Source organism: Stakelama sediminis (assembly GCF_014199335.1).
In the GTDB taxonomy this organism is placed as follows: domain Bacteria; phylum Pseudomonadota; class Alphaproteobacteria; order Sphingomonadales; family Sphingomonadaceae; genus Sphingomonas; species Sphingomonas sediminis.
In genome coordinates this window covers 167,587-225,257 of sequence record NZ_JACIJI010000004.1, presented here as the reverse complement: position 1 = coordinate 225,257, position 57,671 = coordinate 167,587, and the positions used below count along the sequence as shown (strand labels likewise).

Sequence of the window (57,671 nt, the reverse complement as noted above, 5' to 3'; positions counted from 1 at the left end):
GGCGTGGCGGGACATTCCGCCGCGCCCGTTTGTTGTTTCAGGACATCGTCCAGCACACAGGAGAGTTCTGACATGACCGACACGTCCGAAATCCGCACCCATATGTGGAAAGCGCTCGCCGACAGTCCGTTTCTGATGATCGGGCTGACCGATAAGTCAGCGCCATCGGAACCGATGACCGCACAACTCGACAAGGACGCTGACAGTGCTTTCTGGTTCTACACCAGCAAGCGCAACCGTCTGGCCGGTGGCGGCCCCGCCATGGCCCATTTCTCCGCCAAGGGCCATGGGCTGTTCGCCTGCATCTCCGGCACGCTGACGCAGGAAACCGATTCCACCGTAATCGACAAACACTGGTCGAATGCCGTGGAAGCATGGTTCGATGGCGGCCGCGACGATCCGGATATGATGATGCTTCGTTTCGATCTGGATGATGCGGAAATCTGGCAAGCGGATGCCTCGATCAAGGGCGTTTTTAACATGCTCACCGGCCGGACCATGCGCGGTGATGAAATGGGACGGCACACCGAAACGGCGCTTTGAACGTTAAGCTGATCCATTGGACATAGCGACGTCTGGCTGCGATCAGTGCTTGACCGCGCCCGGGCGGCGGGCGAATGCTCGCGCCATGGCGAAGGGACCAAGTCTTGCACATCGCGTCCGGGTGGAGGCACATGCCGTATGGCTGGCGGTACGCGACCCGCGTACACCGCTGGCGGCCCGGCTGCTTGGCGTGCTGATCGCCGCCTATGCGCTGTCGCCGATCGACCTGATCCCCGATTTTATTCCCGTATTAGGGTTGCTTGACGATGCGGTGCTGATCCCGGCAGGCGTGTGGCTGTTCGAGCGGATGATCCCCGCTGCCCAGTTCGCCGAGCATCGCGCAGAGGCCGAACGCGCCAGCCGCCGCCCCTATTCCTGGCTGGGGCTGGTCATCGTGCTCGCCATCTGGGCGCTGATCATCTGGATGATCTGGGGCTTCATCCGGATGCGTTGGGATTGATGTACCGGAACCCGGTCTAGCCTGCCGTTACCGCGCCCCGGCTTTGCCCCGGGAAAGCAATCCAGTTGCCAAAACGCGACTTCGGATCGCCGGGCCGCTGTTTCAGGCGTGATCGGTGATCCATTGTTCGAGGATCGGAGCGACGCGGTTGCGCCATTTGGAACCGTTGAAGATGCCGTAATGGCCCGCGCCTTCGACCATATAATATTTCTTGTCCTTTTCCGGCAGGCCGGTCGCCAGCGTCAGCGCCGCTTTGGTCTGGCCCAGCCCGGAAATATCGTCGCGCTCCCCCTCGATCGCCAGGATCGCGGTGTCGGCGATCGCGCCGGGATCGACGATCTTGTCGCGATGGCGCATCTCGCCGCGGGGCAGCGCATGTTCCTGAAACACCACTTCGATGGTCTGGAGATAGAATTCGGCTGTCATGTCGCAGACCGAGCGATATTCGTCGTAGAAGGAGCGCGTCGCATCCGCGCTTTCCTCATCCCCCTGCACCAGATGCTTGAACATCTCCCAATGGCTCATCAGATGGCTGCCGAGGTTCATCGACATGAAGCCCGCAAGCTGCAGGAAGCCGGGATAAACCTGCCGTCCCGCACCGGCATAGGTCATCGGGACGGTGGCGATGACATTCTGCTTGAACCAGGTAAGCGGCCGCTCGGTCGCCAGCAGATTGACCGCGGTCGGCGCCTCCCGCGTATCGACGGGACCGCCCATCAGCGTCATCGTACGCGGGCGGTTCGGATGCTTGTCCCCACCCATGACCGCAGCGGCGGCATAGACCGGCACCGAAGGCTGGCACACCGCCAGCACATTGGGGCGGGCATCGCCCGGCCGCTTGCCGATCACTTCCAGAAAATCAATGACATAATCGACATAATCGTCCAGGTCGAAGCGCCCTTCGGCGATCGGCACCATCTTCGCATCGCGCCAGTCGGTGATATAGACATCGGCAAAGGGCAGCATCCGCGCGACCGTACCGCGCAACAGAGTCGCATAATGGCCCGACATGGGGGCGACAATCAGCAGCTTGGGCCCGCCCTTCACCCCTTCACGCACGAAATGCTTCAACTGCCCGAAGGGTTTACGCGCCAGAATCTCCTCATGCACCGCAATCGTCTTGCCGTCGATTTCGGTCTCATTCAGGCCGAATTCCGGCTTTCCGCGCGGCTCAGCGGCATGGGCGAACACTTCCAAGGCAGAGGCGACGACCGGCCCGCCGCCGAAATAGGCAAAGGGATTGGCGGGATTGTTGAGCAGCCCGGCACCGAAATTGGCCATGGCGCTGGCACCCGCCAGCATCGACCGCTGCATTTCATACGCGTTATAAAGCATCGAACCCTTTTCGTACCGCCCTTTCGAAAAGGGCAAACGGAGATTCGCTGTACCGCATTCCCATGATGCAGTGCAACACCGGCTGCGGCGAACGCCTCAACGCTTTCTTCCTGCCACGGTTCGGGTTAACGGGTGGATATGGCCGACCCTGCCCCGAACCCGCCCGCATCCGAAACCAAAACCCCGCCCGACCGCAAGCTCAGCAATCTGCGAATCGTCTGGCGCTACACAGCCCGGTATAAGGGACGACTGGCCGCGGCGCTGTTTTCGCTTTTTGTGGCGGCGATAGCGACGCTTTCCGTACCTTATACCTTTCGTCTGGTGGTGGATAACGGCTTTGCAGCGGGCAGCGATCCGGCCAGCATCGCGCCCTATTTCCGGGGGCTGCTGGTTGTGGTGCTGGTGCTCGCACTGGCGACTGCGGGACGCTTTTACTTCGTGAGCTGGCTTGCCGAGCGTACCACCGCCGATATGCGCATGGATGTGCACCGCAACCTGCTGCGCCTGCCGCCGCGCTGGTTCGAGGAGAACCGCCCTTCCGAAATCGCCTCTCGCCTGACGTCCGACACCGCCGTCGTCGAACAGGTGGTGGGCAGCACCATCTCGATCGCGCTGCGCAACTTCCTGATCGGCGTGGGTGGCGTGGTCTATCTGTTCGTGCTGGCCCCGCGCATTGCGACCTTCCTGATCGTCGGCATTCCGGTGGTCGTCCTGCCGATCATGTGGCTGGGCGGCCGGGTACGGAAATTGTCGCGTTCGACGCAGGATCGCATTGCCGATATCGGCGCGATCGTGTCGGAAACACTGGGTGCGATGAAGATCGTGCAGGCGTTCGGACAGGAAAGGCGCGAGGGCGAGCGCTTCTCCATCGCCGTCGAAAGCGCCTTCCAGACCTCGAAGCGCCGCTTCGGCCTGCGCGCGGTGATGACGGCGCTGGTCATCGGCCTGTTGTTCGGCGCGATTACGCTGATCATGTGGGATGCGGTGCATGGCGTCGCTGCGGGCCAGATTACCGGCGGGGCGATTACCGCCTTCGTCATTACCGCCGGGCTGGTCACCGGATCGTTCGGCGCACTGATCGAGGTGTATGGCGACCTGCTGCGGGCATCGGGTGCGGCCAGCCGCATGGCCGAATTGCTGGCGCAGGAGCCGGACATCGCGCCGCCCGCAAATCCGGTTGCCCTGCCGCAACCGCCGCAGGGCAGTATCGCGTTCGACCATGTGACCTTTCATTACCCCACCCGCCCCGAAGTCGCGGCGCTGCATGATTTCTCACTGGAGATAACGCCGGGCGAGACCGTCGCCGTGGTCGGGCCGTCGGGTGCCGGAAAATCGACGCTGTTCCAGCTCATTCAGCGCTTCTACGACCCGCAATATGGCAGTGTCAGTGTCGATGGCGTGCGCGTCGAGCAGGCCGATCCGGCGGACATCCGTTCGCGCATCGCCATCGTGCCGCAGGAAACGGTGATTTTTGCCGCCTCTGCCCGCGACAATCTGCGCTACGGCAAATGGGATGCCTCCGACGAAGCGCTGTGGCAGGCAGCCGAGGCCGCCAATGCTGCAACCTTCCTGCGTGAGTTACCCGAAGGACTCGACACCTATCTGGGCGAAGGCGGCGCGCGGCTGTCGGGCGGGCAGCGGCAACGCGTCGCAATTGCGCGTGCGCTGCTGCGCGACTCCCCCATTCTGCTGCTCGACGAGGCAACCAGCGCGCTCGATGCCGAAAGCGAGAAGCTGGTGCAGGACGCGCTCGACCATCTGATGCTCAACCGCACCACACTGGTCATCGCCCATCGCCTTGCCACCGTGCGCGCGGCGAAGCGGATCGTGGTGATGGATGAAGGCAAGATTGTGGAAACCGGCACCCATGCCGAACTGGCATCGCATGGGGGGCTTTACGCGCGGCTCGCCAGCCTGCAATTTCAGGAAGCGGGATAACCGCGAAACACGCGAACGGTCGGGAGAGGACCAATGGCAGATACGCGAGAATTCGACATCATCGTCTATGGCGCCACCGGCTATACCGGGCGGCTGGTCGCCGAATATCTGAACCATCGTCCGGCGGGTACCGCACGCTGGGCGATGGCGGGCCGTTCGCTCAGCAAGTTGCAGACGGTACGCGATGCAATCGGCGCGCCTGCCGATACGCCGCTGATGACGGCCAATGCGGACGACCCCGCCTCCTTACGTGCGATGGCGGCGAAAACGCAGGTCGTGCTGAGTACCGTCGGCCCGTATCAGCTATACGGCTCCGATCTCGTCGCCGCCTGTGTCATGGAAGGCACCGGCTATGTCGATCTGTGCGGCGAACCCAACTGGATGCGCGATATGATCGACCGGCATCAGGCGGCGGCAGAGCAAAGCGGCGCGCGGATCGTCTTTTCCTGCGGGTTCGACTCGATCCCCTTCGACCTTGGCGTCTGGACCGTCGAACAGGCGGCAATTGCGAAATTCGGTCGCCCTGCCCCGCGCGTCAAAGGCCGCATCAAGGCGATGAAGGGCACATTTTCCGGCGGCACGGCGGCCAGCGCAAAGGCAACCATGGCGGCGGCGGCGCGCAACCCGTCGCTGGTCAAGCTGCTGCTCGATCCCTTTGCCCTGACCCCCGGATTTACCGGCCCGGAGCAGCCCAAGGGGTTGCTGCCGGAATATGATCCGGCGGTCGAAGCCTGGGTCGCACCCTTCGTCATGGCGACGATCAACACCAAGAACGTGCACCGCTCGAACTTCCTCGCCGGTCAGCCCTATGGCACCGATTTCGTGTATGACGAGATGATGATCGCACCGGGACTGGGCGAAATGGGCAAGGCCGCGGCCGAGGCCATTGCGAAGATGAACCCGATCGGCGGTGAGGACGGCCCGAAACCGGGCGAAGGCCCGAGCAAAGAAGAACGCGAAACCGGCTTTTACGAACTGCTGTTCATCGCCGAAATGCCCGATGGCGAACGCCTGACGGCAACGGTGACGGGAGACCGCGATCCCGGCTATGGCTCGACCAGCAAGATGATTGCGGAAAGCGCGCTTTGCCTGATCCACGAAGCGCCGAAAACCGGCGGCATCTGGACGGCGGGCGGACTGATGGCCGAACCGCTGAGAAAACGGCTGGAGGCCAATGCGGGGCTGACCTTCCGCGTCGAATAGCCATGCTGGACGCCGGTTCCCGTTCGGGAACGGCGTCCATAACCGGACTGGTTTTACTGCGCGCCGGCGACCAGCTTGTCGAACTGCGCCTTGGTCATCGCCAGCATCAGCCCGTTGCGATTTTTCCCGAAGGCGTCGGCGGGCACGGCGACCACGCTGTCGCCGCTGGCGACGACCGCACTGTTACCGTCCACTGACTGAATCGTGCCGATTTCGACTCCTTTCTTGTCGAAAATCTTCGCTCCCTCGACCAGATCTTTCAACCTGGCAGGGCGTGCGCGGAGGCTTCTCGCCTCGTCCTTGCCTTTCTGCTGCTTCTGCAAAGCGTCGCGTTCGGCGGCATCGCGCGCGCGTTCGTCCATCGTCTTTTCATTGAAGTCGACGGAACGGCTTTCTCCCACCAGTACCGGCATTCCCGGGCCGGTCCCGCCACCCCCCGATTGCGCAAGAGCAAGCGATGGAATCGCGATAGCCCACACACCGGCGAAGCCCGTTATAATCGCGCTTTTCATTGGTTTCCTCTTCCTATTGCATCGTTTTAATACACGATCAGGCCCAATTGGGGAAAGGGGGGAACGGTCTGTCCGAACCAGTCAGGCCGGCGTGCTTTCCGAAGCAATTGCTCCGGCAATCACATCGGCCGCGGCAGGATCTTCTATCGTCGCCGGAATAGTATAGTCCTTGCCGTTGGCGATGGTCCGCAACAGGGCGCGCAGGATCTTGCCCGATCGCGTCTTGGGAAGCTGCGCCACGACATAGGCTTTACGCAGCGCGGCCACGGCACCCAGTTCGGCACGCACGGCGGCGATGGCAGCCGCGGCCAATGCTGAAGCATCGGATATATCGGCTCGCGGAACGATGAAGGCGAGCGGCACCATGCCCTTTACCGGATCGTCCGCGCCGATCACCGCGCACTCGGCAACACCCGGCACCTGTGCGACGATCTGCTCCATCTGACCCGTCGACAAACGGTGCCCGGCAACGTTTATGATGTCGTCGGTGCGCCCCATGATGTGCAGGAAACCGTCGCTGTCGAAATGTCCGGCGTCGCCTGTTTCATAATAGCCGGGAAAGCCCGAAAAGCTTTTGGCATAGCGTTCCGGATTATTCCACAGCGCGCGAAAAGCACCGGGCGGCAGGGGTTCGCGGATCGCGATATTGCCGCTCTGCTCTGCGCCCAGAACTCTGCCGTCATCGCCCAGCACGGCGAAGTTCCAGCCGGGAACGGGAAAGCCGGCACTTCCCGGCCTGCGTCGGGTATCGCCCATCGCGAAGCAGGTCGCGATGGCGGGCCAGCCAAGCTCCGTCTGCCACCAGTGATCGATCACCGGCAGGCCGCTCTTTTCCTCCAGCCAGGCGATGGTATCCGGGTCGGCACGTTCGCCCGCAAGGAAGATCGCCTGAAGCGGACCCGTCCCCGTTTCCTTCATAAAAGCCGCCTCGCTATCCTCCTTGCGCACCGCGCGGATCGCGGTCGGGGCGGTGAAGAATATCTTCACCGCATGCCGGGCGATGGTACGCCAGAAAGTACCTGCATCGGGGGTGCCGATCGGCTTTCCTTCGAACAGGATGGTGGTCGCACCGACCAGTAGCGGCGCATAGACGATATAGCTGTGGCCGACGACCCAGCCGACATCGGACGCCGCCCAGAATACATCGCCCGCGCCGATGCCGTAGATATTCGCCATCGACCAGGCGAGCGCGACGGCATGGCCGCCATTTTCGCGCACCACGCCCTTGGGCGTACCGGTCGTGCCGGACGTGTAGAGAATATAGAGTGGATCGTCGGACGCCACGGGTGCGCAATCCGGCAGGGAATCGCCTGCCGTGTCCTCACGCAATGCCGCCCAGTCGATATCGCGCGGTGCGTTGATATCGGCCATCAGGCGGTCGCGCTGTAGCAACACGACATGAGCGACCGCATGGCTGGCAAGCTTCAGCGCCTGATCGACCATCGGCTTATAGGCGATGGTACGGCTGCCCTCGATCCCGCAGGACGCGGTCAGCACCAGTTTCGGCGCAGCGTCATCGATCCGCTTGGCAAGCTCATGCGGCGCGAAACCGCCGAAGACCACCGAATGAACGGCACCCAGCCGCGCGCAGGCCAGCATGGCAAACAGCGTTTCGGGGACCATCGGCATATAGAGGACGATGCGGTCCCCCTTCTCCACGCCGAGCCGCGCCAGCATAGCCGCCACCCGACCGACCTCTTCGAGCAATTGCGCATAGCTCCAGGACCGGGTCGTGTCCGTCACCGGGCTATCGTAAATCAACGCAACCCCATCGCCGCGCCCCGCGGCAACGTGGCGATCAACGCAATTGTAACAGGTGTTGAGCGAGGCACCCGGAAACCATCCCGCCTTTTCGGAATAGGCGCTTTCAGGAGCATCGAACCAGTCCACCGCTTTTGCGGCGTCCAGCCAGAATCCCTGCGGATCGTCGATGCTCGCCTGCCAGCTTCGCTGATATGCCTCGCGCACGCCTTACTCCCGAAAGTTTTTGGAAAGAACGACCAGCGTCGGATCGCCGTCGACCGGTTCAGGCGTGAAACCCTTTTCCCGCTCCAGTTCGATCGCGGCATGGTTTTCGCGACTTTCGATTGAGATCACCCGGCGCACACCACGCCGTTCCGCTTCGCTGCCGAGCATGTCGAGCAAGGCCCAGCCGACGCCCTTGCCACGATAATCCTTGCGGATCGACACCGCGATTTCGCCGGTATCCATATCCTTGTCGCAGGCGAGCAGCGCGGATGCCACCAGTTCATCGGTGGCAGCGTCGAACGCCAGAAAACTCTCGCTGGTAAAATGGTCGGCATGGATCAGCGGATCGAGTTGCGTGTGGCTGATATGCTCAGCAGCGGACAGGAAACGGAAACGCCGGTCATCATCGCTGACCTGATCGAACAGGGTGGAGAGCATCGTCTCATCCTGTTCGGTGGCGGGACGAACGTTCAGCGCGACGCCCGAGCGGGTTTCAAGTTGGTTCGTGGTGGTGGTCATGACTGCCTCCGATTGTCGTCACTGGCCGCTATCGTGGGTTGGACGGCATCGTGCTTTGATCCAGTGCAAAACACGATGCCGTCGGGATCAAAATAATCAGTCGTCGATATTCCTCCGAAACGTTTCGGGCAGGAACAACAGGCCGATCACCACTGTCGCGGCCGCTACCAGCACGGGATACCACAGGCCGTAATAGATGTTGCCGGTGGCAGCGACCATCGCGAAAGCCGTGGTCGGCAGGAAGCCGCCGAACCAGCCGTTGCCGATATGATAGGGCAGCGACATGGAGGTATAGCGGATACGGCTGGGGAACAGTTCGACCAGCATTGCCGCAATCGGACCGTACACCATCGTGACCAGCAGCACGAGGTAGAACAGGACCGCGATCACCATCGGCTTGTTGACCGCATCCGGGTCCGCTCTGGCCGGATATCCGGCATCGGCCAGCGCCGCCTTCAGCTTGCTCTGGAAACCCGCGATCGCATCGCCCCGTGCTTCCGGCGACAAGGCGGAAGGAACCGGCGCGACCAGTACCCGGCTACCGATCGCAACGGTGGCGGGAAGCCCTTCCGCCGCTGCGGCATTGGTATAGTTGATGCCGCTCTTCGCCAGATATGCCTTGGCGATATCGCAGCTCGTCCTGTCGAACTTGTTCTTGCCGATCGGGTCGAACTGGAAAGAACACTCACTGTCATTGGCGGTCACGGTGACGGGTGCCGCCGCCTGCGCCGCCGAAAGCGCCGGATTGGCTGCGTTCGAGAGCATATGATAGGCGGGAAAGTAGGTCAGCGCCGCCAGGGCGCAGCCGCCCAGAATGAAGGGCTTGCGCCCCACCCTGTCCGACAGCCAGCCGAAGATGACGAAGAACGGCGTGGCCAGCGCCAGTGCGATGGCAATCAGGATGTTGGCGGTCGCGCCGTCGACCTTCAGGATCTTCTCCAGATAGAACAGCGCGTAGAACTGCCCCGTGTACCAGACCACCGCCTGACCGGCGACCGCACCGAACAGCGCCACCAGCACCCAGCGCAGATTTCCCCACCGGCCGAACGCTTCGGACAAGGGCGCTTTCGAGGTGGTGCCTTCATCCTTCATCTTCTGGAAAACCGGGCTTTCGTTGAGCTGAAGCCGGATCCACATCGACACACCCAGCAGCAGCGACGACAGCAGAAAGGGGATACGCCAGCCCCAGCCGCCGAAACTGTCCTCGCCCATGATGGTACGAATGCCGATCACCACCAGCAGCGCGGTGAACAGGCCGAAGGTCGCGGTGATCTGAATGAAACTCGTGTAGAAACCGCGCTTATTGTTGGGCGCATGTTCGGCAACATAGGTGGCGGCACCGCCATATTCGCCGCCCAGCGCCAACCCCTGCACCACGCGCAGCAGTACGAGGATGATCGGCGATGCGACGCCGATCGTGGCATAGCCCGGCAACAGGCCGACCGCGAAGGTCGACAGGCCCATCAACCCCATGGTGACGAGGAAAGTGTTCTTCCGTCCGACGATATCGCCGACGCGGCCGAACACCAGCGCCCCGAACGGCCGCACGGCAAACCCGGCCGCGAACGCGCCGAGCGCCAGAATGAAGCCGGTGGTTTCGTTCACTCCGGCGAAGAACACCTTTGAAATGAAAACGGCTAGCAGGCCGTACAGATAGAAATCATACCATTCGATCACCGTGCCGAGCGAAGACGCGGTAATGACCAGCTTCTCGCTCTGGGTCGGCTTGTGATGTTTGGGAACATCCTCATAGGCAGTAGCCATTTTCCCTCTCCTTCCCCGTTATCATTCTAGAATGTGTATTTTCCGGCGACACTGATCCGGTCGAGCGTGCCGGTTGCGCCGGTCACGATCGTGCGGACCCGGTGGCGATATTCGACGCCCAGATCGACGCTTTTGAACGGCGAGTAGAACAGGTTGACTGCGCCCGAATAGGTGCGGTGATTATAGCCGCCAATGCTCGCGATGGTCAGGTCGTCGGCGTAATCGACATTCTGGTAATCGCCCATCAGATTGACCCGGACGTTCGCCGCAACCGGTACGCGAAGGGCCGCAAAGCCGCCGAACACCTTTACACGGGAAAGCGTATCGGTAGCGGGATCGTAAATCGCGTCCGGCGCGAAGTTGAACCCGACATAGCGGCCGATATCCGAACCATAGGTCGCCATGAAGCGCAGGTCGGCACTATGCGCGGCGTTCAGGAAAAGCTTGCCCGACCCGCTGATGCCCCAGCCGAACTGGTTCACCCCGTCGCCGCCCGCATTCACGCTGATCTGGCGGGCGATACCGGCCAGTGCGAACTCTCCGCTCTTGCCTGCGACATTCAGGCGCGCGGTAAAATCGGGGATATGGTCGTCGCCATTCTCGGTGAGCGCCGGACTGCCCAGCGTCGCGGTGCCGCTTTCGGGGTTTTCCGCCGCTACCGCCAGCGTCATCCCCTGCCCCAGCGCAGCCGTATAGCGCACCATCGGCTGGCGGACGAAAATCGTTCCCCCGGCAACTCCAACGAAATCGGTGCTTTCAGGCAGGACCGCGACATTCTGGAACGTCGTCCATTCCTGACCGATCAGCCAGTTGTCGAATTGCAGAAACGCACGGCGTAGCGAGAAATCATAGCGATTGGTCGTCCGCTGACTGCCGGTCAGCGTCTGGAAATCCGCCTCGATCAGCCCTTTGACGACATGGCTACCGACGCTGGTCGACATCGAAATCCAGGCGCGAGACTGTTTGGCGGTGAAGTCCTGCACATTGGAGGGAGCACCGCCACCGACCGGCACCGCCTGCGCCAGATCGAAATCGCGGCCCACCGTGTTGTTGGGCACCTCGCCATCGCCGAAATGACTGTTGGAGGCCACGACGCGGATGAATCCACCGACCTTGAACGTCGTATCGCCGACCCGGAAGCCATCGCCCTGCGGTTGCGTCGGTTGCGCCTCGATCGCAGCAACCTTCGTCGCGGTATCATCGCTTTTCGTAACCGCTGCCTGTGCGGTTGCATCCGTCTGCGCCTGTTGCTGACGCGCAGCGGCCAGGTCGGCACGAAGCTGCTGCATCTGCGCTTCCAGTCGTTCCAGACGCTGTTCCAGTTCCGCCTCCCGCGCGCTCTGCGCATGGGCCAGCTCCGGTACGGCGAGCGCGCTTGCGCTCAGCAACAATCCCAAAGCGGCTCGTTTCAGCTTGGCCATCCTCTCTCTCCCTGCCCGTTGCGATGCCGGATCTATGTCCGGCTATTCGACAGCATCGGCTGGGAAACGGAGCCATACCATCCGGACCAAGGTCGAAGCTCTACGACCTTGGTCTAGGCTCCGTTCGGGTGCCGCAGGGCCTATCCTTTCGGAAAACGGTATCCGCGCCCGATAAGAGGTGGCGCGTCCGGCACATGGAGAGGAGCATCGCAGGTGAGCGACACCATCTATCCCGTTCCCGCCAACTGGGCGAAAACCGCACTGATCGACGAAGCCCGCTATCACGCCATGTACCACCGCTCGGTCGACGATCCCGAAGGGTTCTGGCGCGAGGAAGCACAGCGGATCGACTGGATCAGACCCTTTAGCCGGGTGAAGGAAACCAGCTTCGACGAGAAGGATTTCGGTATCGCCTGGTTTTCGGACGGGACGCTAAACCTTGCCGCCAACTGCCTTGACCGGCACCTTGCCGAACGCGGCGGCGACATCGCGATCCTGTGGGAACCGGACGATCCCGCCACCCCCGACCGGCGCATCACCTATCGCGAACTTCACGCCGATGTCTGCCGTCTGGCCAATGTGCTGAAGGATGCAGGCGTCCGGCGTGGTGAGCGGGTGACGCTCTATCTGCCGATGATCCCCGAAGCGGCGGTCGCGATGCTCGCCTGCGCGCGGATCGGAGCCATTCATTCGATCGTGTTTGCAGGCTTTTCACCCGATGCGCTGGCGGGGCGGATCACCGATTGCGACAGCCGTGTCGTACTCACCGCCGACGAAGGGCTGCGGGGCGGTCGCAAGGTGCCTCTGAAAGCCAATGTCGATGCCGCGCTGAAGGAATGTCCCGGCGTCGATACCGTTCTGATGCTACGCCACACCGGCGCGGATGTGCCGATGGTGGAGGGGCGCGATATCGACTGGCGGACAGCGGTTGCCGAACAGTCCGCCGAATGCGCGCCGGAGGAAATGAACGCGGAAGACCCGCTGTTCATCCTCTACACCTCCGGCTCGACCGGCAAGCCGAAGGGCGTGCTGCACACCACCGGCGGCTATGCCGTCTGGGCGTCGATGACGCATCAATATGTCTTCGATTACCGGCCGGGGCAGATTTACTGGTGCGCGGCCGATATCGGCTGGGTCACAGGACACAGCTATGTCGTCTATGGTCCGTTGATGAACGGGGCGACGACGGTGATGTTCGAAGGCGTGCCCAACTGGCCCGACCCGTCGCGTTTTTGGCAAATCGTCGACAAATACGCGGTGGAAGCCTTTTACGGCGCGCCGACCGCGCTGCGCGCGCTGATGCGCGAAGGCGATGACTGGGTGAAAAAGACCAGCCGCAAATCGCTGCGCGTACTGGGCAGCGTCGGTGAACCCATCAACCCGGAAGCCTGGCAATGGTATTACAAGGTCATCGGAGAGGAGCGCTGTCCCATCGTCGATACCTGGTGGCAGACCGAAACCGGCGGCACCATGATCACGCCCCTGCCCGGTGCGACGCCGCTGAAACCCGGCAGTGCGACCCGGCCGATGTTCGGTGTTCAGCCCCGACTGGTGGACAATGACGGCACCCCGATCGAGGGAGCGGGTGAAGGCTGTCTGGTCATCACCGATAGCTGGCCGGGGCAGATGCGCACCGTCTGGGGCGATCATGAGCGCTTTTTTCAAACCTATTTCACCACCTTTCCCGGTGTCTATTTCACCGGCGACGGCTGCCGCCGGGATACCGACGGCTATTACTGGATCACCGGCCGGATCGACGATGTCATCAACGTGTCCGGGCACCGCATGGGCACCGCCGAGATCGAAAGCGCGCTGGTCGCCCATCAAAAGGTCGCCGAAGCCGCCGTGGTCGGCATGCCGCACGCGATCAAGGGACAGGGTATCTATGCCTATGTGACGCTGAACAGCGAAGTGGAGCCGAGCGAGGATCTGCGCCGCGAACTGGTCAAATGGGTGCGTCAGGAAATCGGTCCGATCGCGACGCCCGACGTCATCCAGTTCGCCCCCGGCCTGCCCAAGACGCGTTCGGGCAAGATCATGCGCCGTATTCTGCGCAAGATCGCGGAAAACGATGTCGGCAATCTGGGCGACACATCGACGCTTGCCGATCCGTCCGTGGTCGATCATCTATTGGAAAACCGACCGCAACCGGAAGAGGCGTGACGGAAAGCGTACTGATCGCGGATGACCATCCCCTGTTCCGTCAGGCACTGACCCTGGCGGTGCGGGAGGTGTTGCCCGACGCACGGGTGATCGAGGCGGGCACGCTGGCAGCGGCGGCCCGCGCGGTCGGAGAGGCGGACGCGCTGCGGCTGATCCTGCTTGACCTGAAAATGCCGGGCGCCACCGGCTATTCGGGAATTGCCCTGCTCCATGCCGAGCGGCCGCAAATCCCGATCCTTGTCGTATCGAGTTCTGACGCCCCGGAAGTCGCCGAAGAGGTGCGCGCATTCGGTGCGGTCGGCTTCCTGCGCAAGGACAGCGACCTTGCAACCATCGAACAGACGCTGGAAGCGGCGCTGCGCAACGAACCGCTGCCCGACTCTTCCGACGAACCGGTCGAAGAAGTGCGGCGCGAGGTCGCCAGCCTGACTCCGACCCAGCTCAAGGTGCTGCTCGCGGTGCTGGAGGGCAAGCTCAACAAACAGATTGCTTATGAACTTTCGGTCACTGAAGCGACGGTAAAGGCACATATGACGGCGGTGATGCGCAAGCTGGACGTCCGCAACCGGACACAGGCAGCCCTCGCCGCACAGGCACTGGGGCTGGGTCCGGCGGCATAAGATCAATCGACGGCGTGGCCCGCCACAAACGCTTCCAGCACTTTTCCGGCAACCGGCTTCAGCAGCACCGGCACCGCCAGCGCCTCCGCACGACGATGCAGGGCCGAACTGCTTTCCGACGTCACCAACGCAGCCCGCAGGGACGGATTGACTGCACGCAGACGCTCGATCAGCGACAATCCGTCTTCTGCTTCACCCAGACGGAAATCGACCAGCGCCACGTCGCATCGCTTTGCCAGGGGCAGTGCCTGACCAGCCCCGCCACACCCGAATACCCGATGCCCCCTCTGTTCCAGCAAGGTCCGGGTCGCCGCGACGATGGCCGCATCATCGTCCACCACCAGCACGGTATGCGGCATAGCCTCTTCGGAAGAACCGGGGGGCTGCTCGCGCAGGGAAATGGCCACCTGTTCGCCGTCGGCCACTAACGGCAGCCATATCGTAAAGGCGCTCCCCCTCCCGGTGCGGGAGTGCAGCGTCACTGCTCCGCCGATCAGCCTCGTAATGCGATCGACAATCGCCAGCCCCAGTCCGATTCCGGCAACTTCCTCCTCACCGCCGATACGTGCGAACTCACGAAAGATGCGGCGCTGGTCGGCTTCGGCAATCCCACGGCCGGTATCGACGACGCTGATCCCGACCTGCCACGCGCCGTCGCGCCTGCGCCGCCGCGTGCCGATCAGGATACTGCCCCGTGCGGTATAACGCACCGCATTCGACAGAAAATTCTGCACCACCGAACGCAACAGCGCCGGATCGCTATGCACGTTCCCCGACACCGGGCCGATCCGCAGCGCCAGCCCCTTTTCCTGCGCCAGCGGCTGGAACCGTCCGGCGATTTCCGTCAGCAATGGCGGCAACGAGACCGGTCGTGCTTCAGGCTGAATACCTCCGCTGTCGAGCTTCGAAATATCGAGCAGCGTGCGTAGCAATTCCTCGGCCGCGCCGATCGACTGGTCGAGCCGGTCGGCAATATCCCCCGAACGCGCATCCAGCCCCCGCCGCAACGCCGTCCCGAACAATCGCGCAGCGTGCAGCGGTTGCAGCAGGTCGTGGCTGGCGGCAGCAAGGAAACGGGTTTTTTCACGGTCGGCATCAGCCAGCTTCGCATTTGCATCGGTCAGTTCGGCAGTCCGCGCAGTGACCCGGTCTTCCAGTTCCGCGCGCGAGCGCAGCAAGGCTTCGCGAGCCCGCGCTTCTGACGTGACATCGGTGAAACAGGTGACATAGCCGCCACCGGGCATCGGGCCGCCGACGATCTTCAGCACGCGTCCGTCATAGCGACGGCGTTCGAAACTGTGCGCTGCCCCGCGTCGCAAATGCTCCACCCGGCGCTCGACATGGACATCGACTTCACCGGGCCCGCAATCGCCGCGCTCCGCATTGAACCGGATCAGGTCGGCGACCGGCGTACCGACCCGCACCATGTCGGGCGGATAGGCGAACAGTTCCAGATAGCGGCTGTTCCAGGCGATCAGGCGCAGATCGCCGTCAACCACACTGACGCCGGGGTCGATATGTTCCAGCGTGGCCGCCAGCAGATCCTTTGAAAACTGCAGGCTCTGACCGGAGGCATTCAGCATTCGCGCAGCATCTTCATAGCTGAAGCGCGCACCGGAGATTGCCGATGCGATCAGGGCATGGGCAGACGGGGCCCCGACGACCCCAGCGATCAAACGCTCCGCACGCCGCGCATCCTGTGGCGTCAGCGGGGCCAGCGCATCCACATCGGCAAAGGCGCGCACTGCGGTATCATGGCCGACAAAGCGTCCCGTGAATTCGGTCAGCCCGCGAATATCGCGGATATTGCCGGGCTGCGCTGCGCTGATCGGCAGCACCGCAATGCCGGGCTGCACCCGCCGCGCCGTGACCAGCGCATAGACGAGCAACGTGATACCGAGGCTCCACAGAACGCCATGGGACAGCGCATCGGCATGACCGATTTCGAACAGATGATGCGGGTCGATCAGCGTATTCGACAGGCCGGCCAGCCAGCGCTGCGGCAATACCGGCGGCAAGGCGAGCGTATAGAGCCACACCAGCAAGCCACCGGTCAGCGCCAGCTTTGCCGCCAGCGCATCGTTATTGGGCTTACGCAGCGCGATCAGCAGGAATGGCGCGATCAGGGCCATCGCGGCAAAGGCGATCTGCCCGATGGACGCCAGCCGCTCGTCCGCCCGAACATTGGCCGCCCACAGCAACGCCACTGCGATCACCGCAATCATCGCGCCGCGCCGAACCGTCAGCAGCCGGTTTGAAAAGTCGCGTCCGGACGTAGCCGTCCCGCGTAACAGCAACGGTGCAACCAGATCGTTCGACACCATCGTACCCAGCGCAATGGTTTCCACCACCACCATGCCGGTCGCCGCCGCCACACCGCCCATAAAGGCCAGCAATGTCAGAGAAGTCGAACCATGGGACAGCGGCAGCGCCAGCACATAGAGATCGGGCGACACATGCGCAGGCAGAATGGCCAGCCCTGCCACGGTGACGGGAAGAACGATCAGCACCATGAGCAGCAGATAGAGTGCGAATATCCAGCGGGCGTTTACCAGATCGCTTCCGCCGCGCGCTTCGATCACGCTGATATAGAACTGGCGCGGCAGACACAGAATCGCCGCCATGGAAATCCCGGTGACGACCACCAGACCGATCCCGATACCCTGCGGCGCGAAAGCGTGCACGAACTGCCCCCATGCCGCCGACCGCAAGCCCGGCCCCGCATCAGCAAGCAGCCAGAGCGCGAAAATGCCGATCGAACCGAACGCCAACAGCTTTACCAGCGATTCCAATGCCGTTGCGTAGAGCAATCCCTCATTACGCGCCGCCGCATCATATCGCCGCGTGCCGAACAATAGTGCGAAACAGGCGAACAGGATCGCCGCGATCGCCATCGGCGCCACGATTCCACGCGCACCGCCGACGGTTGCGAACGCCGCGCCGACGGAGCGCAATTGCAGCGCGATATAGGGTATGATGCCCAGGATCGCCGTCACCGTAACCAGCGCCGCCAGTCCGCGGCTCTTGCCGAAACGCGATCCGATAAAGTCCGAAATGCTGGTCGCGCCTTCGCTTTGGACGACGCTGACCAGCCGACGCAGCAGGCCGGGCGCGAACACCAGCAGGATCAGCGGACCGATATAGATGGGCAGATAGTCCCAGCCCGCCGTCGCGGCAGTCCCTACTGCACCGAAATACGTCCAGCTCGTGCAATATACGCCCAGCGCCAATGCATAGGCGTGGCGGCGCCATGTACTGTTTTCAAACCGTCGGCGATGCCGTTCGACAATCGCGGCGAACACGAACAGGCTGGCCGCGAAGGCAAGCGGGACCGCGATGATCGCATAGCTGTGGATCGACGGCGACATAATGCGGCAACGGTTCCCCCCTCCTCATCTTCGTAAGCGAAGCACCGCCCGTCGTACAGCGACAAGCCGTTGCGAAATGCCTGAAATATACGGGACATGCTTGACCGTCAGCCTGACACGGACAGGAGGCTGCTATGTCGATCAGCAAACCGGGGTGCGCCGACGGACGCCACAGGGCAGGAAATTCCCGCCTTTCACCAGAAGAGCTTCGCGGACAACCCGATCTGCCGCATGCCCGATGCAGCCGGTGCGGGCAGTTGCTGATCCGCTCTCCGGTCACCCGTCGGTGGCGCGCAACCGGATTGCTCGGCTGACGGAAATTCCGCCGACACAATTGAGGCGAAATAGTGGCGCTCCGTTAAAGGAGGGAATCTTGTTCAAACCAGTCATGATTGCAGCGGGCATGTTGATGCTCGGCACACCCGCTATCGCCCAGCAACCACCCGGTGATGGCGCGCCGAAAGCGGCAGCACGCGCCGCCATGCAGAAACAGCATGCCGATGATATGGCACTGTTGCTGCAACTTCGCCCCGATCAGCGTTCGGCGCTCGACGCGCTGCTGAAGACCACCATGCCGCCTCCACCCCCCGGCGGTCCCGGTCGCAAGGAAGGCGGCAAGGGCATGGACCGGCAGCCTGCGTCACCGCCATCGTTCGAACAGCGGCTGGCGGACATGCAAAAGCATGCGGCCGAACGCTCTGACCGGGAGCAGAAGCATATTGCCGCGCTCAAGGCCTTTTATGAAAGTCTCGACAGTGGTCAGCAGCAGCGTTTCGATGCCCTGATGCGGCTTTCTCATGGCCCCATGGGCGGCTTTGGTCCGCATCGGCCTGGTGGTCCCGGTCGCCCTGGCGGGCATGGTGGCCCGGGCGGACATGGGGGACATGGCGGTCCAATGGGGCCGGACGGTCCGCCACAGGGCTGATCCATATCGGGCAGGCGTATAGATCCGCCTGCCCGGTTTCCGTTCGGCACCTTTTCTAATGGCGACGACGACGATGCCGTCCTTCCCCACCGCCGATCCGAGGTAGTTCGGCGCGGGTGATCTTGCCGTCGTGATTCTTGTCGAGCAGCGCGAAACGTCGGTCGGCCGCGCGCAGAAACTCGTCGAGTGAGACACTGGCATCGAAATTGGTGTCGGCTGCGGTGATCGGTTCGGGCAAAGGCAGATAGCTGTATCGCGCCGCGCCCATATCGGCATAGTCAGGCATAGCCTCAGCCGAACCGCCGCCACTGCGTCCCTCGCCTCCGCCACCTCCGTCGCGCCCCATGCCTCCGCCGCCGTGGCCGTGCCTTCCACCGCCGCCTTCACCCGGTCCGCGCATCCCGCCTCCACCGCCTGGGCCATGTCGTCCACCGCCGGGATGACCGCCTGCCTCTCCCGGTCCGCCCACAGGACGTTCGCCGCCACCGCTTTCCGGCACCAGCACCTTTTCATAATAAGCGACCTCATCGGGATCGATTTCGCCATCGCCGTTGCGGTCAAGCACCTTGAAGAACCGCGCCGCATCCTTTTCGAACTCGTCCTGCGTCAGCACACCATCGCTGTTTGCGTCGGTTTCCCTGAACCACAGGGCAGCGCCGGATATGCCGCCTTCCGCCCGGAAGGGCTCTCCCATCGGGCTGAGAAAAAGGCGACCGTCACGATGCCCCCCCGGTCCTTCCGGCCCGCCGCGATGTCCGGGCGGAGGCGGTCCACGGAAATGCGGATGACCTCCGGCCGCGCATCCGGCCAGCGTCAGCAATGTCCCGATGATCGCCAGTTTGCGCATGTTCGCCCCTTCCCGCCTTGAAAAGAAGGGTGGCGTGCGCTGCCCATATTGCTGTCATGTGTCCGGGTTCAGACCGGCAGCGTCACCCGGGCAAGCAGACCGCCGCCGGAACGGTTGGACAGGGTGATGTCGCCACCATGCGCCCGCGCCACTGTCCGCGCACTGGCAAGACCAAGTCCAATCCCGCCGGTATCGCGATTGCGCGAGCGTTCGGCCCGGAAAAAGGGCTCGAAAGCGCGCTCGATATCTTCCGGTGCCATACCCGGCCCGGTATCGCGCACCTCGATCACTGCGCTGCCGTTTTCGCGACCCAGCGATACGGTAGCACTGCCCGCATAGTTCAGCGCATTGCCGATCAGATTCGACAACATCGCCTTCAGCGCCGGTGCATCGCCGTCAAGCACGACCGGCCCGCCCGATTGCAGCATCACCGCGCCACCCGCATCGCTGAACCCGTCAGTCACGCTTTCGGCCAGCGCCCTCAGGTCCAACCGATGCCGTTGCGAAGTACGCGCCATATCGCGAACAAAGGCCATCACCGCCGCGATCATATGCTCCATGTCGCGGATATCGTCTTCACAGGCTTCCCGCACTTCCGGCGGAGCATGCTCCAGCCGCAGACCCATCCGCATCAGCGGGGTGCGCAAATCATGTGCGATCGCCGCCATCAGGGTGGTGCGATCCTCGACATAGCGATTGAGCCGCGCCTGCATCTCGTTGAACGCGGCCGCCGCATCGCTGATTTCGGGCGGTCCCTTCATCGCCAGCGGCGGCGCTTTCGGATCGCGGCCCAGCCGTTCCGCCGCAGAAGCGAAAAGCCGGATCGGTCGGGCCAGCCCGTGCGCGAGCAACCAGGCAAACGGCGCAACCACCAATATGGCAACGACCAGCCATAGCAACGCCCGCCGCCGCCAGGGCGCGATAAAACCGTATCTGGGACGCACCGTCCGCCATGTGCCGTCGACCCGCGCGGACACCGTGAAATCGCCGAACAGAAACGGCTGGGTACGAATACCGGCAAGCTCCGGCGGGCGCCGGTGCTTTTCGATAAAGGCGTCGGGCGGATGCCCTTCATGGGGATGCATCGAACGAATGCGCACATCCTCAGCAGGCACGCCGAGCATCAGTGCAAGCCGGCCTTCCAGCCGCTTGTCGCGAAAGGTTTCCTCCCTCCGAACGGCGGCCTCACCGTCGCTCACGATCAGCGCCTTGTCGTCGCCCTTACCGCGCAGCGCGGCCGCAACCTCCGGCAAGGTGCTGATATTGAGCTGCGGCGGCGGCATCAGCATGACGAGCGCGAAATTGATCGCCTGCACCAGCAGCAGGGTCAGCAGCATCAGTCCGAAAATGCGCCAGAAAAGCGGCCAGCGGCGGGCTTTCATAGGATGCGCGTCACCGGCGGCGCGAACATATAGCCTTCGTTGCGGACGGTGCGGATGATCGTGCCGTCGGTCGCCTTCAGCTTGCGGCGCAACCGGCTGACCTGCACATCGATGGCACGGTCAAAGGATTCGGTATCCGGTCCGCGCGCCGCTTCCAGCAGGGTTTCGCGCGGCAACACCCGGCGCGGACGTTCGATAAAGGCGCGCAGCACCGCAAATTCGCCATCGGTCAGGTCGACGAGAATGTCATCGGGATCGAACAGCTCGTGCGAAGTAAGATCGATCCGCCAGCCCTCGCTGAAGCCATAGACCCGGCGCTCCAGCGGTTGCGCGCTATCGCGATGACGCAGCGCGGCGCGCACTGTCGCCAGCACCTCGCGCGCGCTGCACGGCTTCGGCAGATAATGGCTTGCCCCTGTCTCCAGCCCGGCAATGCGATCCGGCTCCTCGCCCAGCGCGCTCAGAAAAACCACCGGCGGGCCATCTCCGTCCGTCAGCCTGCGACAGGCGGACAGGCCATCCTCGCCGGGCATCATGATATCGAGCAGGATCAGATCGACCGACTCACATGCCAGCATATCCTCCATTTCCCGAACATTCGCGGCGGTCAGGACACGATAGCCATGGGCGGACAGGCTGCGTCCCAGCAGGTCACGGATCGCGCGGTCGTCATCGACGATCAGCAGCGTCGTGCTTTCCACATGCCCGTGGGTCGAAGGCGAAGTCGTCATCATACCGCACGGCTTGTACCACCATTTGTGTTTGGCATGTTTCCATAAATCGACGCCGCGGAAATTCCCCGGACATAAATCGCACGACACTGGGCATCAGCTTCAGGGTGGTAGCGCCGACATCAATGCCGGAGACTTTTGCCATGCCACCATATGACGATCATGAGCGGCAATAGCACGGACGGTTATACGGCAACCAACCTGATCGGACTTGCGCTCTGAGAAGGGCGCCTGCGGCGTATCTTGCAGGCGAGAGCGCGGGATGCGGCATCGGTTTTTCCGGACGCTTCGATCGATGCCGCCGGCGGCGGGTATTGCGGATACGCCATCGCGCAATACCCGTCGTCGTCATTCCGCAGCCACATGGCCCGTGTCGCCCTTCGGCCGACGTGCGAACCAGACCAGCACGATCATGACGATCGAAATCCAGCCCGAAACCCAGAACAGGTCGTCCACCGACAGCAGATAGGCCTGCTGGACCATCTGGTGCGTGATGGCACCGGAAGCCTGCAACGCATTCGCGCCAAGGGATTCCAGCTTGTCCACCGCCTGCCGATATCCGGGCGCGAACGCCGTGAAATGTTCGGACATCCGGCTCTGATGCAGCGCTTCCCTGCGGTCCCACATGGTGGTGACGATCGACGCGGCAAAACTGCCGCTGGTCATTCTCGCAAAGTTGGAAATGCCGGTGGCGGAGGGAAGCTGTTCGGGTGGAATACCGTCAAGCTGGATATTCAGCATGGCAAGGAAGAAACAGCTCATCGCCACCCCCTGCACCAGCATCGGCATGGTATAGGTCCAGAAATCACCCTGCGTCGTGAACTCCGCGCGCATGAAGAACGACACGGCAAACGCCACAAAGGCAATCGTCGCCAGCATCCGTGCATCCATTTTACCACTGAGCCGGGCCATGATGGGAGTGCAGATAATGGCAACGACACCGCTTGGCGCCGCCACCAGTCCCGCCCAGGTCGCCGTATATCCCAACTGGGTCTGCATCCACAGCGGCATCAGGAGGACGTTGGCGAAAAAGACCGCATAGCCCATGCAAAAAGCAATCGTGCCGAGCGTGAAATTCCGTCCGCGAAACAGCCAGAGATCAACCGCCGGATGGGCATCCGTCAGTTCCCAGATGATCCAGGCGACAAAGATGACCGCCGCAACGACCGCCGCAACGACAATAACCGTCGAATGGAACCAGTCCGCATCCTTGCCCTTGTCGAGCACGATTTGCAGCGCACCGACCCAGATGACCAGCATCCAGACGCCGACCTTGTCGATGGGGATATTGCGGGTGGGCGTTTCCCGGTCTCTCAGACCGCGCCAGCACAGGAATGCGCAAATGATCCCCACCGGCACGTTGATCAGGAAGATCCAGCTCCAGTGATAATTGTCGGAAATATATCCGCCCAGGATCGGCCCGGCGACCGGCCCGATCAGGGTCGTGATCGACCAGACTCCCAGTGCCGTCGAACGTTTATTTTCCGGGAAGATGGAAATCAGCAGCGCCTGACTGCCCGGAATCATCGGACCGGATACCGCACCTTGAAAAATCCGGAACAGGATCAGGACATTGAGGTTCCAGGCCAGTCCGCACAGAAAAGATGCGAAGGTGAATAGCGCCACCGATGCGACAAAGGTGCGAACCACCCCGAAACGTCCCATCAGCCAGCCGGTCAGCGGTACCGTAACCCCGTTTGCAACGACGAAGGAGGTCACCACCCAGGTGCCGTTATCCGCGCTGACGCCCAGATTACCGGCGATGGTAGGCAACGACACATTGGCAATCGTCGAATCGAGCACCTGCATGAAGGTGCCGAGCGCAAGGGCAAAGGCAGTCAGCCCCAGCGCCAGCCCCGTCATGGGGGGCAACGCACCACCCTTTTCCATGATCAGCGTCCCGTATTGGCAGCGATGATCTGATCGATCTTCGTCTGAACGGCATCCCCGCCGGTATCGCTGGCCTGTGGCGCAAAGGGCGCCTTCGCCTGCGCACCGAGCAGCGTGCCCGAAACGTTACTGGTATCGACATCGACCTTGACGGAAAGACCGATACGAAGCGGGTGCTTTGCCAGTTCATTCGGATCGAGCACGATCCGCACGGGAACCCGCTGCACGATCTTGATCCAGTTGCCGCTTGCATTCTGCGGCGGCAGCAGCGCGAAAGCATTGCCGCTGCCCGCGCCCAGTCCCTCGACATGGCCGTGATACACCACCTTGCCGCCATAGACGTCGGTCGTGATCGTCGCCGGCTGACCGACCCGCAGATCCGACAACTGGGTTTCCCGGAAATTGGCGTCGATCCAGACCCGGCGAAGCGGCACCACCGCCATCAGCGGCGTTCCGGCATTGACCTGCTGTCCGATCTGCACGGTGCGTTTAGCGATCGTACCACTGATCGGTGCGACAATGTGCATATGACTGCGCCGGATCGCGGCGCGGCGATAGGCGGCGATCGCCGCGAGCACCGCGGGATTGTCGCGCACATTGGTGCCCTGCACCTGTGTCTGCGCCTGAGCGAGCTTGCTCTCGGCAAGGTTGAGCGACGCGCCGGCGGTCTTCACCGTATCCGCCGCGTGCGAAACCTCCTCGCCCGAAACCGCACCCTGCTGTGCCGCTTCCTGACGACGGGAAAGATCGTTGCGAGCACGGGCGAGATCGGCACGCGCCTGCACCACTGATGCGCGGGCGGCATTCACCTGAGAAAAGTCGCCGCGCACACCGCGCACCGCCTGCCCAAGCTGTGCGGCAGCGGCCTGAAGCTCGACATCCGCCGTAGCGGGATCGAGGTCGATCAGCGGCTCTCCGGCCTTCACCCGCTGCGTATCGTCCGCATAGATGGCGGTAACGGTGCCGGGATCGCGCGCGGTGATCGCCACCATGTCTCCACCGACATAGGCGTCGTCAGTCGATTCACTGGGAGGAGAGAAAAACAGCCGGTAGCCGCCATAGACCAGCGCCGCCAGAACCACCACAATCGCCAAGATGGTCAGCAATTTGCGGCGCGCTTTCGGACGACCAGGCTCTTCCGGCGCAGCCGTTTCCACCTGCGGGACGCTTTCTTCGGCAAGCCGCTCTTCCAGCGGTTCACGGGAATCGTTCATATCATGGACCATATCGTTCATTGGGCAGCCCTTGTGACGGAGGCGGTGGACGCACCGGCGGAGTCGGGATCGAACCCGCCGCCGACAGCGACCAGCAACTGAATTTCGGCAACGGCCTTATCGGCCTGAAGATTGGCGGCGGCCTGACGCGCTTCGAGCAGGCGTACATCGGAACCGATCAGATCGAGCCGCGAATTAAGACCGGTGGAGACGCGCACATTGTTCAGTCTGCGTACTTCGGCCAGTCCGGCGACGGCCTTGCGCTGTTCGGCAAGATCGCCGGTCAGGGTATGATAGCGGCTGAGCGCATCGGCGGTCTGACGCACCGCCCCCAATACCGCCTGATTATAGCTTGCGATCGCGGCATCGACCTTCGCGGTGGCGCCTTCATAATCGGCACGCAGCTTTCCGCCCTCAAAAATCGGCAGGTGAATTGCCGCACCGCCGCCATAGGTCGAGGCATCGCTGGAAAAGAGGTTGCCGATCCCCAGCGCCTGCAATCCGACCAGACCAAGCAGATTGACGTTCGGATAAAATGCCTTGCGCGCGACCTGACGCCCGGCGGCGGCAGCAGCAATGCGGGCACGAGCGCTCAGAATATCGGGACGCCGCGCCAGCAGGTCAGCCGGAAGCGCCTTGGGAAGCGGCAACAGCGTGTCGAGCTTCAATTGCGTGGGCCGGATCGTGGAATAATAGTTCGCACCCTGTCCGGCGAGCAGCGCCAGCGCGTGGACAACCTGTTCGCGCTGCCCCTTTGCACGGATCACCGCCTGTTGCGCCTGAGCGAGCAGGGTCTGCGATGCCTGAACGTCGATATTGCTGGCAAGCTGGCTCTTCACCCGCACTTTGGCGAGGTGCAGAGACTGCGATCGCTGATCGACGGTGGATTGCGCGATGGCGATCTGGCGTTCGGCACGCACCAGTTCGATATAGGTCTGCACCACCGAGCCCGCGAGGGCCAGCCGTGCCGCGTCGTAATCGAGTGCCGCTGCGTTCGCGCTGTCGCGTGCCTGCCGCACGGCATCGGCCTGCTGCCCCCAGAAGTCGAGATTCCAGTTCAGATTGGCCTGTGCCTGCCCGACCCAGCGAAACGTGCCGCCATAGGGAGGCGGAATGATATAGACGCTGCTGAGCCGCTCAAACTGCTCATTGGCGTCGGCTGCGATCTGTGGTTTCGTCGCCGCATCCGCTCCCTGCAGCGCACTTTGCGCCAGACGCACGCGCGCCATCGCCGATTGCAGCGTGGGGCTGCCCGACAGCGCATCGTCGACAATATGGTCGAGTTGCGGGTCGCCCAGCGCCTTCCACCAGTCCGTATCGATCCGGGGCGCATCGCTGTCGCTCAGACCCAAAGCCGGCGCCTTGACGGCATCCACTGCAACTTCGGTATGCGGCGCGGCACATCCGGCCAGCGCCAGCGCAGCAAGCGCCGGGGCGGATAACAGAAAGCGCTTCATTTCGACGCCTCCGCTTTGTCTTCAAGCGCCTCGAAGCGCGCCAGAAGCTTGTTCAGAAGGGCGATAAGCTGACGCACTTCTTCATGGTCAGCGCCATCCAGAATATCGTTCCAGACATCCATGACGATAGCGGCAAGCTGTTCGAGCTGAACGGTGCCGGCCGGAGTGACGGTCAGCCTGGTGACGCGCCGATCGCAATCATCCCTGACCCGTTTCAACAATCCGCGCTCCTCAAGCTGGTCGAGCACGCGGGTCATGGCACCGCTATTATGGCCCAGATCCTTTGACAGCGACGAACAGGTGCAGGCGATCTTGTTCGCCACCAGCGCAAGCACCGCCCATTGCGTAAAGGTTATGTCGTTTCCGTCGAACGCATCCTCCACGCGGTTGCTGCCCAGCTTGTTCAGCCGACGCAGCAGATACCCCAGCGAGGCGCGCGGAAAAAAGGTTTCGGGCGTGTAGAATGGGTCCATTATTTACCTGCCTAAGCAACTATTGCATCGGCAGGTAAATTTACCCGTCTGCTTTTGCAACCTTATTAAGGCTGCTCAGGATGCAACTGCCGATGCATTTGGCGCACGCCGTTTGCCCGCCGCAACCCAATGGCTAGCGACTGAAAGTTGAACATCCTGATTTCGCAAGGAAAGTGTTTCGCTATCCCTGCACCGGTCGCGTCAGGCCCTCTCTGGCAAAACCGGATTATTCCGCCTGGCCGGGCGCATAGGGCGTCTTGATCGCCTCATAATAGCGCAGGTCATGGGGCGGTTCAGCATGTCCGGCCGGTAGCGGCAGCTTCGACAGGCTCTGGAAATAGGCAATGGACGCGTTGCGCCACCACAAGGCGTCATGATGCTGGATTTCCATGAACGCGGTTTCCTCATCGAAGCGCTGCTTGTCGATATAAGGCTTCAGCAAGGCCCAGGTCCGCTGCATCTGCGCCACCGTGGCGACGCCCTTGTCATAATGATCGATCAGCGAATCCCACAGCGTCTGGCCCGACCGCATCCGATAGGTCCAGGGGACGTGATGGAACCACAACAAATCCTTGTCCGGCACCGTATTCAGCGACCCGAACAGTGCCGCGACATGGGGCGCATATTGAGCAATCGCATCGCTGCCGGTCGCGCTACGGTCGAATCCGATGCCGTTCGCGTCGGCACGATTGTAATAGACCGGATTCCATTCCGGGCGCGACAGATTGTGGACCCATGGTCCCGGCCCGTGATGATGCCCGGTCGCCATCTGATGCGCGAGGCCCAGCGGAGTCATGTAATTCACCACCGCTTCACGCGATTCCATCATCATGCCGACGATCGCATCGACCATTTGCGGATTTTCGCCCCAGGTCATCTTCGTCCAGTCGCGCGCGATCGCCTCCGCCGACCCTTGCGGATTCCAGGCAAGGCGCCCGAACGCATACCAGTTGGCCTGATCGAACTCCGACCCCGTCCAGTCGCGGTCGTTGCCGATATTGGATACGCCCGCCATGCCGGTCAGGCCCGTTCCCTTGCCGTCCTCCAGCACCCGGGCAACCGTCGTACCCTGCCCGTGCTGCCAGGTATCGGTATCGAGCACCTCCGCCCACATCGTGCCCAGATAGGCAAGGTGCGTGTTGAAGCCGAGATACTCTTTCGTAATCTCCACTTCCATCATCAGCGGCGTATGCGGCATCGCCCCGAACAGCGGATGGAACGGCTCACGCGGCTGGAAGTCGATGGGGCCGTTCTTCACCTGCACCATGACATTGTCGGCGAACTTGCCGTCGAGCGGCTTGAATTCGGAATAGGCCTGTTTGGCACGGTCCTCGCTGTTCTGCGCGGAATAGACAAAGGCGCGCCAGATCACGATCCCGCCATGCGGTTTCAGCGCGGCAGCCAGCATATTGGCTCCCTGCGCATGGGTGCGGTGATAATCCTGCGGCCCCGGCTGGCCTTCCGAATTGGCCTTGACCAGAAACCCGCCGAAATCGGGGATCAGGCGATAGATTTCGTCCGCCTTCGCCTTCCACCATGCCTGCACCTTCGGATCTAGCGGGTCGGCGGTTTTCAGCCCCCCGATCGCGACCGGTGCACCGAAATTGGCGGATAGGTACACATGGATACCATAAGGGCGGAACACATCCGCCAGCGCGGCCACCTTCTTCAGGAAGCGCGGACGCAGGATATCGGGATTGGCGTTGACGTTGTTGAGTACCGTGCCGTTGATGCCGATCGAAGCATTGGCACGGGCATAGTCGGTATAGCGCGGCGCCTTCCATTCCGGCAGCGTGAACCAGTCCCACAGCGACAATCCGGCATAGCCGCGTTCGACATGACGATCGAGATTGTCCCAGTGGTTAAGCATCCGAAGCTTCAGCTTCGGCGCATCGCGGACATCGACGCCGGCCAGCGGCTCGCGGGTTTCCATCCGTTCCAGAAAGCGGAACACGCCATAGAGCACGCCAACATCGCTGTTCGCCGCGATCACCGTGGCGCGATGGCCGTTGACGCGCACCGAGCGGATGACGAATCCGTCGTTCCCCAATCCTTTCAGCGGCAGATCGAGGGCGGCGATGACGCGCGAATTTGCGGGTGTACCGTACAGGATGGCCCCGTCGCGCGATACCGACGCCGCCTGCCCCGGCACCGCGCCCAGCATCCCGCGCAGACCGCGATTGAGTTCGCTGGTCGCCGCCGTGATGGTGGCGCTGCCGCCTGCCGGCACCAGTTGCGTCGCCGCCGCCGTATAGCGCGCATCCCATGTCTGTCCGACCGGGCGATAACGGAGCCAGAGCGCATAACCGTCCTCGGCATGGGCAACGCCCGCTCCCACCAGCGCCAGCAATATCAGCGCCAGCCCGCTCATGAACCTCTCTACCCGCATCTCGACTCTCCCAGCCACTCCAGACGCTTCCGGCCCGGTTGTTTTACGCTAGCAAGTCCCACGCGGTACCGCTACCATCATTGCTATCGCGCGTGATTAAAACGAAATGTCGCGACAGCGCGATCGATTTTAACCTTATTCCGGCGCTCTCAATCATCAGCCGCAAAATTTCACTTGTTTCCGACCAAAAACCTTGTCATTTGTATGAGTATATAATCTTTACCGTTGGAGGGGAATGATGCGTCCGATGAAACTGGTATCCGCCGGACTTGTTTTCGGAGTAGCAATGACGGCAATGGCTTCGTCCGCACTGGCCGCGGACGCTCAACGCACATCCTTCGGAAAATTGAACGACGGCACCCCTATCGAAAAGGTCACCCTGACCAACGATCACGGCATGTCCGTGTCGATCATGACGCTGGGCGCCGCGGTTCACACCCTGAAGGTTCCGGATCGTAAGGGCCATATCGACGATGTCGTACTGGGCTATGATACCCCGGCCGAATATCTTGCCGATCCGCAATATTTCGGCGCTTCCGTTGGCCGCTTCGCCAACCGAATTGCCAAAGGCAAATTCACCCTCGACGGCAAGACCTATCAGCTCGACGTCAATGACGGCCCCAACTCGCTGCATGGCGGCGCGGACGGCTTCGACAAGCGCGTGTGGAAAATCGATTCGGTGAAAAGCGGGCCCATCGCCAGCGTCACCATGTCCTATGACAGCCCAGACGGGCAGGAAGGCTATCCCGGCGATCTGCACGTCACCGCGACCTATTCGCTGGGCAAGGAAAACACGCTGAAAATCGTCTATAAGGCGACCACCGACAAGCCCACGATCGTCAACATCTCCAACCACAGCTATTGGAACCTGTCGGGCGCCCAGGCCACGGTCGGGGCGATGCACGATATTCTGACGCTCAACGCTTCCCACTTCACACCGATCGATTCGACCCTGATCCCGACGGGCAAAATCGAGTCGGTGGAGGGCACACCGTTCGATTTTCGCAAGCCCACCCGGATCGGCCTGCGCGTACGCGACGGTTCCAGCGAACAGATCCGCTATGCCCATGGCTATGATCACAATTTCGTGATTGACGGTCAGGTTGGGAAGGTCCGTCAAATGGCACGGCTGGAAGACCCCAAAAGCGGCCGCGTGCTGGAAATATGGTCGGACGCGCCGGGGCTGCAATTCTATTCGGGCAATTTCCTCGACGGCACCATGCTCGGCAAGGGGCAGCATCTGTATCGTGAGGGCGACGCCGTGGTATTCGAACCCCAGCTATTCCCCGACGCGCCGAACCACCCGAACTTCCCCAGTGCGACGCTGAATCCGGGGCAGACCTATTCGAATACGATCGAATTCAAATTCTCGACAGAAAAGTAACAATGCAAAACCCTCCTCCCTCACCGTCTCGCGAAGTGCCGCGCCGTTTGCGGTCGCGCGAATGGTTCGACAATCCGGATAATGCCGACATGACCGCTCTCTATCTGGAGCGGTACATGAATTTCGGCCTGAGCCTGGAAGAACTGCAATCCGGCAAGCCGATCATCGGCATTGCCCAGACCGGCAGCGATCTCAGCCCGTGCAACCGCCATCATATCGTGCTGGCGGAACGCGTGCGCGAGGGCATTCGCGAAGCGGGCGGTATCTGTATCGAGTTTCCGGTGCACCCGATTCAGGAGACCGGCAAGCGCCCGACCGCCGGGCTCGACCGCAACCTGGCCTATATGGGGCTGGTCGAAATCCTGTTCGGCTATCCGCTCGACGGCGTCGTGCTGACAGTTGGATGCGACAAGACGACACCGGCCTGTCTGATGGCGGCCGCGACGGTCAATATTCCGGCAATCGCACTGTCGGTCGGGCCGATGCTCAACGGTTATTACAAGGGCGAACGCACCGGATCGGGCACCATCGTCTGGAAGGCGCGCGAAAAGCTGGCGGCAGGCGAGATCGACTATAAGGGCTTTATCAAGCTCGTTGCCTCGTCGGCACAATCGACCGGCTATTGCAACACCATGGGCACGGCGACGACGATGAACTCGCTGACCGAATCGCTGGGCATGTCGCTGCCGGGTTCGGCGGCGATCCCCGCGCCCTATCGCGACCGTCAGGAAGTGGCGTATCACACCGGCCGCCAGATCGTCGAAATGGTCCATGCCGACCGCAAGCCTTCGGACATTCTGACGCGCGAGGCATTCATCAACACGATCCGCGTCAATTCGGCCATTGGCGGTTCCACCAATGCGCCGATCCATATCAACGCGATCGCGCGTCATATCGGCGTCGAACTGAATATCGACGACTGGCAGACCTATGGCCGCGATGTTCCACTGCTGGTCAATCTGCAACCGGCGGGCGAATATCTGGGCGAGGACTATTATCATGCGGGCGGTGTACCTGCAGTCGTCTCCCAGTTGATCAAACAGGGCCTGATCCATGAGGACGCGCTGACCTGCAACGGCAAGACGATGGGTGACAATTGCCGGGACACGGAAATCGAGGATGAAAAGGTCATTCGTCCGTTCGACCGACCGATGGCGAAAGCAGCCGGTTACTCCGTCCTGCGCGGCAATCTGTTCGACAGCGCGATCATGAAATTATCGGTCATTTCGGACGAATTCCGGGACCGTTATCTTTCCAACCCGGACGACCCGGATGCGTTCGAGGGGCCGGTCGTGGTGTTCGACGGGCCAGAGGATTATCACGCACGCATCGACGATCCCGATCTGGAAATCGACGAAAAGTCGCTGCTGATCATGCGCGGTGCAGGGCCGATCGGCTATCCCGGTGCCGCCGAAGTGGTCAATATGCGCGCACCTGCCAAGCTGCTGAAGCGCGGCATTCGCGCGTTGCCCTGTATCGGCGACGGCCGGCAGTCGGGAACCTCCGGCAGTCCGTCGATCCTGAACGCTTCCCCCGAAGCGGCGGCGGGCGGCGGGCTGGCACTGGTCAAAACCGGCGACCGGGTCCGCATCGACCTGCGCAAGGGCACTGCCGACATACTGATTTCGGGTGAGGAACTGGCGCAACGCCGGGCCGAGCTGAACGATCGGGGCGGCTATCCCTATCCGGCCAGCCAGACTCCCTGGCAGGAGATACAGCGCGGCGTCACCGGACAGATGGATACCGGTGCCGTGCTGGAAAACGCCGTGAAATATCAGCGGATTGCTCAGGTTATTGGCGTACCGAGACATAATCACTAGCAATGCCCGTTCCCGCCAGAACATAACAGGCGGGATTCGGTTCAAAGTCCAAGCAGGAGTACAGGATGCCCGGTGCAGCACCAGTCAATCCGCGGGTCGGCGTTCAGGGGCCACGCGAAACCTACACCGCCGCACTTGCGGTACTTGCCTCCCTGTTCTTCATGTGGGGCTTCATCACGGTTCTGAACGACATTCTGGTCCCGCACCTGAAAGTCGTATTCGATCTGGACTATACGCAGGCGCTGCTCGTTCAGTTCGTCTGGTTCATCGCCTATTTCGTGATGTCGATCCCATCGGCAAAGCTGCTCGAACGCGCAGGCTATAAATGGTCGATCGTGATCGGGCTCGCGATCATGGCGGTTGGTGCGCTGGGCTTTATTCCGGCATCGCAGTTCGTGTCCTATGGCGTGTTTCTGGCGGCGCTGTTCGTCCTCGCTTCGGGCATCACCCTGCTCCAGGTCGCGGCCAATCCCTATGTATCGGTGCTGGGACCGCCCGAAACCTCTTCTTCGCGCCTCAACCTCGTGCAGGCGATGAACTCAGCAGGCACGATGGTTGCGCCGCTGTTCGGCAGCCTGCTGATCCTTGGACGCAGCAGCACCGGCACCGCCGCGCACGGCGCCGCCAATGTGACGCTGACCGAAGCACAGAAGCTGGCGGACGCGCAATCGGTGCAGCTTCCCTATGTCGGGATCGTCGTCGTCCTGCTGCTGCTTGCGGGCGTTTTCGCGGTGATCCGGCTTCCTGACCTCGGCAGCGACACGCGACGTGTTGCGCGCGAGGAGCGTGGCAATCACAGCCTTTGGAAGCACCGCAATCTGGTGTTCGGCATCCCGGCGATCTTTATCTATCTGATCGCTGAAATCGGTGTCGGCAGCCTGCTCATCAGTTTCATCACCCAGCCGCAGATCGGCGCGATGACCGCCGAAAAAGCCGGTACCTATCTGACGCTGCTGTGGGGCGGAATGATGGTCGGGCGCTTCGCCGGCAGCTTCCTGATGCGGTTCATCAAGGCGGAAACCATGCTGGCGGGCGCCGCGATCGGGGCCTTCACCCTGCTGATGATTACGATCTTCGGAACCGGCCATATTTCGATGTGGTCGCTGATCCTGGTCGGCCTGTTTCACTCGATCATGTTCCCGACGATCTTCACGCTGGGCATTCGCGGTCTCGGTCCCCTGACCGAAGAAGGCTCGGGCCTGCTTATCATGGCGATTGCGGGCGGCGCGCTCGCCACCGGTCAGGGCTGGCTTGCCGATCATTTCGGGCTGCAATGGTCGTTCCTGCTTCCCGCGGCATGCGAACTCTATGTGCTGTTCTATGCGCTCTGGGGCTGCCGCCCGACCGCAGCACTGCCGGATGAGGTGATTAGCGAACCGCCGGTGGACGCGGTTACGCCCTAAACCGGTCGCGCCGCATGGCGCGGACCTGGCCCACCATGCGCGACACGAGCAGGTCGACCTGACCATGCCCGGTCGCCGCATCGGTCGGTGCCGCGCTACGGGCCTGATGCATGGGCACCGCGCCGGAACGAATGGCGGCCCGGCACAGCTGATGCCATATCCGCGCTATGTCCTGCCTGACTGCTTCGCGAGCGGCTTCACCGGGCTGGTAGCGGTCGGCAAACGCGCGGTGCAATGTGTCGATCGACAGGAACAGCGCCGACAGCGTTGCCGCATCGGGCACCGGCTGACGCGCCATGACATGCCGCACGATACGCTCGGTCATCTGCGGGTCGGACTCGCCCAGCAAATCGGCATGAACCTGTTCCAGCACCACCGCCGCCTGCGCCAGCATCTTGTTTTCATGCAGCTTGGACAATCCGCCGGGATGGTTGCGATAGAGGGTCAGCACCGCATCCAGTTCGGCAATTTTTCCGAAGGGCCGCAGGCGATGGTACAGGTCGAAATCTTCGGCATAGAGCAGGTCGGGCCGTTCGAAGATTTCCAGCCTGCGGGCGGCATCGGCGCGAAACATTACCGACGACCAGACCAGCGGATTACGCGTCAACATCAGCCAGTCGATCAGGTCCGGCGTCAGTCCGGTTGGTCGGGGGTGTGGCCGGATCGTGCCATTTTCCAGCAATTTCGTCGCGGTGCCGACCAGAACGACTTCCGGATTGGAATCCAGAAACGCCACCTGCTTTGCGAACCGTTCGGGCAGGCAGATATCGTCATGGTCCAGGCCGACGATGTAGCGGCCCCGTGCCTCGGCAAAAGCGCGGTTGCGGGCATGCACGCAGCCGGCGTTGCGTTCCGCCCTAATCAGGCGAATGCGCGGATCACCATAGGCACGGATCACCGCCGCCGTTTCATCGGGTGAACAATCATCGACGACGACCAGTTCGAAATCACCGAACGTCTGCTGCTGCAAACTGTCAAGTGTTTCGGTGATCAGGTCGGCGCCTTTATAGGCCGCCATCACCACGCTGACGGTAGGACAAGCGGTCATGCCGCCTCGCGTACCAGCCCCTTCAGCAGATGGTCCACGACCATCATGCCGACGTCATTCTGCCACAGCCACAGGCCGTTGGCCTTGCCCCGAAAACTGGGTTCGCCGCCCAGTCTGCCTTCGGGCACGAAGCCTGCGGCCAGACCGATGCCGAACGCATCCGGTACGGGCGTGCCGTCCGCGTCGATCACCCGGCACTGCTGATCGACCAGCCTGGGACGTCCGGGCAAATCCGCGCACAATGCGATCCGATTCCCGTCGGTATCGAAGAGCGGCAGCGCGTGCGGACGATAGCCCAGCGCACCGATGACCAGATCGGCCTGCTCCACAATCCGGCGCGCCTGCGGATCGTCCGGCTGCACCTGATGCATGGTAAGACGCGGGTCCGGCACGCGACCGCCGACACGCAGCATCCGCAATACCAGTTCACGCGATTCGAGCCGGAAACCCGCCAGCCGATAGACGAAGCCACTGACCGGACAGATATCGTCCGGGCCGAAATCGGTGAAGCCGTCTGCATGCGCCGCTTCGACCGATGGATAGAAGGGGCGTAACGGCTGTCGGTGCAACAGCGTCACCGCATTCGCGCCCAGCGGTAAGGCGGGCGATGCTTTCAACAGCATGGCGATGCTCGCCAGCGCGCTGGTCGAACCGCCGATCACGGCGATCCGGGGAGCGGCAGCATCCGCCAGCCGGGCGCGGATCTCCGACATCGCACCGCTGCGCAACGCCATATCTCCCGTCATCAGGCGATCTCCGGCCAGTTCGATCAAAGGGGCACCATCGACGCATTCGCGCCCGATCGATTCCCGATCCTGATACCCGCCGGTTGCAATGACGATCCGCTCGGCGAGCCACTCGCGCTCCCGCGTTCCGTTCGCCATCCGCGCCTGCACCCGCCAGCCCCCGCTCGCCACCTGCCTGGCACCGGTCACCGTATAGCCGGTCACGACCTGCGCTCCTGCATTCTGTGCGATAGTGGTAAAACTTGCCGCCAAAGCATTCAGGAACGGCGGCGTCTCGGCCAGCGGAACGCCCAGCGCGTCGTTATAATGTGCGATCGTCCTTCCGCCCGGTGAATCCACCAGCGCCTCGATTGCCGGATAAGGCGTATCCTTCGCCGCCGACAAAAAAGTCTGGGCGGTGCTGTCCGACGTGATCGAATAGGTGCCGAGCTGACCGCTGCCCAGCACCGTATCGCGATCGATCATGGTCAGGCCGCTTCGTGCCAGCGTTTCCAGCCGCCCGCCTTTCGCCGCAGCGTTCAGGACCGCCATCCCGCCGGGGCCGCCGCCGATGATCAGGGTACCGGTACGTTCGGGCTGGCTCACCGTAGCGGCCATCGTCTTGTCGGATGTGGTTTTGGCACAGCTATCGAACAACATCTCGCAAATATAGCGGACGTCCTCGACATCCATATGATCATGCAACGGCAAGCTGAGGATGCGCGCGGCGATGGAATCGGCCACCGGCGTCGGCTCGATACGCGCCGTAGCCTTGAAATAGGGCTGCTGGCCCAGATGCGGGGCGAAATAGTGCGCCGCGCCGACGCCGCGTGCTGCCAGCCCGGCGATGATGTCCTCTCTGAATGCCGCAAGATGCGAGGGCAACAACAGCGACTGAAACTGCGTCATGGGACGGGCACCGCGCAATCGCTGCAGGCGGAAGTCACCCAGCAGTTCGCCATAAGCCCTGCCCAACCGGGTACGATGATCCGCACAGCTGTCGATTTCGGCCAGTTTCCGGCTGGCGAGCAGACCCGAGACTTCGGACAGTTTCGCGTTCAGGCCGGCCACGGTTGCGGTGCGTGGCATGCCAAAACCGAAATTCGTCATTGCACGTAAATCGTCGATACATGCCGGATCTGCCGAATATACCAGGCCGCCCTCTGCCGTGGCAAAGGGCTTGGTCGCATGCATCGAAAACACGGTGGCAAAACGATGCCCCTGTCCGAAACCGTGCCCGTTCTCATCCAGTGCGCCCAGCGATGCCGCCGCATCGATCACCACCCCGACGTCGTGCCGTTCCGCCAGTCGACGATAGCGCTCCAGATCGATGCAGGTGCCAAAGGTGGCATAGGGCACCACGACCGCGATCTGACTGCCATAGCGGGCAAATGCGGCATCCTCTGCTTCGGCGCACGCCGCCCAGTCATCCGGATCGGAGTCGATCAGCAACGGTGTCAGCCCAGCCCATTCGGCCGCGTGCGCGGTTGCCGCAAAGGTAAAGGCGGGTATCAGTGCGAACCGCTCTCCCCGCCAGTTGCGCCCCGCCGCCTGCCGGATCGCAATCATCAGGCCAAGCGTCGCATTGGCAACGGCCAGACAAGCGCCTTCTCCGCCAAACAATTGTTCGACTATGGCACGTTCGAACGCCGAAACCGTCGGGCCGGCGTTGCTATATTGCCCCGACGCCTCGATCGCCGCGAGTTCTTCCCCCATCTCGCTCAGCTTCGGCGGGTTTGGTGCAATCAGTGGTATCTGCCTGTCGGACAACAATTCCATCCCCCATATGCGCGCATCTGCACAAATTCGGGGGAAAGACTTGCCATAATAGGGATACCAAATAGTGAACGCCGCCGCGCAGAAGGCAATCGGCGACACATCCCCTGCTGTCAGCCCGGAGTCTTGTTTCGTTGCAACTGCTGATACACGCCCAGCCGGTCGGTAACCTGCCAGTGCCCGGTCAGGCGATCCGATGCGTCGAACATATAAGCGGTGGCACCCGACATCGCGACCCGCTTTCCCGTAGCCGGAAAGCCGGGAATATCGCCCAGATGCGTCGCTTCCCACAGCCATGTCATGACCACGGCATCCCCGTCCGCATAGAGTCCCTGAATCAGGAACTTCTGATCGGGAAAAGCCGCGCGCGATTTGACCACCCGGTCCCGAAAGCCATCCAGGTCGAGCGTCATCCCGTCCCATGGATCACCGGGATCATGATGGATGCGATAGACAGGCGCGCAATATTCCCCGGCCAGTTCCACCCTGCCTTCATCCCAGATATCCCGGATGAATTGACGCAGACGATCCTTGCGTGTCTGTTCCGCCATCTCCCCCTCCTATTCTGTCACAAGGTCCGCAGCGCGTTGAGCAGCGCCGTCACATCGGCTTCATCCTGATACAGGCCAAAACCGATGCGCAGCACGTCGCCGCGCACATCGGTCATGACCCCGCGCACTGAAAGCGCGGCATGAAGCACCATCGCATCGGGCGTGCGAAACGCCAGAAACCGCGCCTGTGGTCCCGCTGCCGGAGGATTGAGCAACCTGGCCTGTGCCAGCGGAGTGGCGGAACGTCCGGCGAGCAGCTGCTGCTTCAGGCCGTTGCAATGCTCGCTGATCCGGGCAGTGGTCAGCGCTTCCTTCGCCAGCATGTCGCGCACCGCAACGAAGCGGTACAGTCCCGACGGATCGAAGGTCGCCCCCATGAAGCGGCGCGCATCCGGGGCATAGCCGACCGTACCTGGCGGTGCGGCCAGATCCTCGAAAGCCGCATACCAGCCTGTCAGTTCGGGCCGCATGCCATAGCCGGGCGGGGCGTGCATGACGGCGACGCCCTCCCCCGCCATGGCATATTTATACCCGCCGGCGAGGTAGAAGACGCGATCCGCAAAGGCCGACAGATCGGTATCGGTCGCCATGAAGCCATGATAGCCGTCGATGACTACCCATGGCCCCGCCGGACCGGCCAGTGCCGCAAGACGCTCCAACCCGTGCGTGACGGCGCCGCTGCCGAACATCACCTGACTGACGAAAATCAGGTCGTACGCATTCAACTTCGCCTGTTCGATAAGGCGGTCGGCCAGTTCCTCGCCGACCGCGATACGATCGACGGTTACGCTGCCTGCCTCTTCCCAGCGTGCGACCTGACGGCTAAAGCTGTGAAACTCACCATCCGTCGTCAGAATACGGATCGGGCGATTCTCCATGGCCGAAGCAACCCGGATAAGGAAGTCATGCGTGTTGCCTGCGAACACGATGGTCGACGGATCGGGTACGCCGATTTCATGCGCGACATGCCTTTGTGCCGCGGGCCAGACCTCCTCCATCACCCGGCCCCATTTGCGATCCGCCAGCCGCGCGGCATCATTCCATGCGGCTATTTGCCCTTCATAGCTGGCATCCGGCCAGAGATGATGGCTGTGCGCGGCGAAATGCAGACGGTCGGGCGCCGCCTCCAGCGACCGGCGAAAGAGATGTTTATAGGAACCGGTCACAGCATCGTCCGCAGCGACCAGAGTTCGGGAAAGGCGCGCTTGGTCAGCGTCGATTCCAGATAGGGAACGCCCGCCGTACCCCCGGTGCCGCGCTTGCCGCCGATCACGCGAGAGACGGTCAGGACGTGCTTGTGCCGCCATGTCGCCAGTGCATCATCGATATCGACCAGTTTTTCGGCAAGCTGATACAGATCCCACCAGCGTTCGGTATCGCGATACACCTCGGCCCAAAGTTCCGCCACGGCCGGATCGGGCGTATAGGCCTTGCTCCAGTCGCGTTCGAGCGCGCTTTGGGGAACATCGAACCCCGCCCGCGCCAGAGCGGCATTGGCATCGTCCCACAGGCTGGGACCGTTCGCCGCCGCCTGGGTCAGCGGCCCGCCCGACTGTCCGCCGCGAATACCCAGCATCACCTCCACGGCACGAAACTGATCGGACTGAAACCCCGAACTGCTGCCAAGAACATCGCGAAAACTGCTGTAATCGCTGGGCGTCATCGTTGTCAGCACATCCCAGGACAGGGTCATCACCGCCTGAATGCGCGACACACGGGCAAGCGCCTTATAGGCCTCCACCAGATGACCGTCGCGGATCAGCGACTGGGCAAGCGCGATTTCCGAAATCGTCTGCTTCAGCCACAATTCTTTCGTCTGGTGGATGATGATGAACAGCAATTCGTCATGCCGGTCCGAAATCGGATGCTGCGCATTCAAAAGCGTATCGAGCGCGAGGTAGCGCCCATAGGTCATATCGTCTGTCATGCCGCCTGATTAGCGCGGCAAACGACCGACGGCGACCCCCAGGCCAAGGGAGGTATAAAATCGCGCTGCAGGGTGTCAGCCGCCCTGATCGGTACGGCTGACGACAATGGCAGTCCCGTCCGGCTTGATCTGGACGAGGTGCGCCGTGCCGTCAGTGCATGTGGCACGCCATTCATTATCGGCCGGATTACCGATCAGTTCGGATTTCGTGACGCCTTCGCACTTTCCGCCCGCATCAAGGATCGCACGGATCATCACGACATTGCGTTCCTGCGGCCCCATGGCGGCGACCTTTGCCGCGACATTGTTTTCGGGACTGATCGTCGCGGCCTGATTATTTTCCGGTGCGGCCGGCTTGCGGCTGTTGCACCCGGCCAGCGCGACCAGTGCGGCAGTGGCGATAAGCAAACGTTTCATGGGCGATTCCTTCAGCATCGAAAATCAGGCTGTGTGACCATCATACGCACGCAGAAAGGTTCGTGTTCCATGACGAACCCGTTGCTCTATAATTTCATCGTCGATATGCTTCCGGGCCCCAAATTTCAGTTCGACATCCGTGAATCCGCGCCAAAGAGAGTGCAAATCCTCGGCCGCCAGTTCCGGGTTGTCGCAGACCAGAATTCCCCGATCGCATGCTTCTTCCAGCGCATTGGAGAGATAGTGGCGAATCTGCCCAACCCCCGCATCATAGACGCGACGCCCCAACTCCGGCATCTGCATGAAAACCTGCGCGCTGACCCGATCAAGCGCGACATGTTTGGGCCGAAATACAAAACGCATCAGTTTGATACCGAATGCATTCAGCCGTTCCTCCAGTCCCGATGCGGACTGATCGCCGATCTCGAACGCCTGCGCCATATTGTCGACTTCGGTACGCAAGGCCTGTTCGAACAGCGTCTCCTTGTCACCATAGCGCTTATAGACGGTGACTTTCGATACAGCCGCCTCCTGAGCGATATCCTCGATCGTCGTGGCGACGAAACCGCGTGCAAAGAACAGTTCGCGCGCGGCACGCAGAATCGCAGCATCCTTTGCAGGGTCTGGCGGTCGCCCTGCACGACGCTGGCGCTTACAACACAATTTGTGGTCCAATCCTGTCCTCCAGCGTTTAGCAATGGACCCGAACGCGTGCGAACGCAAATAACGAAACGCCAACCTGTCCCAAATTCGGCAGAAAAATGGTTGCGCGCGCTGACCGCATTTGCTCCAACATCGGATCGAAGCCGCTCTGCCATCCTGTCAGGCGCGGTCTTTTTTGGGGGAAGTTCATGGCAGCCAGTGCCGGTCAGGCGACCGCCGCGCATCCGGCCGTTTCCGTTTTCCCCGATCCCCACGCGGTGGCACTCGCGCATCAGAAACTGGTGCAGGACAGCGGCATTCAGTTCGACCTTCCCGCCAAAGAAGTCGTACATCACCCGCCGCCGCAATGGCTGATCGACCTGTTTCACGCCCTCAGCCGGTTTTCGGCATGGGTCGGTTCCGGCTGGACCTGGATATTGATCGGCATCGGCGTGTTGCTGCTCGCGGTAGTGATCGTCGCCGTGACACCGGGCCTGCGCAACTGGATTGCCGGCCGTTTCCGCCGCAAAACCGAACCGACCGAGGCGTCGGACTGGACACCTGAAGCGGCGACAGTACGGCGGTTGCTCGAAGAGGCCGACCGGCTGGCCGCGCAAGGCCGGTTCGACGAGGCGGTACACCTGATCCTGTTCCGCTCGATCGAGGATATCGAACAATGGCGCGGCAATGCGGTGCGCCCGTCGTTCACCAGTCGCGACATCGCACGCATCGATGCCTTGCCGGAGGCAGCGCGCGGCGTCTTTTCGCGCATAGTCGCCATGGTCGAACGCAGCTTTTTCGGAGGACGGGCGCTCGACAGCGGCGACTGGCATCATGCACGCGATGATTATGCACGCTTCGCGCTGAAGGCCGCATGATGGGCGACGATACGGCCAGCCCTTTTTCGACTCGCACGGTGGTGCTCCTCGTCGTGTTCGGCGCACTGGCCGCGCTTGCCTTCCTGCTGGCAAGCGGGTTCAGTTCGGAACTGGATCACAGCTTCGGGGAGAAACCTCCGGCCCAGGCAAAGAGTGGAAACGGCTTTTACGGACTTTTCGCGTTGCTGAAACAGGTTTCCGACGATGCCCCATATCTTCAGAACGATGCCGGTGGATATAGGACGAAAGACCTGCTGATCCTGACTCCAGAACCGGGCACCACGCGCAAGGACATGATGCGCATTCTGACCCAGCGCGGCGACGATACGGGACCGACGCTGATCGTACTGCCCAAATGGAGTGTGCAGAAACTGCCGTTTCAGGGCGAACGGGTGCAGCGGGTCGGCTGGCTGGGAGCGGAGGTGCTGCTACCGATCATTCCGGTTGACCATGTGGCAATCGCCGCCGATTCGCCGGGCGTTCCGGTTCTGGCACCGGGATATCAGGGTGTACGCTTCCCGAAGACCCGATTGCCGATGCAGACCCTGCGCAGCGCAACACTGGACCCGCTGGTTTCCGCGCCCAACGGTGACGCGTTGCTCGCACGGATGCGGAACAGCAATATCTATATTCTCTCCGACCCCGACCTGATCGACAATCAGGCGCTGAAAACGCCGGAGGGCGCCTTTGCCGCATTGTCGATGCTGGGCGCGCTGGACCCGAAGCAACCGGGCATCGTGTCGTTCGATACGACGCTGCATTACCTGCCGGGCAAGCGTAACCTGATCAAGCTGATGTTCCTGCCGCCCTATCTGGGTGTGACGCTGGCGCTGATCGCTGCGGCGATTCTGGCGGGGATCGCCGCGGCTGCGCGGTTCGGTCCGGCACTGAAACCGCCTCGTGCGATTGCGCTGGGCAAAAGCGCGCTGGTCGATAATGTCGCGGCGCTGACCCGGCTGGCACGACAGACGCGGCTGGCGGCGCCCCATTATGCGGCATGGATACGCGACCGCACGGCGCTGCAACTGCGCGCACCCGGCAATCTGGACGGGCAAGAGCGCGCGGTCTGGCTGAACCGCTTTCCCGACGGGCATGGTCGCCGCTTCACCGATCTCGAACATGCCGCGCTTGAAGCGGGAACCGAAACCGAAATGCTGCGCGCGGCGCAGGATCTGAATGACTGGCAAAAGGATATCACCCATGACGCTGGATGAGGTGCGCGAACTGGGCGCGGCAATCGACCGGGAGATCGGCAAGGCCGTGGTCGCGGAGTCGGACATCGTCCGCCTGCTCGCCATCGCGCTGTTTTCCTCCGGGCATGTGCTGCTGGAAGGACCGCCGGGAACCGCCAAGACGCTGCTGGCGCAAAGTTTCGCGCGCACGCTGGGGCTGGACTATGGGCGCATCCAGTTCACCCCCGACCTGATGCCCGGTGACATTATCGGGGCCAGCCTGTTCAACTTTCAGACCTCGCAGTTCACGCTGACCAGGGGGCCGGTCTTTTGCGAAGTGCTGCTCGCCGACGAAATCAACCGCACCCCGCCCAAGACTCAGGCTGCGCTGCTGGAGGCGATGCAGGAACGCAGCGTCACCATCGACGGGCGTACCGAAGCGCTGTCCGAACGCTTCACGGTGATCGCGACCCAGAACCCGATTGAGCAGCAGGGCGTCTATCCGTTGCCGGAGGCACAGCTCGACCGCTTCCTGTTCAAGCTGTCGATCGCCTATCCCGATGTAGAAGCGGAACGCGCCATCGTCGCGCAATATGGCAGGCGTTCGGGCACGCCACGCGCCGCCGAAATCGGCGTGGGGAAAGTCGCCGACGCGGCACAGGTCGCGGGTGCCATCGCTGCGGTCGAAACCGTAACGCTGTCCGATCCGGTGATCGGCTATATCGTCGATCTGGTTCGGGCCACGCGCGAACATCCCGAACTCGCCACCGGGGCCAGCCCGCGCGCGGCATCGGCGCTGGCGGGCGCGGCACGTGCCGCCGCCGCGTTGGACGGACGCGATTATGTCATCCCCGACGATGTGAAGATGCTGGCACCGCACCTGCTGCGCCATCGCCTGCTCTTGTCTCCCTCCGCGGAAATCGACGGGCGTCGGGTCGACGATGTGGTTGCCGAACTGATCGAGCAGGTGGAGGCGCCGCGTTGATCTATCCCACCCAGCGCGCGGTCTGGCTGGTGGCGGCGTCGGCGCTTCCCGCGCTGATCGTTGGCGTCGTCGCACCCGTCGGCTGGGTCATCGCGCCGATCTGGATCGCGGCGATACTGGTGCTGATCGTCGCCGACGCGTTGTTGACCCCGCGCCTGCGCGGGGCGGCAATCAGCATCGGCGCGCCCGGCAGCATGGGCGTGGGCGAAACGGTGAACCTTGCCCCCGGCCTGGAACGTAACGGTCAGCCGGTAGAGGCGGAGATCGCCGCCGAAGTCGACGGGCCGATGATCGCCGCCGATAACGACGGGCTGGTACAGACCGCCGAACGACGCGGGCTGGCGACGGTGCGGCGTATCTGGGCGCGGCGCAGCGGCCCATTGGGGCTTGCATGGCGTCAGCTCGTCCGAGCCGTCGATATTCCCATCCGTATCCTGCCCGACCTGCGCCCGACGCGCGAACAGGGAATGCGACAATATCTGCGCAGTACGCAATTCGGCGCGCGGATGCGGCTGGAAAGCGGCGACGGGCAGGAGTTTCAGGCGCTCACCGATTTTCAGCCCGGTATGGAACGGCGCACGATCGACTGGAAATCCTCGGCCCGGCATCTGTCACTGCTGGCGCGCGAATATCGTACCGAGCGCGACAATGCGCTGGTGCTGGCAGTCGATTCCGGGCGCGCCATGTGCGATCCCGTGGATGACGTGCCGCGCGTGGACCGGGCGGTGTCGGCAGCACTGCTTGCCGCATTCGTGGCGCTGAAGTCGGGCGACCGGGTGCGACTCTTCTCCTTCGCCGCCAAACCGCAGGTGGACAGCGGCACCCAGCACGGCTCGCGCAGTTTCGCCAGCCTGCACCGCGCCGCCGCCGACATCGATTATTCGCGCGAAGAGAGCAATTACACCCTGTCAATGCTGACCCTCGATCAGAAGCTGCAACGCCGCTCGCTGATCGTCTTGTTTACCGAATTTACCGATCCGACCGCCGCAGAATTGATGATCGCGGCAGCGCGGCGGATGCTGAAACGGCACCGCGTGCTGTTCGTCCTGTTCCGCGATGTCGAACTGGAAGCCGTACAGACCGCGCGCCCCGAAACCGCCGACGATGTCGTCCGCGCCAATATCGCAACGACGCTGATCCGCGAACGCCGCATCGTCATCGAACGACTGAAACGGCTGGGCATCGACGTGCTGGAAGCGGCACCCGACGCGATGCCGCTGGCGCTGGCCGAGCGCTATTGGAAGGAGCGCGAACGATCATGATCGACGCCGCCCCCGCCCCGCTGTTCGCAGCGCGCCATTTCCGCGCCGAGCGCGAAGCCGACTGGCACGAACTGGAGCGCCTGCTCGATATCGTCGAGAAGAAATCGCCCCGCCGCCTGTCGTCGGACGAGTTGCTGGCCCTGCCGCGCCTCTATCGCGCCACGCTCTCGGCACTGTCCATTGCACGCGAAACCTCTCTCGACGCGGCGATGATCGCCTATCTGGAGGGGCTTTCCACGCGCGCCTATTTCATCCTTTACGGGTGTCGCGAGCCGTGGACGAAACAGGTTGCAGGGTTCTTCCGCCATGGCTGGCCCGCAGCGGTGCGGTCGCTGCTCCCCGAAATTCTGGTCGCGACGATCCTGTTCTTCGCAGCCGCGCTGGCCGCCTATCACCTCGTCCGCGCGGAACCCGCCTGGTACGGTGCGATCATTCCCGACGCGTTCGCGGCGGGACGCGATATGGAGGCATCGACCGCGTTCCTGCGTGACTCGCTGTATGGCGCACCGAAGCAAAGCGGGCTGGAAATCTTCGCAACCGCGCTGTTCACCCACAATGCGCAAATCTCGATCCTCGCCTTCGCACTGGGCTTTGCATTTGCGGTGCCGACGGTGCTGCTGCTGGCACAGAATGGCGCGATGCTGGGCGCGATGTTCGCGGTCTATGTCCCGCACGGACTTGGCTGGGGTCTGCTAGGCTGGCTGTCGATCCACGGCACGACGGAGATCTCCGCAATCATCCTCGCCTCTGCGGCGGGGATGCATATCGGCCGCGCGGTCGCCTTTCCCGGTCGTCAGCGACGGCTGGAGGCCGCAGCGCAGGCGGGGCGCAAGGCCGCGCTGGTAATGATCGGCGTAGTGCTGATGCTGATGGTCGCAGGAATGCTGGAAGGATTCGCGCGACAGCTGATCCGCGCCGACGAAGCACGCTTCGCGGTGGCCGGAACCATGCTGCTCATCTGGGTCAGCTATTTCACCCTCGTTGGACGACGCCACCATGGCTAGGCGCCCGAAAGTTCAGCCGACACTGGAACGCGGGCTGGTGACGCCAGAGGGCGTGGTGCTGCACCTCAAACTCGCCAGCGCGGGCGCACGGGCAAGCGCGTTCATGATCGACGGGCTGATCCTGATCGGCTGTATCGTCGCGCTGACCCTGCTGGCCGTGCTTGCCTTCTGGCTGCTCAGCGCCAGCTATCCCGGCATTATCGCGGTCATCTGGCTGCTGTTCTTTTTCGCTTTGCGCAATTTCTATTTCACCTGGTTCGAAAGCGGATCGCGCGCCGCGACCTGGGGCAAGCGGGCAATGAAGCTGCGCGTTGTGGCACGCGACGGCGGGCGGCTGACCGGCAGCGCGGTGGTGGCGCGCAACCTGATGCGCGAAGTGGAGGTGTTCCTCCCCCTCACCTTTCTCGGCTTCGGCGCGGCACAGGGATTCGTCAGTCGCTGGCTGATGATCCTCGGTTTCGCATGGACGGCCATTTTCCTGTTCTTCCCGCTGTTCAACCGCGACCGGCTGCGCGCGGGCGACCTGATCGCGGGGACATGGGTCGTCGAAAATGCGCGACGCGATATCGGTACCGACCTGATCGCCGATCAGGCTGCGCGACCGGCGGCGATCAGCTTCTCCGCCGAAGAGCTTGCGGTCTATGGCCAGTTCGAGCTCCAGCGGCTGGAGGCGGTGCTGCGCCGGGACGACCCCACCACGATCGCCAGCGTCGCCGATGCGATCCGGGGCAAGATCGATCGCTGGGACAATATCAATGACCGGGTGTTCCTCGACGCCTATTATGTCGCCCTGCGCGGAGAACTGGAACGCAAGCTGCTGTTCGGCAAGCGCAAGCGGGACAAGTTCGATACTATTGCCTGACTTGCCTGTGCGATTGGGGTAAATGCAATTCATGCAACACGGTCCCCTGAAGCTGAAAGCGCAACTTTATTGCGGGGAAGAGATCGCAATGGGACCGGGCAAGGCCGACCTGCTCGACGCGATTGATCGCGAAGGGTCCATTTCCGCCGCCGCGCGCGCCATGGGCATGAGCTATCGCCGCGGCTGGATGCTGGTCGATTCCATGAACCGGTGCTGGACCGAAAAGCTGGTAGAGACGGCAGCCGGGCGTTCGGGCGCCCAACTGACCCCGTGCGGGAAAGCGGTACTGACCCATTACCGCGCGCTGCAGCGGGCAATGGCTGAACTGACCGGTCATGCCGATTATGCCGCGCTGGCACACCTGCTGCGCGACCATCCCGCCATCAAAGAATAAATATGCTGCACTGCATCGACAAAACGTGCCGCGATGTGGATGTATGGGCCGGTTCAGTTGAGGAGACATTGTGCCGATGAGCGTTCGCAACACCGCCCTTCGTTTCGGGATCAGCATCGCCGCCCTTGCCGCGCTGACAGGCGCCAGCGACCCCGGCTATAATCCGCGCGAAACCTTCGCGCCGCTGCATTTCGATCAGGCGGTGAACGTCTATCGCTCCTCCAACGGCCTGCCCGGCCCGAAATACTGGCAGAACCGCGCCGATTACCAGATCCATGCGGCGCTCGACCCGACCGCCAAGACGCTGACGGGCAGCGAAACCATCACTTATACCAACAACAGCCCCGACACGCTGGAGGTGCTGTGGCTCCAGCTTGAGCAGAATCTCTACAAGGCGGATTCGCGCGGTTATATGGCGGCGGGCGGGCCGATCCGCGGCACCACCGGCGGCATCACGCTCGAATCGGCCACCATCGCGGTTGCGGGGCAAAAACCCGTCATGGTGACGCCGCTGATCAGCGACACCCGCGCGCAACTGATCCTGCCCACCCCGCTCGCTTCGGGCGCGAAAGCGGTGGTGACGATCAAGTTCCATTACGTCATCCCCGGCAAGTTCGGCGGGCGCATGGGCTGGGGCAAGTCACGCGACGGAGCGATTTACGATCTCGCCCAATGGTATCCGCGCATGGCCGTCTATGACGACATTCGCGGCTGGGACACGCAGCCCTATCTCTCTCAGGAATTCTACCTCGAATACGGGAATTTCGATTATTGGGTGACGGTCCCGTCCGACATGCTGGTCGCCGGGTCAGGCGAGTTGATGAATCCGCAGGAAGTGCTGACCAAGCGGCAGATGGCGAGGCTTGCCGAGGCGCATAAGAGCGACAAGACGGTGATGATCCGCTCGCCGGAGGAAATCGGCGACGCCGATACACGCCCCAAACAGGGCGGCACGCTGACCTGGCACTATCACATGAACGACACCCGAGATGTCGCGTTCAGCGCCTCAAGCGTGTTCGCCTGGGACGCGGCTCGGATCAACCTGCCCGACGGCAAGACGTCACTGGCGGAGAGCTTCTACCCGGCGGAAAGCGCGGGCAGCGCACGCTGGGGCCGCTCGACCGAATATATGAAGGATGCGGTCGAGAATTTCTCACGCCGCTGGTATCCCTATCCCTGGCCCGCCGCAATTAACGTCGCGGGTCCGGCGTCCGGCATGGAATATCCGGGCATCGTCTTCGACGGGATAGAGGACAAGGGCAAGGCGCTGTTCTGGATCAGCGCGCATGAAATCGGCCATGGCTGGTTCCCGATGATCGTCGGGTCGAACGAACGCCGCGATGCGTGGATGGATGAAGGCTTCAACACCTTTATCGACACCTATGAATCCGACGATTTCAACCATGGCGAGTACGGGCCGAAGCGCGATGCGGAATATGCGCCGGGCGGCGGTAATCCGGTTGACGAGATCCTGCCGATCCTTGCCGACCCCGACGCCCCGCCGATCGTCAGCCGCGCCGACACGATCACCGAGAAATATCGTCACTCCGTAACCTATTTCAAAGCCGCACTGGGCCTGCGCCTGCTGCGTGAGCAGATTCTGGGGCACAAGCGGTTCGACCATGCCTTCCGCCGCTACATCGCGGCATGGGCATATAAACATCCGAAACCGGCCGATTTCTTCCGCGCGATGGACAGCGATGCGGGTGAGGATCTGAGCTATTGGTGGCGCGGCTGGTTCCTCAACAACTGGCAGATGGACCTCGCCGTGACTGGCGTCAGCTATGTCAACAACGATCCCAAGCAGGGCGCTCTGGTGACCGTCGAGGCGAAGGACAAGCTGATCATGCCGGTGACGTTGCAAGTGAAGTTCGCCGACGGCACGACGAAAAACATGCGCCTTCCCGCCGAAACCTGGATCCGTCAGGCATCGACCGCGGTACCGGTCGGCGGCACGTCAAAGGTGGTGCGCGCAACGCTCGACCCCGATCACAACACCCCCGACAAGGACCGCAGCAATAACAGCTTCACCCCGGCGGGTTGAGGGCAACGATAATATCCGGCCGGCACTGCGCTCCTGTGAAAGCGGTAGCGCAGTGCCGGCAACGATGCAGATTGTTACAGCAGACCGAGCGGGCGAATTCGGAAATGGCCGGGATGAACGGGAAAGGGCCAATCCACCTTTGTCATGCTGAATTTGATTCAGCATCCAGAGTCACAAGCGCTTCGAACTCCGGATTCTGACTTTCGTTTTACTACGCCAACTATCCCCGAACAAAAAAGGGCGCTCCGGACTGGCCGGAGCGCCCTTTCCTTTGATCAAAACCGCTGCCGTCAGGCGTTGGCCTGGGTGGGAGTTTCGCGGAAGTTGCCCGACCCCAGATTCTGGTTGATCCATAGCGCGACCAGCGTCGCGATCGCACCCGACAGCAGGTACAGACCGGCGGCGAGAATGCCGAAATAGGATGCCAGCACCAGTGCCGCGAGCGGCGCGAATCCTGCCCCGAACAGCCATGCAATGTCCGATACCAGCGCCGAGGCGGTGTAGCGGTAATGGGTCGGGAAGTTCGACGCGACGATGCCCGACGACTGGCCGAACGACACGCCCAGCAGCGCAAAGCCGATCACCATGAAGGCGATTTCACCGACCGCACCCAGATCGAGAAGCTGCGGCGCAAACCCGCTGAACGCGGCAATCGCAGCGGCACAGATGCCGACCAGCGTACGACGCCCGAACCGGTCGGCCAGATGGCCGGAAATGACGATGGCAATGGTGCCGACCACGGCCGCGCCCGCTTCGATCAGCAGGAAGCGCCAGGGTGCGTCGCGCGTGAACAGGAACACCCAGGACAGCGGGAACACCGTGACCATGTGGAACATGGCGAAGCTGGCGAGCGGGGCAAAGGCACCGATGACGATGTTGCGGCCCTGATGCTCGACGGTTTCGAAAACGCGCGACGGCTGAAGCTCGCGGCTTTCGAACTGACGGGCGAAATCGGGCGTTGTCACGATGCGCAGGCGGGCGAACAGCGCCACCACGTTGATCGCGAACGCGCAGAAGAAGGGATAGCGCCAGCCCCAGTCGAGGAAGTCGGCGGCCGACAGCGTCGCCGCGAAATAGGCGAACAGCCCGCTGGCAACGATCAGGCCGAGCGGTGCGCCAAGCTGCGGCACCATGGCGTACCAGCCGCGACGCTCTTCCGGTACGTTGAGCGCCAGCAGCGATGCGAGACCGTCCCACGCGCCGCCGAGTGCAAGCCCCTGCCCGATACGAAACAGCGCCAGCAGCACCACCGATGCCATGCCGACATCGCGATATCCGGGCAGGAAGGCGATTGCCACGGTCGATGCGCCGAGCAGGAACAGCGCGATGGTCAGCTTCGTCGCACGGCCGTAATTGCGGTCGACCGCCATGAAGATCATCGAGCCGATCGGGCGCGCGATAAATGCCAGCGCGAACACGGCAAAGGAAAGCAGCGTACCGGTCAGCCGGTCGACATAGGGAAAGACATAGCTGGGAAAGACGAGAACCGACGCAATCGCATATACGAAAAAGTCGAAGAACTCCGACGTCCGGCCGATGATGACGCCGATCGCGATTTCGCCCGGCGCGATCTTCGTGTCGCGCGCGTTCACCAACTGACTGTCATGTTCAGCCGCACTCGAATTTGCGACGTCCGATAAACTCATTCTGCCTACCTACTCCAGTGCGCCGGATCATAGTATATCGAATCGAAACCGGCGAAGATATTCGTGCAACAGTGCCCGTTATCATCTTCGCAGGTGCAACAGGATTGGACAAACTGTCCAATGTGCAAATTGTTCTTCCACTTTTATGCAGGCGCCATGATTCGTATTCCCATGTCGAGATTTCAAGGACTTATGAAACTAAAGCCCTTGATGGCGCTGCCTGCGCTGTCGATTCTTGGCGCGTGCAACGCCGTCGTACTCCATCCTTCGGGTGATGTGGCGGTGCAGCAACGCGACCTGCTGGTCATTTCCGTCATCCTGATGCTGCTCATCGTGTTGCCGGTGATCGTGCTGACGCTGGTCGTCGCGTTCCGCTATCGGGAAAAGAACACGGAACGCACGTATGAGCCCGAATGGGATCACTCGACCAAGCTGGAACTGGTGGTCTGGTCGGCACCGCTGCTGATCATCATCTGTCTGGGCGCCATCACCTGGCAGGGCACGCACACGCTGGACCCCTATCGCCCGATTTCGCGCCTCGATGCGATGCGCAAGGTGGAGCCGACGGCGAAGCCGCTGACGGTTGAGGTCGTGGCGCTCGACTGGAAATGGCTGTTCATCTATCCCGAATACGGGATTGCCACGGTGAACCAGCTCGCAGCGCCGGTGGATCGCCCCATCCAGTTCAAGATTACCGCATCGTCGGTGATGAACTCCTTCTACATTCCCGCGCTTGCCGGTCAGATCTATGCGATGCCGGGCATGGAGACGAAGCTGAACGGCGTCATCAACAAGCCCGGCGTGTATGACGGGTTCTCCGCCAATTACAGCGGCGCGGGCTTTTCGGGAATGCGTTTCAAGTTCCTGGGTCTGAACAATCAGCAGTTCGACCAGTGGGTCAGCATGGTGAAATCAAAAAGCGCAACGCTTGACGCCACCAGCTATGTCGAACTGGCAAAGCCCAGCGAGAACCTGCCTGCGATGGGCTTCGGCTCGGTACAGAACGGCCTCTATTATCGTGCCCTCAATCTGTGCGTCGAACCCGGCCAGCCGTGCATCGCCAACCAGATGGCAAAGGATCGCATGACCGCCGGTGAAACCATGCCGCATGCCGGCATGCATCAGACCGATCAGCAGGCCGCAAAGACCAACGCGCTGGCCATCCACCGTCCGATCACGGGTGCCGGTCTGATCCCGCCCTATATGAAACCCAAATCCGCCGATGCCGACGCCAAGTCGGACCGGCGCGACCGCATGCCCCTGTGAGTCCCGAAACAATGACAACGCCTTCGCTATATCCCGCTGTCGACAGTCCGATTTTCGGTCGGTTGAGCCTCGCCGCACTGCCGATCCACGAACCGATTTTGGTCGGCACCTTTATCGGTGTGTCGATCGGCGCCGTCGCGGTGCTGTTCGCCATCACCTATTTCAAGGCATGGGGCATGCTGTGGCGCGACTGGATTACCAGCGTAGATCACAAGAAGATCGGGGTGATGTACATCATTCTCGGCCTCGTCATGTTCCTGCGCGGCTTTGCCGATGCGCTGATGATGCGTTCGCAACAGGCAATCTCCTTCGGCTCGGATCAGGGCTATCTGCCCGCGCACCATTATGATCAGGTGTTCACCGCGCACGGTGTCATCATGATCTTCTTTGCAGCGATGCCGTTCGTCACCGGCCTGATGAACTATGCGGTGCCGCTGCAGATCGGCGCGCGTGACGTGTCCTTTCCGTTCCTCAACAATTTCAGTTTTTGGATGACGGCCGCGGGTGCGATCCTGACCATGATTTCGCTGTTCGTCGGTGAATACGCAAAGACCGGCTGGCTGGCCTATCCGCCGCTGTCGGGCCTTGCCTATAGCCCCGGCGTGGGCGTCGATTACTGGATCTGGGGATTGCAGATAGCCGGCGTCGGAACCCTGTTATCCGGCGTCAACCTGGTCGTGACCATCGTGAAGATGCGCGCGCCCGGCATGCGCATGATGAAACTGCCGGTCTTCACCTGGACCGCGCTGTGCACCAACATCCTGATCGTCGCCGCCTTCCCCGTGCTGACGGCGATCCTCGCGATGCTCAGCCTCGACCGCTATCTGGGCTTCCACTTCTTCACCAACACCATGGGCGGCAATCCCATGATGTATGTGAACCTGATCTGGATCTGGGGTCACCCGGAGGTGTACATTCTGATCCTGCCGCTGTTCGGCGTGTTCTCGGAAGTCGTGCCCACCTTCTCCGGCAAGCGCCTGTTCGGCTATACGTCGATGGTGTACGCCACGGTGGTCATCACCATCCTGTCCTATCTGGTGTGGCTGCACCACTTCTTCACCATGGGATCGGGCGCCAGCGTGAATTCCTTCTTCGGGATCACGACGATGATCATTTCGATCCCGACCGGTGTGAAGCTCTTCAACTGGCTGTTCACCATGTACAAGGGACGCATCCGGTTCGAACTGCCGATGATGTGGACGGTGGCGTTCATGGTGACCTTCACCATCGGAGGCATGTCGGGCGTGATGCTGGCCGTGCCGCCTGCCGACTTCGTGCTCCATAATTCGCTGTTCCTGATCGCGCATTTCCATAACGTGATCATCGGCGGAGTGGTGTTCGGGACGTTCGCGGGCATCAACTACTGGTGGCCGAAAGCGTTCGGCTTCAAGCTTGATCGCAAATGGGGCGTGCGCTCCTTCTGGTTCTGGGTGGTGGGCTTCTATTTCGCCTTCATGCCGCTTTATGTGCTGGGCCTGATGGGTGTGACCCGGCGTATGCGTCACTTCGACGACCAGAGCCTGCAGATCTGGTTCGTGATTGCTGCGTTCGGCGCGGTGCTGATCGCCTGCGGCATCGCCTGCATGCTGATCCAGTTCGCGGTCAGCATCATGAACCGCGAAAAGCTGAAGGACACGACCGGCGATCCATGGAACGCCCGCACGCTGGAATGGTCAACGTCTTCGCCGCCGCCGGAATATAACTTCGCCTTCACGCCGATCGTGCATGACAATGATGCCTGGTGGGACATGAAGTACCGCGGCTATGAACGGCCTGCCGGAGGCTTCCGTCCCATCCATATGCCGAAGAACACCGGCGCGGGCGCCATTCTGGGCGGCATCAGCCTGGTCTTCGGCTTCGCGATGGTCTGGCACATCTGGTGGCTTGCGGCGGTGGGCTTCGTGGCCCTGATCGCCACGGCGATCGGCCATACCTTCAACTACAACCGCGATTTCAACATCCCCGCCGAGGAAGTCGAGCGTACCGAAGAGGCGCGCACCAAGGCTCTCGCGGCACAGGGTTGAGGATAGAATGAGCACACAAGCACTGAACCCCGCAGGCGGCGGCGATACGCCCGACTTCTACGTCCGCGAGGAAGAACATCACGAAGAAGGCGGCAGCACGCTGCTGGGCTTCTGGATCTATCTGATGAGCGACTGCCTCATCTTTGCGGTCCTGTTCGCCACCTATGCCGTGCTGGGGCACAATTATGCCGGCGGCCCCGGTCAGCGCCAGTTGTTCGAACTGCCGCTGATCGCGCTCAACACGTCGATGCTGCTCTTGTCGTCGATCACCTATGGCTTTGCCATGCTGGCGATGGAAAAGAACCGCACCGCGCAGGTACAGGGCTGGCTGGCGATCACCGGCCTGTTCGGTCTGGGCTTTCTGGGCATTGAGCTGTACGAATTCTCTCACCTGATCATGGAAGGCCACGGCCCCTGGTCGAGCGGCTTCCTGTCGTCCTTCTTCACGCTGGTCGGCACCCACGGACTACACGTTACCTTCGGCACGATCTGGCTGGTGACGCTGATGGTGCAGGTCGCGCAAAAGGGCCTGATCCCGGCCAACCGCCGCCGCCTGATGTGCCTGTCTCTCTTCTGGCACTTTCTCGACGTCATCTGGATCGGCGTTTTCACCGTCGTCTATCTTATGGGAGTGCTGTCATGAGCAGCGACACCAACACCACCGCGCACGGCCACGATCACGACGAACATGGCGGCGCCTCGCACGGTACGTTCCGCAGCTACATGACCGGCTTCATCCTGTCGGTCATTCTGACCGCGATCCCCTTCTGGATCGTGATGAGCGACGCCATCGCCAACCACACCATCGCCGCGCTGACGATCCTCGGCTTCGCGCTGGTGCAGGTGATCGTGCACATGATCTACTTCCTGCACATGGACACAAAGTCCGAGGGCGGGTGGAATATGCTGGCGCTGATCTTCACGATCATTCTGCTGGTCATCGCCGTGTCGGGATCGATCTGGGTCATGTACCACCTGGATACCAACATGATGCCGATGACTCCGGTCGAAGCGAGCAACCTGCCTTGACCATCGGCGGCGCATCTGACGACGCGCCGCCCCGACCCGAAAAAGGCGGGCGCGGACGTACTCCGCGCTCGCCTTTTTCACTGGCGGTGCTGACGCTGTGCTTTGCCGCGCTGTTCGCCGCCTTTATCGCGCTTGGGGTGTGGCAGGTGCATCGTCGCGCCTGGAAACTGGCGCTGATTGCGCGGGTCGATTCGCGGATTCACGCCGCACCGGTCCCTGCCCCGCCGCCCGCCCAATGGCCCGATATCACGCGTAAGAGCGCCGAATATCGCCATGTGTCGGTCACGGGTCAGTATCGTCATGATGTGACGCTGGTCCACGCGACCACCGATCTGGGCTATGGCTATTGGGCGCTGTCACCGCTCAAAACGCTGCGCGGGTTCACTGTGCTCGTCAATCGCGGTTTCGTCCCGGCGGATTCCGCGAACCATATTTCCAGCGCCATGCCGCCCGACGGAACCGTCCATATTACCGGCCTGTTGCGGATCACCGAGCCGAAGGGAACGCTGCTGCGCAGCAACCGTCCCGCACAAAATCAATGGTATTCGCGGGACGTTCCGGCCATCGCCGAGGCACACCATCTCGGTCGGATCGCGCCCTACTTCATCGACTCCGATAAACGTACCAGCGGCACCGACCCGGCGGTCGGCGGGCTGACGGTTGTTCATTTCCGTAACGAGCATCTCAGCTATGCCATCACCTGGTTCGCCCTTGCTTTCCTGACCCTGTTTGGCGCAGGCATCCTGTTCCGCCACGAATGGCGGGTACGACGGGAGACTGAGCAAGGTGGAGGCGACCAGCCCGCTAAGCGCTGAACCGCAGATCGAACCTCCTCGCGGTGCGGGGCGGCCCAATCTGCGTCAGCTTATCACGCTGCGCTGGCTGGCGGTGGCGGGGCAGCTCGCGACGATCCTGTTCGTCTGGCTGGTGCTGGGAATGCAGTTGCCGGTCGCACCGATGCTGGCGACACTGACCCTGCTGATCGCGCTCAACCTCGCCAGCATCGCGCGGCTGAACTTGCCGGGACGGGTCAAGAACGTCGAACTGCTGATCATGCTGCTGCTCGACATCGCGGCGCTTGCGGTGCTGCTCTATTTCAGCGGCGGCGCCACCAACCCCTTTTCCTCGCTGTTCCTGCTGCAGGTCATCCTGGGCGCGATCCTGCTCGACACCCGTTCGACGATCATCGTAGTGCTGACCGCCAGCCTTTGCTTCGCGGCGCTGGTGTTTCGCCACCTGCCCCTGATCCTGCCGGAGGAATTCCGGTTCGGTCTGTTCGACCTGTATATCCTCGGCTCGCTGATCAGCTTCGTGCTGGTCGCGGTGCTGCTGGTGATTTTCGTAACGCGGATCAACCGCAATCTGCGCATCCGCGACACCCGGCTCGCCACCATGCGCGAACAGGCCGCGGAAGAGGACCACATCGTGCGCATGGGCCTGCTCGCCTCCGGTGCAGCGCACGAACTGGGCACGCCGCTGTCGCTGGTATCGGTGGTCATCAACGACTGGGCAAAAATGCCCGCCTTTGCCGATGACCCGGAACTGGCGGAGGATATTCGCGAGATGCAGGGCGCGCTGGCGCGGTGCAAGACGATCCTGACCGATATCCTTCTGGCCGCAGGCGAGGCGCGCGGCGAAAACCCGGCAGTGACGACACTGTCGGCGTTTTTAGATGACGTGACGAGCGAATGGCGTGCGCAAAACAGCACGCGCACGCTGAACCTCGATTATGTCGATGAGACCGCCGACGATCTCGACATTGTTTCGGACACTGCCCTGAAACAGGTGATATGGAACGTCTTCGACAATGCGCGCGACGCATCGAGCGGGCCGATCGGCCTGCTGGTGGAGCGCGACAGGCAGGAAATCATTCTGCGGGTATCCGATGAAGGGCCGGGCTTTACCGAAACCATGCTGGAAAATTTCGGACGCCCCTATCAATCGACCAAGAATCGGGCAGGCGGCGGGCTCGGGCTTTTTCTGGTAACGAATGTAATGCGTAAACTGGGCGGCAGGGTCGACGCCTATAACCGGGTGGAAGGCGGCGCGACGGTGCGGCTGTTCCTGCCGGTTGCGGCACTGGAAATAGAGCGTGAGGAGAAGGACGATGGCTGATCGCCATCTGTTGATTGTCGAAGATGACGCCGATTTCGCGAAGCTGTTGAAGCGCTCGTTTCAGCGGCGCGGATATCGGGTCGATCTCGCCACCGATCAGGATCAGGTGGAGGCGCTGCTGGCACAGGGAACCCCCGATTATGCGGTGGTCGACCTGAAACTGGGTACGACATCC

Annotated in this window: 48 protein-coding genes (1 of these 48 running past the window's edge); 25 read left to right on the top strand and 23 right to left on the bottom strand. The window is 62.3% G+C overall.

Annotated elements, in window-relative coordinates:
* The first annotated feature begins 72 nt into the window (after window positions 1–72).
* The gene (locus tag FHR23_RS12095; protein ID WP_184004305.1) at window positions 73–543 is read left to right on the top strand and encodes a pyridoxamine 5'-phosphate oxidase family protein; all 471 of its coding nucleotides are present in this window, start codon (window positions 73–75) and stop codon (window positions 541–543) included.
* A gap of 85 nt (window positions 544–628) precedes the next feature.
* Window positions 629–1,003 (top strand): YkvA family protein, encoded by a 375-nt coding sequence (locus FHR23_RS12090; protein WP_184004303.1) that lies wholly within the window; start codon window positions 629–631, stop codon window positions 1,001–1,003.
* Between the two features lie 102 nt (window positions 1,004–1,105).
* Here the strand turns inward: FHR23_RS12090 and FHR23_RS12085 are convergent, their stop codons facing one another.
* Entirely contained in the window at window positions 1,106–2,338 is a 1,233-nt protein-coding gene (locus tag FHR23_RS12085) for a polyhydroxyalkanoate depolymerase (protein ID WP_184004300.1), read from the bottom strand.
* Between the two features lie 138 nt (window positions 2,339–2,476).
* Here FHR23_RS12085 and FHR23_RS12080 point away from each other — a divergent pair, with 138 nt between their 5' ends.
* On the top strand, window positions 2,477–4,276 hold the full coding sequence (locus tag FHR23_RS12080; RefSeq protein ID WP_184004298.1) for an ABC transporter transmembrane domain-containing protein: 1,800 nt from the start codon (window positions 2,477–2,479) through the stop codon (window positions 4,274–4,276).
* Window positions 4,277–4,309: 33 nt separating this feature from the next.
* Entirely contained in the window at window positions 4,310–5,479 is a 1,170-nt protein-coding gene (locus tag FHR23_RS12075) for a saccharopine dehydrogenase family protein (protein WP_184004296.1), read from the top strand.
* 53 nt (window positions 5,480–5,532) lie between these two features.
* On the opposite strand, the gene FHR23_RS12070 is transcribed toward FHR23_RS12075, so the two are convergent.
* From FHR23_RS12070 to FHR23_RS12050, 5 genes are all read right to left on the bottom strand, one after another.
* Window positions 5,533–5,991: a hypothetical protein gene (locus FHR23_RS12070; RefSeq protein ID WP_184004293.1), complete on the bottom strand. Its 459-nt coding sequence runs from the start codon at window positions 5,989–5,991 to the stop codon at window positions 5,533–5,535.
* 81 nt (window positions 5,992–6,072) lie between these two features.
* Window positions 6,073–7,959, bottom strand: a complete 1,887-nt coding sequence (locus FHR23_RS12065; RefSeq protein ID WP_184004291.1) for an AMP-binding protein — start codon at window positions 7,957–7,959, stop codon at window positions 6,073–6,075.
* 3 nt (window positions 7,960–7,962) lie between these two features.
* Complete coding sequence (locus tag FHR23_RS12060) at window positions 7,963–8,478, bottom strand: GNAT family N-acetyltransferase (protein WP_184004289.1); 516 nt, start codon at window positions 8,476–8,478, stop codon at window positions 7,963–7,965.
* Between the two features lie 96 nt (window positions 8,479–8,574).
* Window positions 8,575–10,242 carry an MFS transporter gene (locus tag FHR23_RS12055; RefSeq protein ID WP_184004287.1) on the bottom strand — a complete coding sequence of 556 codons (1,668 nt, stop codon included), beginning with the start codon at window positions 10,240–10,242 and terminating at the stop codon, window positions 8,575–8,577.
* 26 nt (window positions 10,243–10,268) lie between these two features.
* On the bottom strand, window positions 10,269–11,663 hold the full coding sequence (locus FHR23_RS12050; protein ID WP_184004285.1) for a DcaP family trimeric outer membrane transporter: 1,395 nt from the start codon (window positions 11,661–11,663) through the stop codon (window positions 10,269–10,271).
* A gap of 213 nt (window positions 11,664–11,876) precedes the next feature.
* Between FHR23_RS12050 and acs the strand changes: the two genes are divergently transcribed.
* Window positions 11,877–13,826, top strand: a complete 1,950-nt coding sequence (acs, locus tag FHR23_RS12045; protein ID WP_184004283.1) for an acetate--CoA ligase — start codon at window positions 11,877–11,879, stop codon at window positions 13,824–13,826.
* Window positions 13,823–14,446 (top strand): LuxR C-terminal-related transcriptional regulator, encoded by a 624-nt coding sequence (locus FHR23_RS12040; RefSeq protein ID WP_184004282.1) that lies wholly within the window; start codon window positions 13,823–13,825, stop codon window positions 14,444–14,446. The genes acs and FHR23_RS12040 overlap by 4 nt, the downstream gene beginning before the upstream one ends.
* A 2-nt stretch (window positions 14,447–14,448) precedes the next feature.
* Here FHR23_RS12040 and FHR23_RS12035 read toward each other — a convergent pair whose 3' ends face one another.
* Window positions 14,449–17,814: a PAS-domain containing protein gene (locus FHR23_RS12035; protein WP_184004279.1), complete on the bottom strand. Its 3,366-nt coding sequence runs from the start codon at window positions 17,812–17,814 to the stop codon at window positions 14,449–14,451.
* 373 nt (window positions 17,815–18,187) lie between these two features.
* On the opposite strand from FHR23_RS12035, the gene FHR23_RS12030 reads away from it, so the two are divergent.
* The gene (locus FHR23_RS12030; RefSeq protein ID WP_184004277.1) at window positions 18,188–18,739 is read left to right on the top strand and encodes a Spy/CpxP family protein refolding chaperone; all 552 of its coding nucleotides are present in this window, start codon (window positions 18,188–18,190) and stop codon (window positions 18,737–18,739) included.
* Between the two features lie 55 nt (window positions 18,740–18,794).
* Here FHR23_RS12030 and FHR23_RS12025 read toward each other — a convergent pair whose 3' ends face one another.
* From FHR23_RS12025 to FHR23_RS11990, 8 genes are all read right to left on the bottom strand, one after another.
* Window positions 18,795–19,586 carry an EF-hand domain-containing protein gene (locus FHR23_RS12025; protein WP_184004275.1) on the bottom strand — a complete coding sequence of 264 codons (792 nt, stop codon included), beginning with the start codon at window positions 19,584–19,586 and terminating at the stop codon, window positions 18,795–18,797.
* A 68-nt stretch (window positions 19,587–19,654) separates the two neighbouring features.
* Entirely contained in the window at window positions 19,655–20,968 is a 1,314-nt protein-coding gene (locus FHR23_RS12020; RefSeq protein ID WP_184004273.1) for an ATP-binding protein, read from the bottom strand.
* The gene (locus FHR23_RS12015) at window positions 20,965–21,699 is read right to left on the bottom strand and encodes a response regulator (RefSeq protein WP_184004426.1); all 735 of its coding nucleotides are present in this window, start codon (window positions 21,697–21,699) and stop codon (window positions 20,965–20,967) included. The genes FHR23_RS12020 and FHR23_RS12015 overlap by 4 nt, the downstream gene beginning before the upstream one ends.
* Before the next feature lie 348 nt (window positions 21,700–22,047).
* A complete protein-coding gene (locus FHR23_RS12010) occupies window positions 22,048–23,589 on the bottom strand; it encodes a DHA2 family efflux MFS transporter permease subunit (protein ID WP_184004271.1) in 1,542 nt (513 codons plus the stop codon).
* Between the two features lie 2 nt (window positions 23,590–23,591).
* A complete protein-coding gene (locus tag FHR23_RS12005; protein ID WP_184004424.1) occupies window positions 23,592–24,803 on the bottom strand; it encodes an efflux RND transporter periplasmic adaptor subunit in 1,212 nt (403 codons plus the stop codon).
* A 17-nt stretch (window positions 24,804–24,820) separates the two neighbouring features.
* Window positions 24,821–26,260, bottom strand: coding sequence for an efflux transporter outer membrane subunit (locus FHR23_RS12000; protein WP_184004269.1), 1,440 nt, complete (start codon window positions 26,258–26,260; stop codon window positions 24,821–24,823).
* Window positions 26,257–26,733 (bottom strand): MarR family winged helix-turn-helix transcriptional regulator, encoded by a 477-nt coding sequence (locus FHR23_RS11995; RefSeq protein WP_184004267.1) that lies wholly within the window; start codon window positions 26,731–26,733, stop codon window positions 26,257–26,259. The genes FHR23_RS12000 and FHR23_RS11995 overlap by 4 nt, the downstream gene beginning before the upstream one ends.
* Window positions 26,734–26,959: 226 nt before the next feature.
* Window positions 26,960–29,104, bottom strand: coding sequence for an alpha-glucuronidase family glycosyl hydrolase (locus FHR23_RS11990; RefSeq protein WP_221227513.1), 2,145 nt, complete (start codon window positions 29,102–29,104; stop codon window positions 26,960–26,962).
* Between the two features lie 265 nt (window positions 29,105–29,369).
* Here FHR23_RS11990 and FHR23_RS11985 point away from each other — a divergent pair, with 265 nt between their 5' ends.
* The 3 genes from FHR23_RS11985 (at window position 29,370) to FHR23_RS11975 (ending at window position 33,729) form a co-directional block, all read left to right on the top strand.
* Window positions 29,370–30,506, top strand: coding sequence for an aldose epimerase family protein (locus FHR23_RS11985; RefSeq protein ID WP_246359854.1), 1,137 nt, complete (start codon window positions 29,370–29,372; stop codon window positions 30,504–30,506).
* A gap of 2 nt (window positions 30,507–30,508) precedes the next feature.
* Window positions 30,509–32,326 carry an IlvD/Edd family dehydratase gene (locus tag FHR23_RS11980; RefSeq protein WP_184004261.1) on the top strand — a complete coding sequence of 606 codons (1,818 nt, stop codon included), beginning with the start codon at window positions 30,509–30,511 and terminating at the stop codon, window positions 32,324–32,326.
* A 65-nt stretch (window positions 32,327–32,391) separates the two neighbouring features.
* Window positions 32,392–33,729, top strand: a complete 1,338-nt coding sequence (locus tag FHR23_RS11975) for a sugar MFS transporter (protein WP_184004259.1) — start codon at window positions 32,392–32,394, stop codon at window positions 33,727–33,729.
* On the opposite strand, the gene FHR23_RS11970 is transcribed toward FHR23_RS11975, so the two are convergent.
* From FHR23_RS11970 to FHR23_RS11940, 7 genes are all read right to left on the bottom strand, one after another.
* Window positions 33,719–34,777, bottom strand: a complete 1,059-nt coding sequence (locus FHR23_RS11970; protein WP_184004257.1) for a glycosyltransferase family 2 protein — start codon at window positions 34,775–34,777, stop codon at window positions 33,719–33,721. The two genes, FHR23_RS11975 and FHR23_RS11970, sit on opposite strands and share 11 nt — an antisense overlap.
* On the bottom strand, window positions 34,774–37,281 hold the full coding sequence (locus tag FHR23_RS11965) for a DegT/DnrJ/EryC1/StrS family aminotransferase (protein ID WP_184004255.1): 2,508 nt from the start codon (window positions 37,279–37,281) through the stop codon (window positions 34,774–34,776). The genes FHR23_RS11970 and FHR23_RS11965 overlap by 4 nt, the downstream gene beginning before the upstream one ends.
* 110 nt (window positions 37,282–37,391) lie before the next feature.
* Window positions 37,392–37,829 (bottom strand): ester cyclase, encoded by a 438-nt coding sequence (locus FHR23_RS11960; RefSeq protein ID WP_184004253.1) that lies wholly within the window; start codon window positions 37,827–37,829, stop codon window positions 37,392–37,394.
* A gap of 17 nt (window positions 37,830–37,846) precedes the next feature.
* Entirely contained in the window at window positions 37,847–38,995 is a 1,149-nt protein-coding gene (locus FHR23_RS11955; RefSeq protein WP_343043131.1) for an aminotransferase class V-fold PLP-dependent enzyme, read from the bottom strand.
* Window positions 38,992–39,756, bottom strand: coding sequence for a tryptophan 2,3-dioxygenase (locus FHR23_RS11950; RefSeq protein WP_184004251.1), 765 nt, complete (start codon window positions 39,754–39,756; stop codon window positions 38,992–38,994). Before FHR23_RS11950 ends, FHR23_RS11955 begins: the two co-directional genes overlap by 4 nt.
* Before the next feature lie 75 nt (window positions 39,757–39,831).
* The gene (locus tag FHR23_RS11945; protein ID WP_184004249.1) at window positions 39,832–40,173 is read right to left on the bottom strand and encodes a putative periplasmic lipoprotein; all 342 of its coding nucleotides are present in this window, start codon (window positions 40,171–40,173) and stop codon (window positions 39,832–39,834) included.
* Between the two features lie 24 nt (window positions 40,174–40,197).
* Entirely contained in the window at window positions 40,198–40,848 is a 651-nt protein-coding gene (locus FHR23_RS11940; protein WP_184004247.1) for a TetR/AcrR family transcriptional regulator, read from the bottom strand.
* Window positions 40,849–41,024: 176 nt separating this feature from the next.
* Here FHR23_RS11940 and FHR23_RS11935 point away from each other — a divergent pair, with 176 nt between their 5' ends.
* The 8 genes from FHR23_RS11935 to FHR23_RS11900 all read left to right on the top strand — a co-directional run bounded on the left by FHR23_RS11935 (window position 41,025) and on the right by FHR23_RS11900 (window position 49,416).
* A complete protein-coding gene (locus FHR23_RS11935; RefSeq protein WP_184004245.1) occupies window positions 41,025–41,693 on the top strand; it encodes a hypothetical protein in 669 nt (222 codons plus the stop codon).
* Window positions 41,690–42,907 (top strand): hypothetical protein, encoded by a 1,218-nt coding sequence (locus FHR23_RS11930; RefSeq protein WP_184004243.1) that lies wholly within the window; start codon window positions 41,690–41,692, stop codon window positions 42,905–42,907. Before FHR23_RS11935 ends, FHR23_RS11930 begins: the two co-directional genes overlap by 4 nt.
* Window positions 42,894–43,850: an AAA family ATPase gene (locus FHR23_RS11925; protein ID WP_184004241.1), complete on the top strand. Its 957-nt coding sequence runs from the start codon at window positions 42,894–42,896 to the stop codon at window positions 43,848–43,850. The genes FHR23_RS11930 and FHR23_RS11925 overlap by 14 nt, the downstream gene beginning before the upstream one ends.
* Window positions 43,847–45,112: a DUF58 domain-containing protein gene (locus FHR23_RS11920; RefSeq protein ID WP_184004239.1), complete on the top strand. Its 1,266-nt coding sequence runs from the start codon at window positions 43,847–43,849 to the stop codon at window positions 45,110–45,112. The genes FHR23_RS11925 and FHR23_RS11920 overlap by 4 nt, the downstream gene beginning before the upstream one ends.
* Window positions 45,109–46,116 (top strand): stage II sporulation protein M, encoded by a 1,008-nt coding sequence (locus FHR23_RS11915; RefSeq protein ID WP_184004237.1) that lies wholly within the window; start codon window positions 45,109–45,111, stop codon window positions 46,114–46,116. Before FHR23_RS11920 ends, FHR23_RS11915 begins: the two co-directional genes overlap by 4 nt.
* Window positions 46,109–46,978, top strand: a complete 870-nt coding sequence (locus FHR23_RS11910) for an RDD family protein (protein ID WP_184004235.1) — start codon at window positions 46,109–46,111, stop codon at window positions 46,976–46,978. The genes FHR23_RS11915 and FHR23_RS11910 overlap by 8 nt, the downstream gene beginning before the upstream one ends.
* Window positions 46,979–47,009: 31 nt before the next feature.
* Window positions 47,010–47,372, top strand: coding sequence for a winged helix-turn-helix domain-containing protein (locus FHR23_RS11905; RefSeq protein ID WP_184004233.1), 363 nt, complete (start codon window positions 47,010–47,012; stop codon window positions 47,370–47,372).
* A 76-nt stretch (window positions 47,373–47,448) separates the two neighbouring features.
* Window positions 47,449–49,416 (top strand): M1 family metallopeptidase, encoded by a 1,968-nt coding sequence (locus tag FHR23_RS11900; protein WP_184004231.1) that lies wholly within the window; start codon window positions 47,449–47,451, stop codon window positions 49,414–49,416.
* Window positions 49,417–49,706: 290 nt separating this feature from the next.
* Here FHR23_RS11900 and FHR23_RS11895 read toward each other — a convergent pair whose 3' ends face one another.
* Window positions 49,707–51,062: an MFS transporter gene (locus tag FHR23_RS11895; protein ID WP_184004229.1), complete on the bottom strand. Its 1,356-nt coding sequence runs from the start codon at window positions 51,060–51,062 to the stop codon at window positions 49,707–49,709.
* 192 nt (window positions 51,063–51,254) lie between these two features.
* Between FHR23_RS11895 and cyoA the strand changes: the two genes are divergently transcribed.
* The 7 genes in view from cyoA to FHR23_RS11860 are tightly spaced (at most 11 nt apart) and all read left to right on the top strand, a layout consistent with a single transcriptional unit that may run on beyond the window.
* A complete protein-coding gene (gene cyoA / locus FHR23_RS11890; RefSeq protein WP_184004227.1) occupies window positions 51,255–52,328 on the top strand; it encodes a ubiquinol oxidase subunit II in 1,074 nt (357 codons plus the stop codon).
* Window positions 52,329–52,339: 11 nt separating this feature from the next.
* Window positions 52,340–54,352: a cytochrome o ubiquinol oxidase subunit I gene (gene cyoB / locus FHR23_RS11885; RefSeq protein ID WP_184004225.1), complete on the top strand. Its 2,013-nt coding sequence runs from the start codon at window positions 52,340–52,342 to the stop codon at window positions 54,350–54,352.
* 7 nt (window positions 54,353–54,359) lie between these two features.
* On the top strand, window positions 54,360–54,995 hold the full coding sequence (gene cyoC, locus FHR23_RS11880; RefSeq protein WP_184004223.1) for a cytochrome o ubiquinol oxidase subunit III: 636 nt from the start codon (window positions 54,360–54,362) through the stop codon (window positions 54,993–54,995).
* The gene (locus FHR23_RS11875; RefSeq protein ID WP_184004221.1) at window positions 54,992–55,381 is read left to right on the top strand and encodes a cytochrome o ubiquinol oxidase subunit IV; all 390 of its coding nucleotides are present in this window, start codon (window positions 54,992–54,994) and stop codon (window positions 55,379–55,381) included. The genes cyoC and FHR23_RS11875 overlap by 4 nt, the downstream gene beginning before the upstream one ends.
* The gene (locus FHR23_RS11870) at window positions 55,378–56,196 is read left to right on the top strand and encodes an SURF1 family protein (protein ID WP_221227511.1); all 819 of its coding nucleotides are present in this window, start codon (window positions 55,378–55,380) and stop codon (window positions 56,194–56,196) included. Before FHR23_RS11875 ends, FHR23_RS11870 begins: the two co-directional genes overlap by 4 nt.
* A complete protein-coding gene (locus FHR23_RS11865) occupies window positions 56,168–57,496 on the top strand; it encodes an ATP-binding protein (protein ID WP_343043129.1) in 1,329 nt (442 codons plus the stop codon). Before FHR23_RS11870 ends, FHR23_RS11865 begins: the two co-directional genes overlap by 29 nt.
* Window positions 57,489–57,671, top strand: partial view of a response regulator transcription factor gene (locus tag FHR23_RS11860; RefSeq protein ID WP_184004219.1) — the start only. Its footprint extends 348 nt past the window's final position; the window shows 183 of its 531 coding nt (coding positions 1–183); it begins with the start codon at window positions 57,489–57,491; its stop codon lies beyond the right edge, outside the window. Before FHR23_RS11865 ends, FHR23_RS11860 begins: the two co-directional genes overlap by 8 nt.

What these genes read in the sequence shown, in the direction of transcription:
- FHR23_RS11950 (WP_184004251.1), bottom strand. Translation starts at nt 39,756, where the DNA reads ATGACAGACGATATGACCTATGGGCGCTACCTCGCGCTCGATACGCTT.
- FHR23_RS12015 (WP_184004426.1), bottom strand. Translation starts at nt 21,699, where the DNA reads ATGACGACTTCGCCTTCGACCCACGGGCATGTGGAAAGCACGACGCTG.
- FHR23_RS12050 (WP_184004285.1), bottom strand. Translation starts at nt 11,663, where the DNA reads ATGGCCAAGCTGAAACGAGCCGCTTTGGGATTGTTGCTGAGCGCAAGC.
- cyoA (WP_184004227.1), top strand. Translation starts at nt 51,255, where the DNA reads ATGAAACTAAAGCCCTTGATGGCGCTGCCTGCGCTGTCGATTCTTGGC.
- FHR23_RS12070 (WP_184004293.1), bottom strand. Translation starts at nt 5,991, where the DNA reads ATGAAAAGCGCGATTATAACGGGCTTCGCCGGTGTGTGGGCTATCGCG.
- FHR23_RS12095 (WP_184004305.1), top strand. Translation starts at nt 73, where the DNA reads ATGACCGACACGTCCGAAATCCGCACCCATATGTGGAAAGCGCTCGCC.
- FHR23_RS12010 (WP_184004271.1), bottom strand. Translation starts at nt 23,589, where the DNA reads ATGGAAAAGGGTGGTGCGTTGCCCCCCATGACGGGGCTGGCGCTGGGG.
- FHR23_RS11875 (WP_184004221.1), top strand. Translation starts at nt 54,992, where the DNA reads ATGAGCAGCGACACCAACACCACCGCGCACGGCCACGATCACGACGAA.
- cyoC (WP_184004223.1), top strand. Translation starts at nt 54,360, where the DNA reads ATGAGCACACAAGCACTGAACCCCGCAGGCGGCGGCGATACGCCCGAC.
- FHR23_RS11925 (WP_184004241.1), top strand. Translation starts at nt 42,894, where the DNA reads ATGACGCTGGATGAGGTGCGCGAACTGGGCGCGGCAATCGACCGGGAG.
- FHR23_RS12000 (WP_184004269.1), bottom strand. Translation starts at nt 26,260, where the DNA reads ATGAAGCGCTTTCTGTTATCCGCCCCGGCGCTTGCTGCGCTGGCGCTG.
- FHR23_RS11995 (WP_184004267.1), bottom strand. Translation starts at nt 26,733, where the DNA reads ATGGACCCATTCTACACGCCCGAAACCTTTTTTCCGCGCGCCTCGCTG.
- FHR23_RS12090 (WP_184004303.1), top strand. Translation starts at nt 629, where the DNA reads ATGGCGAAGGGACCAAGTCTTGCACATCGCGTCCGGGTGGAGGCACAT.
- FHR23_RS11990 (WP_221227513.1), bottom strand. Translation starts at nt 29,104, where the DNA reads ATGAGCGGGCTGGCGCTGATATTGCTGGCGCTGGTGGGAGCGGGCGTT.
- FHR23_RS12060 (WP_184004289.1), bottom strand. Translation starts at nt 8,478, where the DNA reads ATGACCACCACCACGAACCAACTTGAAACCCGCTCGGGCGTCGCGCTG.
- FHR23_RS11935 (WP_184004245.1), top strand. Translation starts at nt 41,025, where the DNA reads ATGGCAGCCAGTGCCGGTCAGGCGACCGCCGCGCATCCGGCCGTTTCC.
- FHR23_RS11910 (WP_184004235.1), top strand. Translation starts at nt 46,109, where the DNA reads ATGGCTAGGCGCCCGAAAGTTCAGCCGACACTGGAACGCGGGCTGGTG.
- FHR23_RS12020 (WP_184004273.1), bottom strand. Translation starts at nt 20,968, where the DNA reads ATGAAAGCCCGCCGCTGGCCGCTTTTCTGGCGCATTTTCGGACTGATG.
- FHR23_RS11970 (WP_184004257.1), bottom strand. Translation starts at nt 34,777, where the DNA reads ATGACCGCTTGTCCTACCGTCAGCGTGGTGATGGCGGCCTATAAAGGC.
- FHR23_RS11900 (WP_184004231.1), top strand. Translation starts at nt 47,449, where the DNA reads ATGAGCGTTCGCAACACCGCCCTTCGTTTCGGGATCAGCATCGCCGCC.
- FHR23_RS12055 (WP_184004287.1), bottom strand. Translation starts at nt 10,242, where the DNA reads ATGGCTACTGCCTATGAGGATGTTCCCAAACATCACAAGCCGACCCAG.
- FHR23_RS11960 (WP_184004253.1), bottom strand. Translation starts at nt 37,829, where the DNA reads ATGGCGGAACAGACACGCAAGGATCGTCTGCGTCAATTCATCCGGGAT.
- FHR23_RS11980 (WP_184004261.1), top strand. Translation starts at nt 30,509, where the DNA reads ATGCAAAACCCTCCTCCCTCACCGTCTCGCGAAGTGCCGCGCCGTTTG.
- FHR23_RS11975 (WP_184004259.1), top strand. Translation starts at nt 32,392, where the DNA reads ATGCCCGGTGCAGCACCAGTCAATCCGCGGGTCGGCGTTCAGGGGCCA.
- FHR23_RS12075 (WP_184004296.1), top strand. Translation starts at nt 4,310, where the DNA reads ATGGCAGATACGCGAGAATTCGACATCATCGTCTATGGCGCCACCGGC.
- FHR23_RS11895 (WP_184004229.1), bottom strand. Translation starts at nt 51,062, where the DNA reads ATGAGTTTATCGGACGTCGCAAATTCGAGTGCGGCTGAACATGACAGT.
- FHR23_RS11905 (WP_184004233.1), top strand. Translation starts at nt 47,010, where the DNA reads ATGCAACACGGTCCCCTGAAGCTGAAAGCGCAACTTTATTGCGGGGAA.
- FHR23_RS11985 (WP_246359854.1), top strand. Translation starts at nt 29,370, where the DNA reads ATGAAACTGGTATCCGCCGGACTTGTTTTCGGAGTAGCAATGACGGCA.
- FHR23_RS12085 (WP_184004300.1), bottom strand. Translation starts at nt 2,338, where the DNA reads ATGCTTTATAACGCGTATGAAATGCAGCGGTCGATGCTGGCGGGTGCC.
- FHR23_RS11965 (WP_184004255.1), bottom strand. Translation starts at nt 37,281, where the DNA reads ATGGAATTGTTGTCCGACAGGCAGATACCACTGATTGCACCAAACCCG.
- FHR23_RS11930 (WP_184004243.1), top strand. Translation starts at nt 41,690, where the DNA reads ATGATGGGCGACGATACGGCCAGCCCTTTTTCGACTCGCACGGTGGTG.
- FHR23_RS12080 (WP_184004298.1), top strand. Translation starts at nt 2,477, where the DNA reads ATGGCCGACCCTGCCCCGAACCCGCCCGCATCCGAAACCAAAACCCCG.
- FHR23_RS12025 (WP_184004275.1), bottom strand. Translation starts at nt 19,586, where the DNA reads ATGCGCAAACTGGCGATCATCGGGACATTGCTGACGCTGGCCGGATGC.
- FHR23_RS11945 (WP_184004249.1), bottom strand. Translation starts at nt 40,173, where the DNA reads ATGAAACGTTTGCTTATCGCCACTGCCGCACTGGTCGCGCTGGCCGGG.
- FHR23_RS11915 (WP_184004237.1), top strand. Translation starts at nt 45,109, where the DNA reads ATGATCGACGCCGCCCCCGCCCCGCTGTTCGCAGCGCGCCATTTCCGC.
- FHR23_RS12035 (WP_184004279.1), bottom strand. Translation starts at nt 17,814, where the DNA reads ATGTCGCCGTCGATCCACAGCTATGCGATCATCGCGGTCCCGCTTGCC.
- cyoB (WP_184004225.1), top strand. Translation starts at nt 52,340, where the DNA reads ATGACAACGCCTTCGCTATATCCCGCTGTCGACAGTCCGATTTTCGGT.
- FHR23_RS12005 (WP_184004424.1), bottom strand. Translation starts at nt 24,803, where the DNA reads ATGAACGATTCCCGTGAACCGCTGGAAGAGCGGCTTGCCGAAGAAAGC.